39 protein-coding genes (2 of these 39 only partly in view) are annotated in these 57671 nt (G+C 64.4%); 18 read left to right on the forward strand and 21 right to left on the reverse strand.

What is annotated here, in order from left to right:
- The 3 genes in view from ACR9Y2_RS14540 to ACR9Y2_RS14550 are tightly spaced (at most 22 nt apart) and all read left to right on the forward strand, a layout consistent with a single transcriptional unit that may run on beyond the window.
- A protein-coding gene (locus ACR9Y2_RS14540) for a hypothetical protein (RefSeq protein ID WP_435042084.1) crosses the window boundary here: on the forward strand, window positions 1–1735 show its 3' portion. The gene continues 1043 nt to the left of window position 1, outside the view; 1735 of the gene's 2778 nt are visible here — the last part of the coding sequence; the start codon falls outside the window, past its left edge; the stop codon is at window positions 1733–1735.
- Window positions 1736–1757: 22 nt separating this feature from the next.
- Entirely contained in the window at window positions 1758–2693 is a 936-nt protein-coding gene (locus ACR9Y2_RS14545) for a hypothetical protein (protein WP_435042085.1), read from the forward strand.
- A gap of 9 nt (window positions 2694–2702) precedes the next feature.
- Window positions 2703–3536 carry a hypothetical protein gene (locus ACR9Y2_RS14550; protein ID WP_435042087.1) on the forward strand — a complete coding sequence of 278 codons (834 nt, stop codon included), beginning with the start codon at window positions 2703–2705 and terminating at the stop codon, window positions 3534–3536.
- A 3-nt stretch (window positions 3537–3539) separates the two neighbouring features.
- Here ACR9Y2_RS14550 and ACR9Y2_RS14555 read toward each other — a convergent pair whose 3' ends face one another.
- Genes ACR9Y2_RS14555 through ACR9Y2_RS14570 form a run of 4 tightly spaced genes read right to left on the reverse strand, consistent with a single transcriptional unit; the run spans window position 3540 to window position 6422 of the window.
- Window positions 3540–4139 (reverse strand): 2-oxoacid:acceptor oxidoreductase family protein, encoded by a 600-nt coding sequence (locus tag ACR9Y2_RS14555; protein ID WP_435042088.1) that lies wholly within the window; start codon window positions 4137–4139, stop codon window positions 3540–3542.
- Entirely contained in the window at window positions 4133–5026 is an 894-nt protein-coding gene (locus ACR9Y2_RS14560; RefSeq protein WP_435042089.1) for a thiamine pyrophosphate-dependent enzyme, read from the reverse strand. The genes ACR9Y2_RS14555 and ACR9Y2_RS14560 overlap by 7 nt, the downstream gene beginning before the upstream one ends.
- Complete coding sequence (locus ACR9Y2_RS14565) at window positions 5023–6183, reverse strand: 2-oxoacid:acceptor oxidoreductase subunit alpha (protein ID WP_435042090.1); 1161 nt, start codon at window positions 6181–6183, stop codon at window positions 5023–5025. The genes ACR9Y2_RS14560 and ACR9Y2_RS14565 overlap by 4 nt, the downstream gene beginning before the upstream one ends.
- Window positions 6180–6422, reverse strand: coding sequence for a 4Fe-4S dicluster domain-containing protein (locus ACR9Y2_RS14570; protein WP_435042091.1), 243 nt, complete (start codon window positions 6420–6422; stop codon window positions 6180–6182). The genes ACR9Y2_RS14565 and ACR9Y2_RS14570 overlap by 4 nt, the downstream gene beginning before the upstream one ends.
- Window positions 6423–6604: 182 nt before the next feature.
- Here ACR9Y2_RS14570 and ACR9Y2_RS14575 point away from each other — a divergent pair, with 182 nt between their 5' ends.
- On the forward strand, window positions 6605–8176 hold the full coding sequence (locus ACR9Y2_RS14575; RefSeq protein ID WP_435042092.1) for a glycosyltransferase family 39 protein: 1572 nt from the start codon (window positions 6605–6607) through the stop codon (window positions 8174–8176).
- The gene (locus tag ACR9Y2_RS14580; RefSeq protein ID WP_435042093.1) at window positions 8161–8472 is read left to right on the forward strand and encodes a hypothetical protein; all 312 of its coding nucleotides are present in this window, start codon (window positions 8161–8163) and stop codon (window positions 8470–8472) included. Before ACR9Y2_RS14575 ends, ACR9Y2_RS14580 begins: the two co-directional genes overlap by 16 nt.
- On the opposite strand, the gene ACR9Y2_RS14585 is transcribed toward ACR9Y2_RS14580, so the two are convergent.
- Together ACR9Y2_RS14585 and ACR9Y2_RS14590 are read right to left on the reverse strand one after the other, a co-directional pair.
- The gene (locus ACR9Y2_RS14585; protein WP_435042094.1) at window positions 8473–8649 is read right to left on the reverse strand and encodes a hypothetical protein; all 177 of its coding nucleotides are present in this window, start codon (window positions 8647–8649) and stop codon (window positions 8473–8475) included.
- Window positions 8646–10688 carry a carbon starvation CstA family protein gene (locus ACR9Y2_RS14590; RefSeq protein ID WP_435042095.1) on the reverse strand — a complete coding sequence of 681 codons (2043 nt, stop codon included), beginning with the start codon at window positions 10686–10688 and terminating at the stop codon, window positions 8646–8648. The genes ACR9Y2_RS14585 and ACR9Y2_RS14590 overlap by 4 nt, the downstream gene beginning before the upstream one ends.
- Window positions 10689–10782: 94 nt before the next feature.
- On the opposite strand from ACR9Y2_RS14590, the gene ACR9Y2_RS14595 reads away from it, so the two are divergent.
- The 5 genes from ACR9Y2_RS14595 to ACR9Y2_RS14615 all read left to right on the forward strand — a co-directional run bounded on the left by ACR9Y2_RS14595 (window position 10783) and on the right by ACR9Y2_RS14615 (window position 21013).
- Window positions 10783–12459 (forward strand): sensor histidine kinase, encoded by a 1677-nt coding sequence (locus ACR9Y2_RS14595; protein ID WP_435042096.1) that lies wholly within the window; start codon window positions 10783–10785, stop codon window positions 12457–12459.
- Window positions 12456–15425, forward strand: a complete 2970-nt coding sequence (locus ACR9Y2_RS14600) for a two-component regulator propeller domain-containing protein (RefSeq protein ID WP_435042097.1) — start codon at window positions 12456–12458, stop codon at window positions 15423–15425. The genes ACR9Y2_RS14595 and ACR9Y2_RS14600 overlap by 4 nt, the downstream gene beginning before the upstream one ends.
- Window positions 15422–16048: a response regulator gene (locus ACR9Y2_RS14605; protein WP_435042098.1), complete on the forward strand. Its 627-nt coding sequence runs from the start codon at window positions 15422–15424 to the stop codon at window positions 16046–16048. The genes ACR9Y2_RS14600 and ACR9Y2_RS14605 overlap by 4 nt, the downstream gene beginning before the upstream one ends.
- Before the next feature lie 105 nt (window positions 16049–16153).
- A complete protein-coding gene (locus tag ACR9Y2_RS14610) occupies window positions 16154–17551 on the forward strand; it encodes a hypothetical protein (protein ID WP_435042099.1) in 1398 nt (465 codons plus the stop codon).
- Window positions 17552–17593: 42 nt separating this feature from the next.
- Window positions 17594–21013 carry a carboxypeptidase regulatory-like domain-containing protein gene (locus ACR9Y2_RS14615; protein WP_435042100.1) on the forward strand — a complete coding sequence of 1140 codons (3420 nt, stop codon included), beginning with the start codon at window positions 17594–17596 and terminating at the stop codon, window positions 21011–21013.
- A 72-nt stretch (window positions 21014–21085) separates the two neighbouring features.
- On the opposite strand, the gene proC is transcribed toward ACR9Y2_RS14615, so the two are convergent.
- Window positions 21086–21955 carry a pyrroline-5-carboxylate reductase gene (gene proC, locus ACR9Y2_RS14620; protein WP_435042101.1) on the reverse strand — a complete coding sequence of 290 codons (870 nt, stop codon included), beginning with the start codon at window positions 21953–21955 and terminating at the stop codon, window positions 21086–21088.
- A gap of 63 nt (window positions 21956–22018) precedes the next feature.
- Between proC and ACR9Y2_RS14625 the strand changes: the two genes are divergently transcribed.
- The 4 genes from ACR9Y2_RS14625 to serA all read left to right on the forward strand — a co-directional run bounded on the left by ACR9Y2_RS14625 (window position 22019) and on the right by serA (window position 28223).
- Window positions 22019–23047 (forward strand): LacI family DNA-binding transcriptional regulator, encoded by a 1029-nt coding sequence (locus ACR9Y2_RS14625; RefSeq protein WP_435042102.1) that lies wholly within the window; start codon window positions 22019–22021, stop codon window positions 23045–23047.
- Between the two features lie 85 nt (window positions 23048–23132).
- The gene (locus ACR9Y2_RS14630; protein ID WP_435042103.1) at window positions 23133–26186 is read left to right on the forward strand and encodes a bifunctional fucokinase/fucose-1-phosphate guanylyltransferase; all 3054 of its coding nucleotides are present in this window, start codon (window positions 23133–23135) and stop codon (window positions 26184–26186) included.
- Window positions 26187–26206: 20 nt separating this feature from the next.
- The gene (locus ACR9Y2_RS14635) at window positions 26207–26950 is read left to right on the forward strand and encodes a hypothetical protein (protein ID WP_435042104.1); all 744 of its coding nucleotides are present in this window, start codon (window positions 26207–26209) and stop codon (window positions 26948–26950) included.
- A gap of 34 nt (window positions 26951–26984) precedes the next feature.
- Entirely contained in the window at window positions 26985–28223 is a 1239-nt protein-coding gene (gene serA / locus ACR9Y2_RS14640) for a phosphoglycerate dehydrogenase (RefSeq protein ID WP_435042105.1), read from the forward strand.
- Between the two features lie 175 nt (window positions 28224–28398).
- Here serA and ACR9Y2_RS14645 read toward each other — a convergent pair whose 3' ends face one another.
- From ACR9Y2_RS14645 to ACR9Y2_RS14690, 10 genes are all read right to left on the reverse strand, one after another.
- On the reverse strand, window positions 28399–31041 hold the full coding sequence (locus ACR9Y2_RS14645; protein WP_435042106.1) for an ADOP family duplicated permease: 2643 nt from the start codon (window positions 31039–31041) through the stop codon (window positions 28399–28401).
- Complete coding sequence (locus ACR9Y2_RS14650) at window positions 31038–31391, reverse strand: PadR family transcriptional regulator (protein WP_435042107.1); 354 nt, start codon at window positions 31389–31391, stop codon at window positions 31038–31040. Before ACR9Y2_RS14650 ends, ACR9Y2_RS14645 begins: the two co-directional genes overlap by 4 nt.
- A 133-nt stretch (window positions 31392–31524) precedes the next feature.
- Window positions 31525–34974 (reverse strand): hypothetical protein, encoded by a 3450-nt coding sequence (locus tag ACR9Y2_RS14655; RefSeq protein WP_435042108.1) that lies wholly within the window; start codon window positions 34972–34974, stop codon window positions 31525–31527.
- A gap of 65 nt (window positions 34975–35039) precedes the next feature.
- Complete coding sequence (gene sthA, locus ACR9Y2_RS14660) at window positions 35040–36446, reverse strand: Si-specific NAD(P)(+) transhydrogenase (RefSeq protein ID WP_435042109.1); 1407 nt, start codon at window positions 36444–36446, stop codon at window positions 35040–35042.
- A 105-nt stretch (window positions 36447–36551) separates the two neighbouring features.
- Window positions 36552–37820 carry a YdcF family protein gene (locus ACR9Y2_RS14665; protein WP_435042110.1) on the reverse strand — a complete coding sequence of 423 codons (1269 nt, stop codon included), beginning with the start codon at window positions 37818–37820 and terminating at the stop codon, window positions 36552–36554.
- A gap of 111 nt (window positions 37821–37931) precedes the next feature.
- Complete coding sequence (locus tag ACR9Y2_RS14670) at window positions 37932–41534, reverse strand: carboxypeptidase regulatory-like domain-containing protein (RefSeq protein WP_435042111.1); 3603 nt, start codon at window positions 41532–41534, stop codon at window positions 37932–37934.
- A gap of 527 nt (window positions 41535–42061) precedes the next feature.
- Entirely contained in the window at window positions 42062–43588 is a 1527-nt protein-coding gene (locus ACR9Y2_RS14675; RefSeq protein WP_435042112.1) for a sulfatase family protein, read from the reverse strand.
- Window positions 43589–43646: 58 nt separating this feature from the next.
- A complete protein-coding gene (locus tag ACR9Y2_RS14680; RefSeq protein WP_435042114.1) occupies window positions 43647–44114 on the reverse strand; it encodes a hypothetical protein in 468 nt (155 codons plus the stop codon).
- A 59-nt stretch (window positions 44115–44173) separates the two neighbouring features.
- On the reverse strand, window positions 44174–45127 hold the full coding sequence (locus ACR9Y2_RS14685) for an alpha/beta hydrolase (RefSeq protein WP_435042115.1): 954 nt from the start codon (window positions 45125–45127) through the stop codon (window positions 44174–44176).
- Between the two features lie 90 nt (window positions 45128–45217).
- On the reverse strand, window positions 45218–45748 hold the full coding sequence (locus ACR9Y2_RS14690) for a DUF4337 domain-containing protein (protein WP_435042116.1): 531 nt from the start codon (window positions 45746–45748) through the stop codon (window positions 45218–45220).
- A gap of 393 nt (window positions 45749–46141) precedes the next feature.
- Between ACR9Y2_RS14690 and ACR9Y2_RS14695 the strand changes: the two genes are divergently transcribed.
- The 4 genes from ACR9Y2_RS14695 (at window position 46142) to ACR9Y2_RS14710 (ending at window position 51814) form a co-directional block, all read left to right on the forward strand.
- On the forward strand, window positions 46142–46558 hold the full coding sequence (locus ACR9Y2_RS14695) for a hypothetical protein (protein WP_435042117.1): 417 nt from the start codon (window positions 46142–46144) through the stop codon (window positions 46556–46558).
- Between the two features lie 204 nt (window positions 46559–46762).
- Window positions 46763–47647, forward strand: coding sequence for a YihY/virulence factor BrkB family protein (locus tag ACR9Y2_RS14700; protein ID WP_435042118.1), 885 nt, complete (start codon window positions 46763–46765; stop codon window positions 47645–47647).
- Between the two features lie 202 nt (window positions 47648–47849).
- Window positions 47850–50513, forward strand: a complete 2664-nt coding sequence (locus ACR9Y2_RS14705) for an ADOP family duplicated permease (RefSeq protein WP_435042119.1) — start codon at window positions 47850–47852, stop codon at window positions 50511–50513.
- Window positions 50514–50602: 89 nt separating this feature from the next.
- Window positions 50603–51814, forward strand: a complete 1212-nt coding sequence (locus tag ACR9Y2_RS14710; RefSeq protein ID WP_435042120.1) for a PQQ-binding-like beta-propeller repeat protein — start codon at window positions 50603–50605, stop codon at window positions 51812–51814.
- A gap of 22 nt (window positions 51815–51836) precedes the next feature.
- On the opposite strand, the gene ACR9Y2_RS14715 is transcribed toward ACR9Y2_RS14710, so the two are convergent.
- The 4 genes in view from ACR9Y2_RS14715 to ACR9Y2_RS14730 are tightly spaced (at most 13 nt apart) and all read right to left on the reverse strand, a layout consistent with a single transcriptional unit that may run on beyond the window.
- Complete coding sequence (locus ACR9Y2_RS14715) at window positions 51837–55022, reverse strand: CHAT domain-containing tetratricopeptide repeat protein (RefSeq protein ID WP_435042121.1); 3186 nt, start codon at window positions 55020–55022, stop codon at window positions 51837–51839.
- Window positions 55019–56284, reverse strand: coding sequence for a tetratricopeptide repeat protein (locus tag ACR9Y2_RS14720; RefSeq protein WP_435042122.1), 1266 nt, complete (start codon window positions 56282–56284; stop codon window positions 55019–55021). The genes ACR9Y2_RS14715 and ACR9Y2_RS14720 overlap by 4 nt, the downstream gene beginning before the upstream one ends.
- Window positions 56271–57170, reverse strand: coding sequence for an RNA polymerase sigma factor (locus ACR9Y2_RS14725; RefSeq protein ID WP_435042124.1), 900 nt, complete (start codon window positions 57168–57170; stop codon window positions 56271–56273). The genes ACR9Y2_RS14720 and ACR9Y2_RS14725 overlap by 14 nt, the downstream gene beginning before the upstream one ends.
- 13 nt (window positions 57171–57183) lie before the next feature.
- Window positions 57184–57671 carry the 3' portion of a hypothetical protein gene (locus tag ACR9Y2_RS14730; RefSeq protein ID WP_435042125.1) on the reverse strand. 1465 nt of this gene lie beyond the right edge of the window, so 488 of the gene's 1953 nt are visible here — the last part of the coding sequence; its start codon lies off the right edge, out of view; it ends in the stop codon at window positions 57184–57186.

Consider the following 57671-nt stretch of genomic DNA (forward strand, 5'->3'; position numbering starts at 1 on the left):
CGCCCGCAGCACCTTCGTCCTCACCGACGCCCACTCACTCCGCGTCGGCAAGCACAATGTGCGCATGGTGGGCCAGTTCGTGCGCTACCACGTGAATACCTTCAATCCCGGCCTGCCGTCCGGCGCCTACTACTTCACCTCCGCCCTCACCAGCCTGCCCGGCATCGTCAATACCGGCCAGAATTTCGCCAGCTTCCTGCTGGGCGGCGTCGACACCTCGGACTACAGCGACGTGCCCACGCCCTCTTACTTCCGCAACTGGACCATGGTCACCGCCGTACAGGACACCTGGGAATACCGCCAGGGACTCACCTTCAGCTTCGGCCTGAACATCCTCACCTCCGCCCCGCGCACCGAACGCTACAATCGCCAGTCCACGGTCGACCTCTCCGTCCTCAATCCCTCCAACGGCCGCCTCGGCGCGCTGGTCTTCGCCGGAAAAGGCGGCTACGGCTCTGCTTTCCAGCCCATCGCCGTGAAACCCCAGCCGAACCTCTCACTGGCCTGGAACCCGCGCGGCAATCGCAAGGCCGTGCTCCGGCTCTCCTATGCGATGAGCTATCAGGCCTATCCCATCTACAACGGCCAATGGGGCACCCGCGGCTTCACCGGCCATCCCAACTACTACTCCGCCAACTCGCAGCTGGTGCCGGCCTTCACGCTCCGCCAGGGCGTGCCGCCTACGCCGAAGCCCATCCCCGACCTCACCCCCACCGCCGCCGACGACACCAACGCCACCATCCTCGAGACCGAAGGCCACCTGCCTCGCTACCAGTCGGTCGGCGCCAGCTATGAGCGGGAACTCACCGGCGGCTTCGTCCTCACCGGCTCCCTCGGCGTCTCCTGGGGCCGCGATCTCTTCGTCGGCAACTACGCTGTCAATCCCGATGCCCTGCGGCCCGAGACGATGTCCTATCGCGACAAGTTGAACGACCAGGCCTTCAACCGCTCGCTGCGGCCTTACCCGCAGTTCATCGCTACCGACGTCTTCAGCCAGTGGCCCGATGGCCGCTACCGTCGCGAAGCCGCCTCCGCCCGCGTCGAAAAGCGCACCGCCCAGGGGCTCTCGCTCACCGGCACTTACGAGTATTCGCGCCAGTACGACGACTACTCCGGCCCCTACGGCAAACAGGACTTCTTCAACCGCCACAACGAATGGGGCCTCACCGCCGGCAACAACCCGCAGCGCCTCTCGCTCACTTACATGTACGAGCTGCCCATCGGCACCAGCAAACCCTATCTCGTCTTCCCGGACTGGCGCCGCTACCTCACCGACGGCTGGTCCATCAGCGGCATCTCTTCCGTCTCCAGCGGCGACCCGCTCTCCCTTCGCGCCCAGTTCAACAACACCGGCGGCGTCCTCCAGACCGTACGCGTCAACGTCGTGCCCGGCGTCAATCCGCTGCCCGAAAACCAGGGCCCCGACCTGTGGTTCAACCCCGCCGCCTTCAGCCATCCCGACGATTTCGAAATGGGCAGCGGACCCCGCACCCATCCCACCCTGCGCAACCCCATGACGCAGAACCACGACCTCTCCGTCAGCAAGCGCTTCGCCATCGACCAGGAGCGCAGCATGGAGTTCACCGCCTCCGGCTTCAATTTCATCAACAACGCCAACTGGAACCTGCCCGACACCGTCATCGGCACCGAAAGCTCGCCCAACGTGAACGCCGGCAAGATCATCGGCTCGCGCGGCGGACGTGTCGTCCAGCTAGGCTTGAGGTTTAGCTTCTGAGCCTCAGGACTGGATTCAGAGAATGACGCGCCGGCTATGTATCCCCGTCTTGGCCGCGGCCGCGGCGGCACAGCTCTTCGGCAGTAATGCCGCCGCGCCCGCCGTCCACGTGCGCCGTGTCACCGCCTGGAGCTCCACGCCCGAGCTGAAGGATCTCAAGGCCCGGGCCGAGGGCAAGGATGCCCGCATTCTTCGCATCAAGGGGCCTGACGACGGCCTCATCCTGCTCATCGTCCTCGACGTCACCGGCGACCTCACCCTGGTCGATGCCGCCCGCGCCGCTATGGCTACCGAAATTGAGAAGCTGCCCCCCAACATCTGGCTGGGCGTACTTCGCTCCCAGGATGGCCTGCGCGTCGTCACCGATCCCACGGCCGATCGCCCCTCCGTCACCGCCACCATTCAGCAATCGCCCGTCTCCGGACGCGCCGGCCTGCTGGAAACCATCGAACCAGCAGAGCGCCTGGCCACCAGCCTGCTGCGCAAAACGCCCGTCCGCACCGCCATCCTCTACATCACCGACTCGAACATCTACAACTACCGCGAAGACTATACGAACCCGGTCATCAATATGAGCGACTCGCGCGACCTCAGCCGCCGCTTCCCTGAAGCGCTCATCCGCGAAAAGACCGCGAAACTCAGTGCCACGCTCGCCGAGGCCGATGCGCCCGTGTTCGTCACTCACCTCGCCTTTCTGCGCGATCGCCTCAACGACGCCTATCAGACCGGGCTTCAACAAATGGCCGAAGCCACCGGAGGCCAGGCCATGTTCTGCCGCACCCAAACCGATATCGCCATCACCATCACCCAGGCGTTTGAGAAGATCCGCTCCATGTGGGCCTTCGACGTCGAAATCCCGCAAGGCACGCCCAGGAACTTCACCATGCATCTATCCGCTGAAGGCGCTGACCTGCAATACCGGACGCGCTTCTCCATGCGGGCCGGCGGAAAGGAGTAAGATCCCGTCATGCACAATCGCGTACAAGCCGTGTTGCTGGTTCTGCTGGTGCTCTCCCTGGGGCTCAGCGGGTGGCTGTATGTCAGCTACCAGCGGAGCGGGCCCGCTCTGCAGGCACGCCTGGGCGAGTTGGAAAAATCGAATGAGGCGGCCGCCGGCAAGGCCGCTGCTCTCACCAAAGAGAACGACACACTGCGCGCGCAACTGGCTGAGCGCGGCATTGAACCCGCCGCTGCCGCCGCGCCTGCCCACAAATCCGAGGGCGAAGGCCGCCGCCTGGACGCGATCCGCGAACTGGCCCAGGTTCAGGCCCGGCTGTCCGCGGCCACGGCCTCCAATGCCGAGCTACAGAACCGGATCCGCGACCTCGAATCCACACGCGAGACTCTCACGCTGGAGAACAAAAAGCTCAGCGCCAGTGAGTCCGGCGTCCGCGAAGACTTTGAGTCCACCCGCCGCGTCGTGCAGGCCATGGAAGCGGAGCTGAAGACGAAGAACGATCGCCTGTCGCAGCTCGAAACCAACCTGCGCCACTCCAGGGAAGAACTCACCGCGTTGCAGAAGAAATCCGGCACCTCCGGCGATACCGCCAATAGCCTGCTGGAAGTGAACCGGCGCCGGGAGACTGTCTTGAACAGCCTCCAGCGCCGCTATCGCGAACTGACAGACCAATTGCGGGCTTTGGCCGTCCGGCTGGATACCCAACGCGACAGTCCGGTGACGGCTGCTCCCGACATCTCCAGGATCCAGACGACGGTGCAGTCCGCCGAAGACGATCTGCGCCAGCTCCTCAGCCTCAATACCCAGGCTCAGTCGCTGACGCAGAAACTAGGACAGAAATAGCCCTCAGTTGGCGGATTCCAGAACGCTGACAGGCTCAGTGTCCTCTTCCTTTGAGACGCCCTTGGCCAGTAGATTCTTGCCGAAGCCATAGCCGTTCTCGAACGCGTCCAGGTTCATCTTCCTGAACTTCTCCGGCACGCTGTCGATCACAGCTTTCTTACACGCTTCGTAACTCACAGCCTCGGTAATGGCGCAGAAGAAGCCCACCATCACCACATTCAGCACCATCTTCTTGCCCAACTCCTCGGCAATACGCGTCGCCGGAATGCTGTAGACCTTGATGTGCTGCGGAGTGTTCTCCATCCGCACCAGGTCCTCTTCCACAATCAGTACGCCGCCCTCCTGCAGGTCGGGCGTGTAGCGTGTGAACGCTTCCTGCGACATCACCACCAGGATTTCGGGATTCGAAACGTAGGGAAACAGCACCGGCTGGTCGCTGATCACCAGCGCCGCGCTAGCCGCTCCACCGCGCGCCTCAGGACCGTAGTTCTGGGTCATTGTGGCAAAACCGCCCTCGTGAATCGAGACTGCCCGGCCCAGAATGTGCGCGGACAGAATGACGCCCTGCCCGCCAAAACCTGCAATTCGGATCTCTTTCAGCATGATGAGCAGCACCCCTCCTGTTCTTCTTCCTCGGGCTGCGGCGGCAGTTCTGTGTAGTTCGTGCCCAACTGGCGGCGCATGCGGGTCAGGTAGTCTTCCCGCTCGCGGTCCACAAACTCGCCCACAATGATGTCGCCGCCCGGCTCCAGCGCCACCTCATACGTCGGCGCGCCGTTCTTGATCTTGCTGCGGTTCTTGTAATCGACCATCGCCGCCAGCCCGTCGCCCATGTTGTTGCGCCGCTGGTAGAGCGTCGGGCACGGCGTCAACACTTCGATGAACCGGAAGCCCTTCTTCTTCAGCGCCTTCGCCATCGTGCGCTCCAGTTGCTTCACGTGATACGCCGTCCAGCGCGCCACAAACACCGCGCCGGCCGCGTCCACCAGTTGCGGCAGGCAGATCTCGGGTTCGAAACTGCCGAACGGGCTCGTCGTCGTAATCGAATTGCCCGGCGTCGTGGCCGCTGCCTGGCCTCCGGTCATCGCGTAAATCATGTTGTTTACGCACACCACCATGATGTCCATGTTGCGCCGCGCCGCATGGATCAGGTGATTCCCGCCAATCGACGTCAGGTCGCCGTCACCCGAGTAAACAATCACGGTCAATTCCGGATTCGCCAGCTTCAGCCCCGTCGCGAACGGAATCGCCCGCCCGTGCGTCGTGTGGAACGAATCCAGCGCCATGTAGCCGCTCACCCGGCCGCTGCACCCGATGCCGCTGACGATCACCGTCTTCTGCAGGTCGATGTGCTGGCCCAGTAGCGCCGCCGCAAAGCTGTTCACCGTGGTGCCGATGCCGCACCCCGGACACCAGATGGTGGGAATCCGCTCCTTGCGCAGAACATCTTCCACCGGATTGTGGATGTGAAAGTCCGCCGCCGTACTCATTCCGCACCTCTTTCGATCGCCGCCAGGATATCCGCCGGTTTGTGCACCGTGCCGCCCGGATGCGGCACACTGATCACCTTGCACTTGCCGCCTGCGCAACGCTCCAGCTCAATCACCACCTGGCCCATATTCAACTCCGGCATCACCAGAGCCTTCACCTTCGTCGCCAGTTCACGGATCAGCTTCTCCGGGAACGGCCAGACGCAGATCAGCCGCAGCTTGCCCACCTTCAGGCCCTTGTCCCGCGCCATGCCGATCGCCCGCTGCGCCACCCTCGACGTGATCCCGTAACTCACCACCACCACATCGGCGTCTTCCAGGCCCTCCGACTCGACGATCGTCAACTCTTCGGAGGCCCGGCTGATCTTCTCGAACAGCCGCGTCACCAGTTCCTTCTGCGACGCCGGATTCATCAGCGGATAGCCGCGCTTGTCGTGCGTCAGCCCCGTGACATACACCTTGTACCCTTCACCCGCATGCGCGATCTCGGGCACCAGGTCCTCGCCCGGTTCAAACAGCACGAATTCACCCGGCGGCTTCGACGCGTGGCGCCGCGGAGTAATCTCAATCTCTTTGGCGTCGGGGATGACCACCTTCTCCGTCATGTGCCCCACGCACTCGTCCATCATGAACATCACCGGCACCCGGAACTGCTCGGCCAGGTTGAAGGCCTTCACCGTCAGGCTGAAGCACTCCTGCGGCGAACTCGGCACTAGCGTAATCGTGGAGTAGTCGCCGTGCGACCCGAACCGCGCCTGCATCATGTCACCCTGCGCCGGCAGGGTGGGCAACCCGGTAGAGGGTCCGCCGCGCTGCACGTTCACAAACACGCAAGGCGTCTCGGTCATCGCCGCGAAGCCAATGTGCTCCATCATCAGCGAGTAGCCCGGCCCGGAGGTCACAGTAAACGACTTTGCCCCCGCCCACACCATCCCCTGCAGCGTGATCGACGCCGCCAGTTCATCCTCCATCTGGATAAAGATGCCCCCAATCTTGGGGACACGGGCGGCAAACCGCTCTACTACCTCAGTGGAAGGGGTGATGGGGTAACCTGCGGCAAATCGCGCACCTGCGGCAATCGCACCTTCACAACAGGCGGCGTCGCCATTCATGAAATGGGTGCCCGTCAGGACACAGCTTGGATCGGCGTGCATCATGCTTCCTTCTTCTCACCCTTCGCGTCCGGGAACCGGTAACCAAAGATGGCGAAGTCCGGACAGTACATGCCGCACAGGTTGCAACCCGAGCATTTCTCGGCATTTATCATGTGCGGCGGATGGTAGCCTTTGGCGTTAAAGGCACTCGAGAGTTCCAGCACGTGAGTGGGGCAGAACTCTACACAGAAGCCACACCCTTTACAGCGTTCGGCCGTTACGGCAACAGAGCCTTTTGGCATCGAGCCCCTCCTTGACGAAAAGGTGTAAGCAATCGCACGGCCAATTTCAGATGTTGAACTCTTCTACACTTTGATCCGCATTCGCCCGCAGCCACCCCGCGTCTGTGTCCATCCCCCTACATTGCCCTGGGCCATTCCACGCACCCCGCCACACCCCAATCACGACTATCATGGGAAGGCCCATGAACCCGGCTTCCACCCCCGGCCCCTTCGGCCTGCGCACCCCGCCCGGCTTCCTCCCGCGCCTGTGGCTCTTCGTCGCCCTGCTGGCCGCCCTCGTCAACGCCGGCAGCATGGTCAGCATCGACCCTGTCCGCCGCCTCCAACAGACCCGTGCCCTCTGGACCGCCGAACCCGAAATCCGCCCCGAGGAAGCCCACGCCTTCGGCACCCTCGGCTACGACGGCAAACGCCACGCCTACTTCGGCCTCGGCCAGCCGCTCGTCTTCCTCCCCTTCGACATCGCTGTCACCACCACCCTCGACCTCGCCCGCCGCTACGTCCCCCTCTCGCCCCACGTTCTCGACGCCCTCCGCCTCATCCTCATCGCCTTCTTCTCCCAAACCCTCGTCTGCGGCGCCGCCGCCACCTTCGCCTACCTGCTCCTCCGCCAGCTCCACTTCCCTCATACCCCCGCGGCCTTCGGCACCCTCAGTCTCCTGCTGGCGACAACCTTTCTCCACTACATCCAGAACTGCCAGGAAAACAGCCTGATGCTCGCCATGGCCCTCGCCGGCGCCTTCTTCACCCTGCGCTGGTTCGACCACCGCCGCTGGCCCGACGCCGCCTGCGCCGGTGCCGCCTTCGGTGTCAGCTTCCTTACACGCCTCACCACCCTCGCCGACGCCGCCGGCATCCTCCTCTGCCTCCTCCTGCTGCTCCTCTGGGACGGGAAAGGTGTCAGGAGTATCACCACCGCCCTGCTCGCCTACGCCAAAGGCTGCGCCCCTGCCTTCACCCTCTTCCTGGTCATCGAACGCCTCTACCAGTACCACCGCTTCTGGACCTTCCGCGGCACCTACTACACCCCCTTCGTCGAGCCGCCACCCTCCACCGACAACAGTGGCAACATGTTCAACAACCCGCTCATGGCCGGCGTCCACGAAGCCCTCTGGTCCCCCCAAAACTCCATCTTTCTCTTCGACCCCCTGCTCGTCGTCAGCCTCCTCGCTCTGGCCCTCTCATGGCGCCACCTGGAGCCCCGCGTCCGCGCCTTCTCCCTCGGCGGCATTGCCACCCTCGCCGTCTACATCTACTTCTACGCCACCTATATGTCCCCCACCGGCGAGATCTCCTGGGGCGACCGCTACACCGAAACCCCCGTCCTCCTGCTCTGCCTCCTCACCGTCCCCATTCTCTGGATCAGCCGCCGCCGCATCTCCGCCGCTTGGCGCGCGCTAGCCGCCACAGTCCTCTCCTGGAGCGTCGTCCAGCAACTCGCCTCGCTCCTTCTCATCCCGTCCATCGAGGTCATCCAGTGGCGCCGCCTCGGCATGCCTTGGAGCATCCCCCGCCGCTTCATCAATATCTGGCTCTCCGTCAGCGGCCAGGGCGCCACCATCCCCTATCGCGGACCCCTGCCGCCCGAATGGCAGCAGTTGAGCCTCCTGCCGTTCCAACTCGGCCTCCGCTTCTCGGCCCTCCAGCCGTACGCCGTCGCCGCCTGGTGCCTGCTTCTTGTATTTACGTTGGTGCTGCTGGCGCAAATCGTGCATCAATCTCTCCGGGAGGATCCGGCATGGGCAACGCACTGACGTTTTTTGAATTGCTCGCCTTGAGCCTTTGGTTGGGAGGCTTGGCCCACGGTGTACTCACCCGCAAGCCCGGCAGCCGCTGGCAGTGGGCCGCTGTCGCCTGCAGCCTCACCCTGGCCGCCGTTCAGGCCGCGCGCGGCCTGCTCTGGACCTGGGACGGCATGACGCGCCCCGCCCTCATCCTCTTCAGCACCCTCGCCGTCCTCAGCGCCTTCAGCCAGCGCGCCTCGGCCAGCGCCATGCTCCTGCTGCCGCTGCTCGGCTACCTCTACTGGGTCTCCATGCGCGGCTACTGATCAGCAGCACTTCGCGCGCTGGTACTTCTGCCGCATCCGCTCTTCCGAGAACGTCCGCCACTCCGCCCCGCAGTGCGTCCGGCCGTGCGCCGCCAGATGCCGCTGATACGCGCTCTCGTCGCCGATCTCCCGCAGAATCCCCATCAGGATCCGGTACAGCGATTTCAGGCTCCTCATAGCTCCTCCGGCTGCAACTGCGTCAACACGAACGGCGCCTCACTGCTCTTGGACGTCCGCGATCCATTCAGGATGCCCACCCAGTTCCGGACCGAGTCCACAAGAATCGTCGTCACCAGCACCAGGAAGATCCCGCACAACGCCGCATCCAGCCGGTTGTTGAAGATCAGTTGCTTCGCCGCCGCCGTCACCGGACCCGCCTCCAGTTGTGCCGCCTGCGACAGGAACCCAATCCGCGGAGCGTCGCTGAAAATCTTCTGCCACGCCGCCGTGTACGTCACAATCAGCAGCCACGACAGCGGCAGCAGCGTGATCCACGCATACTTCAGCCGGTGCATCTTGATCAGGATCGTCGTCGCCACGCACAGCGCCACCGCCGCCAGCAGTTGATTCGCGATCCCGAATAGCGGCCACAGCGAATTGATCCCGCCCAGCGGATCCAGCACGCCCTGGATCAGGAAATAGCCCCACGCGCCCACCACCAGGATGCTGGTCAGCAACACCCCCGGCATCCACGACGTTCGCCCCAACGGCTTATATAGATGCCCCAGGAAATCCTGCAGCATGAATCGCCCCACCCGCGTCCCGGCGTCGATCACCGTCAATATGAACAGCGCCTCGAACATGATCGCGAAGTGATACCAGAACCGCAGCACCGTTTCATTGCCGGCGATCCTCGAGAAGATCCCCGCCATGCCCAGGGCCAGCGACGGCGCGCCGCCCGTCCGGTAGAACAGTGACTCCTCCCCCACGTGCTTTGCCAGCGTCGCCATCTCGCCCGCAGTCACCGGAAAGCCCCAGGCCGTAATCGTGGCCGTCGCCGCCGCCGGAGTCGAACCCACAATCCCGGCCGGCGAATTCACCGCGAAAAACACACCCGGAGGCAGCGCGCAGGCCGCCACCATCGCCATCATCGCCACGAAACTCTCCAGCAGCATCGACCCGTAGCCCACCGGCAGCACGTGCGCTTCGCTCGCAATCATCTTCGGGGTCGTCCCCGACGAAATCAAAGCGTGAAACCCCGAAATCGCTCCGCACGCAATTGTGATAAAGCAGAACGGGAAAATCTTACCCGCGAAAATGGGACCCGTGCCGTCCACAAACCTCGTGAACGCCGGCATGTGCAGCTCCGGCCGCACGAACAGAATGCCGATCCCCAGCATGAGTACGACGCCCAGCTTCACAAACGTGCTCAGGTAATCCCGTGGAGCCAGCAGCAGCCACACCGGCAGCGCACTCGCCAGGAACCCGTAAATGATCACCGCAATCGCCAGCGCCATCCCGCCCAGCGTAAACATCGGCCCGAACGTCGCATGATGCGCCACCCACTCGCCGCCGAAGATGCTCGCCACCACCAGCAGGAACCCGATCACCGAGACTTCCAGTACCCGGCCCGGCCGCCAGTACCGCAGGTACAGCCCCATGAACACCGCAATCGGCATCGTCGCCGCAATCGTGAACGTGCCCCACGGGCTGCCCTTCAATGCATTCACCACCACCAGCCCGATCACCGCCAGCAGGATCACCATGATCAGCAGCACCGTGATCAGGGCCGTCCCGCCGCCGATCTTGCCAATCTCTTCCCGCGCCATCTGCCCCAGCGACTTGCCGTCCCGCCGCACACTACAGAACAGGATGATGAAATCCTGCACGGCCCCGCCCAGCACCACGCCCAGGATGATCCACAACGTGCCCGGCAAATACCCGAACTGCGCCGCCAGCGTCGGCCCCACCAGCGGACCAGGTCCCGCAATCGCCGCGAAATGATGCCCGAATAGAATCCATTTATTCGTCGGTTCGAAATCGTGGCCGTTCCTCAGCCGCTCCGCGGGCGTCGCCCGCCGTTCATCCAGGGCCATCACTTTGGCCGCAATGAAGGCCGCATAAAGCCTGTAGGCCGCCAGGTAACTGCACACCGCCGCGGTCACCAGCCACGCGCTGTTGATCGACTCACCCTGCTTCAAGGCGATGCCGCCCAGACAGAAGGCGCCCACCACACCCAGCACAATCCCGGGCAGGACTCCGAACCGTTTGCTCATAGTGAAAGATTGTATCGGTTCGCGGGGGTCATACAATAAATCACGCGGGCCGCCCGATGTTGTATAACGCCGCCTCCGCCCGCCGGATCACCCTGTGACCAGCCTCATCCACGCCCTGGCGCTCGTCTTCGGAACCGCGCTCTACGTCTATCTCTTCGCCGTCCTCAGCTCCCAGCGCCGCGCCGCCGCCGCCGGCCGCATGCTGCTCGCCCTCGTCGCCTGCTCCGGACTCTGGTACCTCGGCTGGCTCTCCGTCTTCTACCTCCGCCTCGCCACCGATCAAGGTGGATCCGCTCTCGTCACCGCCCTCTCTGTCCTCGCCCATGCCGGAGGCTGGGCTTCCTGGCCCGCCGGCATCGCCGTCGCCTGGTTCGCCTGGCACGAAGGCGAACGCGCCTTCTACTGGTCCCTCCTCGCCGCCGGGGCAGTCTCCGGCATCGCTTCCGGCGTATGGCCCCTCGGCAGCCTCCAGACCGTCCTCTTCACCCTCCCCGTCCCCCTCGTCATCATCTTCTTCCTCTATCGCCAGCAGATCTTCGGCCTCCTCCTGCCCCGCAGCGCCCTGCTCGCCGCCGCTCTCGGCGGGGGCGCCGCCCTCTACGTCCTCGCCGTCCCCCTCACGGCCACCCTTCTCGCCGCCCGCTTCGGTGCCATGCACGAAGGCGTCCGCTCCCTCCTCCTCCTCTGTGGAGTCATCGTCTTCCTGCCCCTCTACAACGCCGTCCTCGCCTATGAAGACCGCCGCCAGGCCGATCGCCGCGAATGGGTTCGCGAAATCGCCCGCGACGCCGCCGGCCTCTTTGAGTGGACCCATCGCGCCCACTACTTCGAACAGCGCACCGCCGCCCATCTCAAGCTCAAATCCGTCCGCATCACCCTCGAAGGCAGCGTCGAACCCGGCTCTTTCACCCACCGCTGGCCGCTCGAATCCGAAGGCCGCACCTGGGGATGGCTCCTCATCGATGCCACACCCCGCCGCCGCCTCGACGACGACGCCACCCTCCTGGAATCGCTCGCCCACGAGATCGCCCACTCCCTCAGCACCCTCCGCCTGCTCGACGACAAACTCGGCCTCGAACGCGAACTCGTCCACCAGGAACATCTCGCCAGCCTCGGCAAAGTCGCCGCCGCCGTCGCCCACGAGATCCGCAATCCCCTCAGCGCCATCAAAAGCATCACCCAGGTCATGCTCCAGGACGAGGAGCTCTCCCCCACCCACCAGCGTGATCTCCGCTACATCCTCTCCGAGACCGAACGCCTCGCCTCCTCCGTCAAACAACTCCTCGGCTACTCCAAACCCGTACAGGCCCTCGAAACCGAGGTCGACGCATCCACTTTCGTCGAATCCGCCATGACGGGCCTCCAGCACCAGGCCGCCGCCCTCCAGCTTCGCCTCGCCGTCAAAGTGGAGCCCGGTTGGCATCTCCCCAAAAGCAACCCGGACCTCCTCGCCCAGGTCATCCTGAACCTGGTGCTGAACGCCCTGCAGTCCGCGCCCCCGGCCAGCGAAGTCGTCGTCGAACTAGCCGGCCGCGGTTCGGAACTCCTCTTCACCGTCACCGATAGTGGCCCCGGCATTCCGCCGGACATGCACGAGCGCATCTTCGAGCCCTTCTACACCACCAAAGCCAAGGGCACCGGTCTTGGCCTCTCCATCGTGCGCAAAGCCGTCCACCACCTCCACGGCGAAGTCCGCGTCGAAAGTCCCGCCGCCTCAGGCGCCGGAGCCCGCTTCCTCGTCACTCTCCCTGGGGCGGAACGCGCCTCATGAAGCTCGTCCCCCTCCTCCTCTTCTGCTCCACCGCATGCCTCGCCCTCGACCCCGGCCTGCGCCTCTCCCAGTACCACAAGAAGGTCTGGCAGATCGAGGATGGCCTGCCCCACAACTACGTCAATGCCATCCAGTACGGTCCCGGCGGCTACCTGCTCGTAGGCACCGGCGAAGGCCTCGCCCGCTTCGACGGGGTCCGCTTCACCCCGCTCGCGGGCACTGCTCCCATTGAACGCGACTGGGTCAGCGCCCTCGCGCCGGCCACCCGCGACGCCTATTGGATCGGTACCTACTACCAGGACCTCTACCGCCTGGAAAACCACGCACTGCGCCACATGTTCCGCGGAAACGCCAGCCTCATGGGCTTCTTCGCCGACTCCGCCGGAACCCTCTGGATCAGCGCCAACGGCATCTTTCGTCTCGACGCCAAAGGACCCGCGCCCATCGGTGTCGGCCCTTCGGCCGGCAACGCCTGGCACGTCATCGCCGAAGACCCGCGGCATCGCATTTGGATCGCCGCCGGCGGCGGTCTGCACTGCTATGAGAACGGCCGCGTCCGCCTGGTCGTCCGCGATGGCGCCCCGCACGGCGGCCTGCTCAGCGTCATGGCCGGTCCCGATGGCGTAGTCTGGGCCGGCACCTCCAACGGCCTCTACCAGGTGCGTGAATCGGCAGGCGCGGTCACCCTCGTACGCCAGCCCGGCGTCAACGGCCCGGTCGTCAAAACCCTCCGCGACAGGGACGGCATTCTCTGGGCCGCCACCTGGGGCCAGGGCCTCTATCGCATCACGCCCGCCGGTGCCGAGAACTGGTCCACTCGCGATGGCCTCTCCGACGATTTCATCCGCACTCTCTTCGAAGACCACGACGGCAACCTCTGGATTGGCTCCCGCAGCGGCGGCCTCAGCCGCTGGAAAAATCCCCTCGTCGAACCCTTCGGAGTACCCGAAGGACTCGGCGGCAACTTCGCCTCCGCCGTCATGGAAGACAAATCCGGCGGCCTGTGGATGGGCACCTGGCGCAGCGGCCTCTTCCGCCTGCGCGGCGGCATCTTCCAAAGCATGCCCACTCCTCTGCCGGCCCTCGATCTGGGCATCCGCTCCCTGGCCGATGATGGCCGCGGCGGCCTCTGGCTGGGCACCTGGGAAGGGCTCCACCACTTCGACGGCCGCGTCTACGACCCCCGGCTCCTGGTCAACGGCTCCGTCTCGGCCCTGCTCCTCGATCGCACCGGAGGCCTCTGGGTAGCCGGCTCCGCCCTCCGCTACTTCCCCAGCGGCAACCCCGCAGCCGCAAACGGAGCCGTGAGCGTAAGCGAGCGGATGACCCCCCGTAACTCCCCAACCAACCTCCGTCCGTCTCCCCCGGAACCCGGCCAACTCCTCCTCCGGGGCGTCAACACCAACTGCCTCCTCCAGGACCGCCAGGGCCGCGTCTGGGCCGGCACCGACTCCGGTGTCGCTGTCTTCGAGAACGGCCATCTCACCTGGATCCGCCGCGAACAAGGCCTCGCCGACGACTATGTCACCTCGCTGACAGAAGACACCCAAGGCCGCATCTGGGCCTCCACCCGCGCCGGGTACCTCGCTTACCTGCACGACGCCCGCGCCACCTCCCTCGGCCCCCGCGAGGGTCTCCCCGGCCACTCCCTCTTCAAACTCCTCGACGACCAGGCCGGCAGCCACTGGATCAGCTCGTCCCGCGGCATCGTCCGCATCCCCTCCAGCCAACTCGACGACGTCCTCACCGGCCGCCGCCAGTCAGTCGACGCCACTCTCTACGAACAGGAGGACGGCCTCCGCACCATCGAGTGTCACGGCATCTCCCAACCCTCGGGCTGGCGGGACAAGGAAGGCAGCCTCTGGTTCCCCACTGCCAAAGGCTTCGTCCGCATCCGGCCCACGCACGCCGTCCGTCCGCCCGCACCGCCCGTCCGCATCGAGGAGATCCTCGCCGGCGCCCAGCCCCTGGCCGAACCCATCGAACTCCAGCCCGGAGCCCGCGATCTCGAGGTCCGCTTCACCGCTCTGCGCTTCTCCTCCCCCGCCCACCTCCGCTTCCGCTATCGCCTGGAAGGCAACGATCCCGGCTGGATCGAACGCCCGGGCGAACGCTCCGCCCGCTACTCCACCGTCCCCCTCGGCCTCCACCGCCTGCTCGTCGAGGCCCGCGAACCGGGCGGCCCCTGGAGCCAACCTGTCTCCATCAACATCCGCCAGCTCCCCCGCTTCTACCAGACCGCCTGGTTCTTCACCGCCGTCCTGCTCGGCCTCGCCGCACTCGGCTACGCCTTCTACCGCTGGCGCATCTTCGTCCTGCGCGGCCGCTACAAGGCCGTCCTCGCCGAACGCAATCGCATCTCGCGCGAATGGCACGACACCCTGCTCGCCGGTTTCTCCGCCATCTCCTGGCAGCTCGACGCCACCCTCACTCGTCTCAAGGAACAGCCTGCCCGCGCCGCTGAGGCCGTCGACGTCGCCCGCCAGATGGTGCACCATTACCGCGCCGAAGCCCGCCGCGTCATCTGGGACCTGCGCGAGAACGACCCCGTCTCCGAGAGCTTGCAGGACGCCGTCGCCCGCACCATGGAACAGATCACCGCCGGCACCGGAGTCGCCACCAAACTCGAAGTCACCGGCTCGCCCGGAGTCATCTCCAGCGACCTCCGTCAAAATGCCCTCCGCATCTGTCAGGAAGCCACCGCCAACGCCGTCCGCCACGGCAAAGCGGCCAATGTGCTGGTAGGCATCCAGTACACTCCGGAAGCGGTTCACCTGCGCATCCGCGACGACGGAGCCGGCTTCGAACCCAAACGCGCCCTCAGCACCCGCAGCGGCCACTTCGGCCTCATCGTCATGCAGGAACGCGCCCGCCGCTTCGGCGGAGCCCTTCATATCGAGAGCGCGCCCGGCAGTGGTACGATCGTCGAAGCAGACCTTCCGCTTCAGGCGCCGAAGCCCGCATGATGGACCCGATTCGCATACTCCTGGTTGAAGATCAGTATTTCGCCCGCCTCGCGCTGCACACCGTCATCGATGTGCGGGAAGATATGCAGATCGTCGCCGAAACCGACAAAGGCGCCGAAGCCATCGGCCTCTACCGCGAACACCAGCCCGACATCACCATCATGGACCTGCGCCTGCCCGGCATCTCCGGCTTCGACGCCATAGCCGCCATCCGCAAAAGCGACCCCAAGGCCCGCATCGTTGTGCTGACGAATTACGAAGGCAGCGAAGATGTCCACCGCGCCCTCCAGGCCGGAGCCATGGCCTATCTGCTCAAGGACTCCAGCGCCGACGATCTGTTAAACGCCATACTCACCGTCCGCGGCGGCAAACGCTACCTGCCGCCCGTCATCTGCGGCCTCCTCTCCGAACGCATGTCCGGCTCCGAACTCACCGACCGCGAGCTCGATGTCCTCCGCCTCATCACCGAAGGCCTCAGCAACCGCGAAATCGCCGACCGCCTCCACATCGCCGAAAAGACCGCCAAAATCCACGTCAGCCACCTCCTAGACAAACTCGGAGTCGTCGACCGCACCCAGGCCGCGATCACCGCCATCCAGCGCGGGATAGTCCATTTAGACTAGGTTTTCCTAGGCCCTAGGACCTACAAATAATCAATCCAAATGGCAGACGCGCCCAGGTAATGAAAAGGCGCATAACTAACATGGTCCCTGGCGGACCGGACTACGATGTCATTCTCCCGACGCTCTCTTCTCTCTCTGGTGGCCGGCAGTGCTGGCGCCTCTTTTGCCCAATCCCTGACGCCCGCCTCGGCGAATATCGGATTCAAGGCCGACACCATTCCTGAACGGTCTGAGTGCGGCATCGGCGCGCTCATGCCCTGGGCCGACTCGCTCTGGGCCGTCACCTACAACAGCCATATGCAGGGCACCGGCTACGGCCTCGGGCTCTATCGCATCGACGAGCAGTTGAAGAGCGAACGCGTCCATGTGCACGACGGCACTCACGCCAACCGCCTCATCCACAAGGAATCGAACCAGTGCTTCATTGGCCCCTACGTCATCGACGGCAAGGGTAATTGGAAACACATTCCCGAGTTTGACAAGCACCGCATCACGTCCACCATGCGCCACCTGACCGATCCGGCCAACCGGGTCTACTTCCAGACCATGGAAGGCGTCTTCGGCGAGATGGATGTCAAGGATCTCAAGCCCCGTCCCTTGTTCGACCTTGTGAAGCAGATGGGCCTGGCCAAGCGGCCGCACTTCAAGGGCGGCTTCACGGCCCAGGGCCGCGTCGTGGTCGCCAACAACGGCTTCTATGAGTACGGCGAAGACAGCGCCGGCCTCTTCGAGTTCGACGGCAAGGCCTGGAATCGCCTCTCCGGCAAGCCGCACATGGACGTGGCAGCCCGCCAGGACATGGGTTCCGTGATGTTCGCCACCGGCTGGGACGAAGCTTCGGTCCTCTTCTGGGCGCTCGTCCAGGGCAAGTGGCAGCGCTTCCGCCTGCCCAAGGCCAGCCACTCCTTCGAACAGGCCTGGCAGACCGAATGGATGCGCATCCGCGAGGTCGAAACCGAACACTACCTCATGGACATCCAGGGTATGTTCTACGAACTCCAGCCCATTGCCTTCACCGGCCATATCTGGGGCGTCAAGCCCATCTGCCAGCACCTGCGCATCATTCCCGACTACTGCGCCTTCCGCGGCCTCTTCGCCGTCGGCGGCAATCAGACCACGCCCAACCGCGACAACAACGCCGTCGCCGGACAGCCGCAATCCGGCCTCTGGTTCGGCAAGACCGACGATCTCTGGAGTTGGGGTAAACCCGCCGGTTGGGGCGGCCCCTGGTGGAACTCCCAGATCAAAAAGGACGAAACGTCCGACCCGTATCTCATGACCGGCTTTGATCGCAAAATGCTCCATGTCAGCGCGGACAAACCAGTGGTCATCGAGATCGAGATCGACTTCATGGGCACAGGCGCCTGGATGCCCTATGGACGCGTCAGTGTGGGAGCTGACGGCTATCAGAAGCACATCTTCCCCGATGGCTTCTCGGCGCATTGGGTGCGGTTGAAGTCGCAGGCGGATTGCCGCGCCACGGCCGCGTTCTTTTATTCATGATCAGGGGCTGCCCCGTCGCAAAAGGTCTTTTGAGGTGATTCCATGTTGAGATTCGCTTTGGTTTTTCTCATTTCCCTGGCCCTTCCGCTGGCTGCCCAGCAAGGCCGCGGAACCGTATTAGGAACGGTGACGGATGTCTCCGGCGCGGCTGTGCCCGCCGCTGAGATACGCGTCATCAACACCGGCACCAATGCCGCCTTCACCACCAGCACGAATGAGGAAGGGCAGTTTACGGCGCCTTCCTTGCCCGTCGGTTCATACACCGTCACCGCTGAAAAACAGGGCTTCAAAAAGGGTGTCCGCAGCGGCATCACCCTGCTCGTCGATCAGCGCGCGGAGGTCAATATCCGCATGGAAGTCGGCCAGACTTCCGAATCCATTGAAGTCGTCGGCGAAGCCTCCCTGGTCGATACCAGCAGCGCCACCGTCGGCAAGGTGGTGGAAAACCGCCGCATCGCCGACCTGCCGCTCAACGGCAGAAATGCCCTCGCCCTCGTCATGCTGACGCCCGGCGTCAAGTCCCAGGCCGGCCCCACCAACAGCGGCTTCGTCGATCGTGGCACCGCCCTTTCGGCCATCAGCATCAATGGCGGCCCCAGTTCGATGAACAGCTTCATCGTCGACGGCGGCAACAACAACAGCGCCTTCCTCGCCGACATCAACGTCAACCCCACGGTCGACGCCGTCCAGGAATTCAAGGTGCAGTCGAACGTCATGTCCGCTGAATTCGGCTTCACCGCCGGCGGCGTCGTGAACATCGTGACCAAGTCCGGCACCAACGATCCGCACGGGTCGCTCTACTACTTCGCCCGCAACGACGCCTTCGACGCGCGCAACGCCTTCGCGGCCACGAAGTCGCCCTTCCGCTACCACCAGTACGGCGGCACCATCGGCGGGCCGGTCGTTCTCCCCAAGATCTATAACGGCAAGGACAAGACGTTCTTCTTCTTCAACTACGAAGGCTGGCAGAATCGCCGCTTCGCCTCGAACATCCTCACCGTGCCCATCGAAGAGCAGCGCAACGGCAACTTCTCCAACCTCAAAGACGCCACCGGCAAGCTCATCCAGCTCTACGATCCCAGCACCACCAAGGCGAACCCCAGCGGCTCCGGCTTCGTCCGCGATCCCCTGCCCAACAACATCATCCCCACCAACCGGCTCGACCCCGTGTCGCTCAAGATGATGCAGTTCTATCCGCTGGCGAACCGCACGCCTACCAACGCGTTCACCAACGCCAATAACTGGATCGGCCAGGTGCAGGAAGAACGCCACATGAATCAGTGGACCACCAAAGCCGACCACCGCTTCAACGACAAGAACACCCTCTCCGGCCGCTGGGCTTACTACAAGCACTTCAACAACAATGGTTTCGCCGGCTCGCTGCCCGACCCCAATGTCCGCCAGCGCCTCGACAACTACCTCAACTACAACGGCGTCATCAGCGACACCCACAGCTTCACGCCCACCATGCTGAATGAGTTCCGCGTCAGCGCCGCCCGCCAGGCCTTCCCCTTCACCGCCTACAGCTACGGACAGGGCTGGCCCGCCAAACTCGGCCTGCCCGCCAGCGTGCCCGGCGATACCCTGCCTCGCGTCGATAACGGCCTGCCCGGCTTCGGTGCCTTCACCGTCGGTCTGCGCGGCTCCACCACCTGGCAGTTCGTCGATTCACTCACCAAAATCATGGGCAGCCACACAATGAAGTTTGGTGTGGATTTCCGCCTGCAACAGGCCAATAACTACCAGCGCGAAGTGCCCTCCGGCCAGTTCAACTTCTCCGCCGGCCTCACGCAGAATCCGCAGACGCCCGTCGGTACCGGGAGCTCGTTCGCGACCTTCCTCCTCGGCAGTGTCAGCAGCGCCTCCCTCATCCGCTATGGCGGCGAGTCGGAGAAGGCTTATTCCACCAGCGTCTTCTTCCAGGACGACTGGAAGATGTCGCGCAAGTTCACTGTGAACCTCGGCCTTCGCTACGACTATCAGCAGTGGCCGCGCGAGCGCAACAACGGCACATCCAACTTCGACCCCTTCACCGCCAACCCGCTCACCGGCCTGCCCGGCCGCATCGAGTACGCCGGCGTCGACTACGGCAGCACCTTCCTCGACCCCATCTACACGAACTTCGGACCCCGCGTCGGTTTCGCCTACGATGTGTTCGGCTCCGGCAAAACCGTGGTTCGCGGCGGCTACGCCATCTTCTATCCGCAGACGTTCTACCGCGATTCCTTCGGCAACACCGCCGGCTTCGCCAACACCTCCACCGCCTACAATCCCCCCAACAACAACACCAACCTCACGGCCTTTCAGTTCAAGGATGGCTTCCCGACGCCAGCCATCGAACCCCTCGGTCCGAAGCTCGGCCCCAGCGCCTTCCTCGGTCAGGGCGTGAGCTGGGATCAGGGCGGCCAGAAAGTGCCTATGTCCCAGCAGTGGACCGTCTCGCTGCAGCAGCAACTGCCCGGCAAGTGGATGGTCGATGCCGCCTATACGGCCAACAAGGGTACCAACTACTACGCCAGCTCCTTCGACTACAATCAGCTCGACCCGCAGTACAACGCACTCGGCCTGAGCCTGCAGGATCAGGTCCCCAACCCCTATGCGGGCAAGGTAACCGGCTCTCTCGGCGGCGCCACCATCGCCCGCTCCCAGTCGTTGAAGCCCTATCCCTACTACACCGCGGTCACCGTCCGCCTGCCTCACCTGGGCGGCTCCAACTATCACGCCCTGCTCGCCACGGCCGAACGCCGCCTCGACAACGGCTTCGCCATCCTGGCGTCCTACACCTTCGGTAAGCTCATCAGCGATAGCGAAGTCGTTCCTTCCAACTTCGGCGCCGTCGAAGTCGGCAGCGACAACGGCTACCAGAACGGTAAGTACAACCGCAAAGCGGAGCGCTCCATCGATCCCACCGACGTTTCCCAGCGCCTCGTGCTCAGCGGCATCTACGAACTGCCCTTCGGCAAAGGCAAGCGCTTTGCCTCCAACAACGGCTTCACCGAGCGCATCATGAGCGGCTGGCAATTGAACGTCATCTCCACCCTGCAGGGCGGCTTGCCGCTGGCTGTGCGCGGTGCGAATAACTTCCTCGCCAACCGGCCCAATTCGACCGGCGTCAGCGCCAAGCTCGACAACCCGACCTCGGACCGCTGGTTCGACACCACCGCGTTCATCAACCCGCCCAACTTCACCTATGGCAACGTCAGCCGCACCTTGCCCGACGTTCGCGGACCCGGCATCGTCAACTTCGATCTGTCGATGATCAAGGACACCCGCATCGCCGAACGCGTTCGGGTTCAGTTCCGCGCCGAGGCGTTCAACTTCGTCAACCACCGCAATCTCGGCAATCCGAACGTCAGCTTTTCTCCGGGCACCAACGGCCTGAACATCAGCTCGACCTTCGGCATCATTACTTCAGCCCGCGACCCGCGCATCATGCAGTTCGGTATGAAGTTGATGTTCTAATTTGACGGTGTTTGGCACACTAAAATTACTTGATGTTGTCAAGTAATTTAGTTGACTTGGTCAAATAACCGCTCACCCATGGCTCTTGTCCTTCGGAAGGGCAGGAGCCAGGTGGGCGGCGGTCTTCGCCGCTTCTTCGATCGCCCTCGCCAGCACCGACCGGATCTTCCCGTCCTCCAGCATCAGCAACCCCGCAATCGTACACCCCGCCGGAGTCGTCACATCGTCCCGCAAAGCCGCCGGATGCCGCCCCGTCACCTGTACCATGCGCGCCGCGCCCAGCATTGTTTGAGCCACCAAAGTCAGTGCGAGTTGGCGCGGCAGGCCGACCCTAACCCCAGCATCCGCAAGGGCTTCCATCACCAGGTAGAGATACGCCGGGCCGCTGCCACTCAAGGCCGTGATGGCATTGAAGTGATTCTCGTCCACTGTCACGCAACGCCCCACGGCCTCGAAGATGCGCTGCGCCCTGGCGAGGTCCACTTCGGACGCATGTGTGCCGCCGCATACAACCGTCATACCTTCCCGCACAACGCACGGAGTGTTGGGCATCGCCCGTATCCACGGGTTCGCGGTGCCCAGCATGGTCTCCAGTTGAGGAGTGCCCACACCCGCCATGATCGAGACAAGAAGTGTTTCCGGCCTTACACCAGACTGGCGAACCTTGTCGAGCACTTTGCCCGACTGCGCCGGCTTCACGCACAGCAGCAGCAGGTCGGCGCCGGGCACGCGAGCGGAGTAGTCCATCTCCACGGGGATGCCCAATTCGGCCGAAACCTTGGCGCAACTGGCCTGCGTTTTGGCGGAGGCCCAGATGCGGTCGCGTTCAATGATGCCGCTCTCGACAAGGCCCTGAATCAGTGTGCGCCCCATGACGCCGGCGCCGATCACGCCCAGTGTGCGGCCCTTGGCTACCAGGCCCTTTTTGTAGTCTGTGCTCATCCTGCCTCAACTCTAACCCAGCTTTGGGCCTCGGCCGATTCACTTTATCGATATAGTTACTACATGCCGACGCGCATGAAGGACATCGCAGTGGACCTGGGCGTGTCGCTGATGACAGTTTCCAAGGCGCTGCGCAACCACAGCGACATCAGCGAGGAGACGCGGGCCCGTGTGCTGAAGCGTGCGCGGGAACTCAACTACGAGCCAAACTGGATCGCCCGCAGCCTGGCCACGAGGCGCACCTATATGGTCGGGGTGGTCATCCCGGACCTGATGCATTCGTTCTTCGCCGAGGTGGCCAAGGGCATCGCAAGACACCTGGATCCCCTGGGTTACCAGGTAGTCATCTCGAATACAGACGAGAATCCGGCGGCCGAGCGGAGGCAGGTGGACCTGCTGGTTGCGCGCCATATCGACGGGCTGATCATTGCCACGGCACTGCCCAATTGGAAGCTGAATGCGCATAGCGCCTTCGAGTCCAGAGCCACCCCGTACGTGTTGATAGACCGCCTGCCGGCGGGGCTCGACGCCAACTATGTCGGGGTGCGCGACGAGGAATTGGGCGAGATGGCAACAGCTCATCTGCTTGCGCAGGGATGCCGGCGGGTGGCGCATTTGCGAGGTCCGGCCACGGCCAACAGCACGGGCCGGCTCCGCGGGTATAAGCGCGCGCTCAGCAAGGCCGGCGTCGAGTTCCAGCCCGAATATGTGGTGCAGGCAGGCGGTGGCGACATGTCCGGATTCACGGCGATGCAGCATCTTCTGTCGCTGCCGAGCCGCCCCGACGCTGTGTTCTGCTACAACGATCCTGTGGCTGCCGGGGCGATCCAGGCGGTGTTGGAATCCGGTTTGCAGGTGCCTGCCGATGTAGCGATTATTGGCGCCGGCAATGTCCACTATTCCGATCAACTGCGGGTGCCGCTTTCCACGATTGACCAGAGTAGCGGGCTGTTGGGGGAGGAGGCGGCGAGTCTGCTGGTACAGTGCATCGAAGCGAAAACGCCCGCAAAACCGAGCCACATCCTGATTCCGCCGCGCCTGATTGTGCGGGAGTCGAGCCGCCGGGTGGCCCAGGCTGCCCTGCGCATGTAATACACAATGATTCGCTATAATTGCGGGCTTGATATGTGGGCATCCGCAGCAGATATGACGTTGGGCGCAGCCTCTTCCTCCCTCCATGCCAGTTACTGATTCGCCTCTCGACGATGAGACAAAGCCGGTGGATGCGGCCGCACAGTCGGCCCGCTCGCGCTATGTGGCGCGCATCGCTTCCACCGCCGCCCAGGATCCCTGGTGGGATGCAGTGGTGGTCACCGCTGGGTCCGCGCGACAGGCCGAGAAGTACTCGGAGGAGATCCTGCGGCGGCGGATGGAAGGGCGGCTTCCTTCCGGAGTGCTGTATCTCACCGCGGCGGATCTCGAGGACAGCCGTCTCGGCAGTGGCGGCGCCACGCTGAACGCATTGCGAATCCTGGCGGAAGCGACGCTGGTACAGGAGCAGCCGGGCAAAGATTCTCTGGAATGGTGGTGGGAACGGCGCCGGGTGCTGATCATCCAGGGCGGCGGCGATCCGCGCCGGTTGCCGCAGTATGCGCTATCTGGCCGGCTGTTCGCGCCGCTGCCGGCGCATACGCCGTGGGGCGGCGCGAGCACCGCCTTCGACGAGATTCTGGCCTCTTCGACGGCGTGGGCGGCACGCATCCGCAGCGGCCTGGTGGTGTGCGCGGGCGACGTGCTGATCGATCTTGACGACAGCGCCCTGTCGTGGGACCGGCAGGGGATCCGGGGCGCGGCGATCATCCAGCCAGCGGAGCGCGCGGCGGAACATGGTGTCTATTCGGTGGATGAATCCGGGCGCGTGTACGCATTCCTGAGCAAGCCGACGCGTGCGGAAATGGAGGCGGCCGGGGCTTTGACGGCGGACGGGCAAGCCGCCATCGATACTGGACTGCTGGCCTTCGATGCTGCTGCTTGCGCGCGGTTGAGCGAACTGGCGGGTGTGCGCTACAGCTTCGGCCGCTGGCTGGCCGACCACGGGATCCTGACAGGCATTGGCGGCGAGCGGCCGTTCATTGATCTCTACCAGCACGTGACGACGGCGTTGACGGGGCAGTGGACGCCGGCGGCGAGCGCACCGGCGGCGTTGCGGCACCTCGCGTTGGCGTTGCAGGGCCTGCCCTTCCACTGTTCGCTGGTGCCGGGGCGGTTGCAGCACATCGGTTCCGATGGCGCGCTGCAGCGAGTGGCGCTGCGGGATGCCGGGTTGGCGGGCGTCTACTCGGGCCAGCGGAGGACGGGTTCGATTGCCGCCTCGGGTGTCGAGTCGGCGGGTGTCGTGATCGATAGTGTATTCAGCGCCGGCTGCCGGTTGGACACGGGGGCGATGGCCATTGAGTGCAACCTCGATGTGCCGGTGCGGGCTGCGCAGGGTGCGGTGCTGCGCGGGCTGACGGGGTTGAGCTCGGCGGTGGAGATCCCTGAGAGCGTAATTGTGCACCAGATCCCGGTGACGCGGCCTGGCGCGGCTGCGGGCGTTGTGTTTCAGGTCTACGGCGTGGCCGACCATCCCGAACGGCTGATCACGAATGGGGCGGCAACGTGGTTCGGGCGGCCGATGGGCCAGGTGCTGGCGGACCTGGAACTGGACACGGAGTTGGTGTGGGCGGGTGTCGCGCCGGAGCTTCGGAGCTTGTGGAATGCGGCGTTGTTCGGATGCTCGGACCTGGAGTCCGCCTGGACGTGCGCGCAGTGGCTGATGGGCCTGCATCCACCTGGATTTTCGGCTGTCGAGTGGAAGGAGATGGCGAAGCTATCACTGGCGGCCAGCGAGCAGAGGGCTGATGCGGCGGCGCTGGCTGAAGTTCGCGTGGCACGTATGCAGACGGGCTGGCGGCGTACGGCGATGGCCCTGGCGCGCGATGGCTCCGACATCAGACCCATGCTGGCGCTGTCGCCCGGCATTCCAGCTTTGGCCGCGACGGGTCGCGCGCTGTGCGCCGATGCGCTCTCGCTGGAAGACGGACAACTGACCGAAGCGGCGAGCCGGCACTTCCAGGCCAGCCTGTTCCTGGGGCAGGCGGGCTTGGCGGAAGAGGCCGGACAGGCGCATGCGGCGGCGTTCCGCTGCGTGCGATCCGCCGTGGAAGCGGCGACTCCGGCGGATTTCGTTCCACTGCTTACTGATGCCAAGCCGCAGTTCCGCGAAGTGCGGGTGGCGGCGCCACCGCGCATCGATCTGGGCGGTGGCTGGTCAGATACTCCGCCGTTCTGCTTTGACTGGGGCGGGACCGTGCTCAACATGTCGCTGGCGCTGGATGGTGGATATCCGATCCGTACTTCGGTGCGCGTGCTGGATGAGCCTGTGGTGCGGTGTTTTGCCGACGGGGCACGGGTCGAGTACCAGAGTGTCGATGCTGTGCGGCAGCCGCCGGCTCCGGGCGATCCGTTCTCGATTCCACGTGTGGCGCTGCGGATGCTGGGGTGGAACGGCCTGGGGCTGGAGATTCGCACGGCGGTTGACCTGCCGATGGGGTCGGGGCTAGGGACGAGCAGTATTCTCGCTGCTACTGTGCTGCGGGCTCTGGCGGAACTGGTGGGGCATACGCCCACCGATGCCGAGCTCAGCGACCAGGTGATGACGCTGGAGCAGCGCATGACGACGGGCGGCGGCTGGCAGGACCAGGCGGGCGGGATCTTCCCGGGCGCAAAGCTGATCAGCACCGGTCCGGGCTTGCGGCAACGCCTGCGGGTTCAGCCGGTGGGGTGGAGCGCTGAGCGGCAGCAGGAGTTCCAGAGGCGGTTTGTGCTGCATTACACCGGGATCCGCCGGATTGCGAAGGGCCTGTTGACGCAGGTGGTGGGCGGGTATCTGGCTCGCGAGGTGGCGGTGGTGCAGGTGCTGCACAGCATCAAGACGCTCGCAGCGGAGATGGCGTATGCGATGCGCGAGGGCGAGTGGGGTTACCTGGGCGAGTTGATGCAGCGCCATTGGCTGTTGAACCAGCAGTTGGATCCGCACACGACGAATGCTCCGATCAACCAGATGCTGGGCGTGCTGCAGCCGTATCTGGCAGGGGCCAAGCTGGCGGGGGCCGGCGGCGGCGGATTCCTGATGCTGCTGGCGAAGGATGAAGAGGCGGCCGGGCAGGTGCGCCGGTTGCTGTCCGGGGGCAGCGGGCGGCTGTATGAGTATTCCATTGCGGAAGAGGGGTTTCAGGTGGAGCGGGTATAGCGGCGGGCTAATCTGAGAAGATGCTGCGACGCACTTTCGCCGCGGGGTTGCCGGCTGCTGCTGCTCCCGCGGCTGGGCTCAAGTTTGCCGTGCTGATTTCGGCCAATGCCGAATGGGGGCCGGTGCGGCGCTTCTTTCCCCAGGCTGCGGTGTCGAAGTCGCCCTTTGGAGAGTTCTTTTCCTCGCGGGTGGGGGCGCATGCCCCTCTGTTCTTTCATGGAGGGTGGGGCAAGATCGATGCGGCGGCTTCCACGCAGTATGTTGTCGATCGGTGGTCGCCCCGGCTGCTCGTCAATTTGGGGACTTGCGGCGGGATGGAAGGGGCTGTCGCGCGGAATCAGATTGTTCTGGCCGAACGGACCGTGATCTACGACATCGTGGACCTGATGGGCGATGCCGACGAGGCGATCTCGGACTACACGACCAGGATCGATCTGGGCTGGCTGGGCTCGAAGCACCCCGGTCCGGTGGTGCGGTCCACGCTCGTTTCTGCTGACCGGGACCTGGCCGTGGCGGACGTCCCGCGGTTGCGTTCGAAGTATGGGGCGGTGGCCGCGGATTGGGAGTCCGGGGCGATTGCCCGGGTCGCGGCCCGCAATGGCAGGAAAGTGCTGATTTTGCGCGCGGTCAGCGATATGGTGGGTGCCGGCGGCGGGGAAGCCTACGGGCAGCCGGGGTATTTCGAGCGCCGGGCCGAGGAGTTGATGCGGGGCTTGCTGCAGTCGTTGCCGGAGTGGCTCGACCACTGTTCCGGGCGGCTCTGATAGCTCGCGGGCTATCATAGAAGAAACCGCCCGCATGAGCAAAACATCCCTGGACAAGAGCAGAATCAAGATCCTGTTGCTGGAGGGTCTGCACCCCAGCGCCGAGGCCGCCATTCGCGCCGATGGTTATACGTGGATCGAATCGCACCCCAAATCGCTGGCGCCGCAGGATCTGGCTGCCGCGCTGAGTGACGCCTACTTTGTGGGTATCCGCTCGGCTACGCAGCTCACTCGAGAACTGATTGAACAGGCTCCGCGGCTGACGGGTGTCGGCTGTTTCTGTATCGGCACGAACCAGGTGGATCTGGAGGCTGCGCTGGAGCGTGGGATTCCGGTGTTCAACGCTCCGTTCTCGAATACGCGCAGTGTGGCGGAACTGGTGATGGCGGAGGTCGTGCTTCTGATGAGGGGCATCCCTTCGCGCAATGCGGCGGCGCATCGCGGGGAGTGGATCAAGACGGCTACGGGCTCGAATGAGGTTCGGGGGAAGACCCTGGGCATTATCGGGTATGGGCATATCGGTACGCAGGTGGGCCTGCTGGCCGAGGGGCTCGGCATGCGGGTGCTGTACTACGACATCGAGACGAAGCTGGCGTTGGGGAATGCCCGGCCAGTGCCGACACTGGAGATGCTGCTGCAGGCTTCCGATGTGGTGACGCTGCATGTGCCCGAGACTCCGCAGACGATGGGGATGTTCGGCGCGGCGCAGATTGCGGCGATGAAGCCGGGCGCCAAGTTGATCAACAATGCGCGCGGGACTGTGGTGGATATCGATGCGCTGGTGGTGGCGCTGCAGAGCGGCCATATCGGCGGCGCGGCGATTGATGTTTTTCCGGAAGAGCCGAAGACGGCAGGGGATGAGTTCCGGTCGCCGTTGCGCGGGTTGGACAATGTACTGTTGACCCCGCATGTGGGCGGGAGTACGGCGGAGGCCCAGGAAAACATCGGCGTCGAGGTGGCGGAGAAGCTGATCAAGTACAGCAATAACGGGTCGACGCTGAGTGCCGTGAATTTTCCGGAGGTGGCCTTGCCGGAGCATCCGGGGCTGCACCGGTTGCTGCATATCCATCGGAATCAGCCGGGCGTGTTGTCGGCGATCAACGCGGTGTTCTCGAAGCAGGAGATCAATATCGCCGGCCAGTATCTGCAGACGAATCCGCGGATGGGCTATGTCGTGATTGATGTCGAGTCGGATGAGAAGGCCGAGACGCTGCAGTTGAAACAGTTGCTGGATGAGGTGCCGGGGACGATCCGGACCAGGGTGTTGTACTAGGGCGAGTGGGTCTTGCGCTACGCTCACGCAGTTTGGGCGCGCTGCTGAACTCAGTGGAGCTTTCTGGTGGCTATCCGCTCACTTACGTTCACGGCTCCGTTTGCGGCTTCATCCGGTTTGGCGGCCGCGGGGCCACCACTTCCTGACGGTTGTGGTTCGTTGTGCCGGTGATGGGTTAGTCCATTCGGAGTGCGGACATGGGGTCGAGGCGTCCGGCACGACGGGCGGGGAGATAAGCGGCTAGTAACGCCACCGCCAGCAGGACCGCCGGCACCGCCGCGAACGTGGCTGGGTCGCGGGGCTCTACTCCGAACAACAGACCTTGCAGGAGACCCGCCAAGGCCAGGGATCCTGCTACGCCGGCCAGCGTGCCCGCCAATACGAAGCGAGCTCCGGCGGCTACGACCTGGGCCGTGATTTTGCCCGGACCCGCGCCCAGGGCCAGGCGCAGGCCAATCTCGCGGGTTCGCTCTGTGACTGAGTAAGCCAGGACTCCATAGACGCCCACTGCGGCGAGCAGCAAAGAGAGGATCGAGAAGCCTACCAACAGCAGGGCGCTGAAGCGCTGGCGGGCGAGGGTTTCCCCCAGCACTTCGTCCATGGTGCGCGCCTCGGCGATGGGCTGGGCGGGGTCGAGTTCCCGGACGATGCGGCGTGCGGGTTCGATGAGGGTGCGCGGGTCCGTACTCGTTTTCAGCAGCACCGTCATGCCGCCGTAGATTAGCAGGGCGTGCGGATAGTAGATGGTGGGTTGCGCGGGCTTGTCGAGCGAGCCCTCCTTCACATCGCCGACCACGCCGATGATCTGGCCGTAGGGGTTGGTGTCGCCCATCAGCGCATTGATGGAAGTGCTGAGCGGATCGCTGCCCTGCAGGAACTTCTGCACATACGCCTCATTGACGATGAAGCGCATCGGTGACTTCTCCTCGTTGTCGGCGGCTGTGAAATCGCGGCCCTGCTTCATAGGGATGCCCATGGTTTGGAAGTAGCCGGGCATCACGGTGCGGACCATCGACAACAATTCTTCTCCGGCCCGAGGAACAGGCCGGCCCTGGATGTTGGTGTTGGTGGCGGCGGCCATGCCATCGAAGGGCAGGTAGCTGACGGCGCTGGCGGATTGGACTCCGGGCGCCTGGCGGAGACGGTCGAGCAGTTGGGTGAAGAAGACGGTCCGGCGGTAGGGCGGTTGGTAGCGGGCGGCGGGCAGCGAGACGCGGAAGGTCAGGAGGTTATCGGGGTTCAGGCCGGAGGGTACGGATTGGAGCCCGGCGAGGCTCTGAAAGAGCAGGCCGGCACCTGTCAGCAGGATGACGGAGAGGGCCACCTCAGCGGCGACCAGCCAGGCCCGCAGGGCGCCACGCCTGGAGACAGTGCCCGCGCCCTGCCGAAGGGCCTCGAAGAGCTGGAAGCGGGTGGCGGTCCAGGCGGGTGCGAAGCCGAAGAGGATTCCGGTGAGTGTGGACAAGGCGACAGAGAAGAGGAGCACGCGGGCGTCCATCCGGATGTCGGCTGCCGAGGTGAGCATCTTCGGAGCGAGGGCCAACAGGCCGATGACCATCCAGCGCGCCAGAATGACTCCGGCCGCTCCGCCGAGGAAGGAGAGCAGGACACTTTCGGTGAGGAGTTGGCGGATGACGCGCCAGCGGCCGGCGCCCATGGAGGCGCGGACCGCCATTTCGCGTTGCCGGGTGGAGCAGCGGGCGAGCATCAGGTTGGCGACGTTGGCGCAGGCGACCAGCAGCAGCAGCCCGACGGCGCCCAGCAGGACCAGGAGCGAAGTCCGCGTTTTGCTCACGAGGGAGTCGCGCAGCGATTCGACGTTGATGGTCCAGTTCTTGTTGAAGCTGGGGTGGGCGGCTTCCAACTGGGTGGCGATGGCCGCCATTTCAGCTTGAGCCTGATCGCGAGTGACCCCGGACTTGAGCCTGCCGGCGACCAGGATGTAGCGGCCGGAGGTCTGGCGGTAGTCCCGGGCCAAGTCCATGCCGAGGGGCTCCCACACATCGGTTTCCCGATTGCGGAAGTAGAAGCCGGGCGGCATCACGCCGATGATGGTGCGCGGTGTGGAATTGACCGTCACCTTGCGGCCCAGCACTGCTTCGTCGCCGTCGAACCAGGTCTGCCAGATGCGGTGGCTGATGAGAATGACGGCGTCCTGGCCCGGCCGGTCCTCAGCCTCTGTGAAGAAGCGGCCGCGGTGGGGTTGGACGCCGAGCATGGGGAGCAGGTTGGCCGTCATGGCCTGCTTCTTCAACTCCTCGACGCGATGGCCGTCGGACAGGACGGAGTTGAGATCGCGGACGACCGCCATCTGGTCGAAGCTGCGGCTGCGGGCTTTCCAGTCGAGATAGTTGCCGGGCGAGACGACGTTGCGGTTGGCGTTCGGAATTTTGGGATTGGCTTCCCAAATCATCATGAGGCCGGCCGGATCCTTGTAGGGCAAGGGCCGCAACAGAACGCTATCCGCGACCGTGAAGATGGAGACGCTGGCGCCGATGCCGAGGGCGATGGAGAGGGCGGCGGTGGTGGCGTAGCCGGGATTGCGGCGCAGGCTGCGGAGGCTGTAGCGGAGGTCCTGCCACCAGGTCTCCAGCCAGGCGAGGGTCCAGCGGTCGCGCATGGATTCTTTCACGGGTTCAACGCCGCCGAGTTGGAGCACCGCCTCGCGGCGGGCTTCGTCTTCCGTCATGCCGGCGCGCAGATTGTCGTCGATGTGGAACTGGAGGTGGGCTTCGAGCTCCTGCTGGAACTCGCGTTCGCGCCGCGATTGGCCCAGGGTGCCGGCGAGGCGGAGGAGGAAGGCACGAAGGGCTCTCACAGCGTCTCACCTCCGGGTTCGAAGAAGCGGGCGATGATGTCGGTGGTCTCCTGCCATTCGCGCTGTTCGCGGGCGACCTGGCGTTTCCCGGCGGCGGTGAGTTTGTAGAACTTCGCCTTGCGGTTGTTTTCGGAAACGCCCCACTCCGACGCGATATAGCCTTCCTGTTCGAGCTTGAGGAGGGCGGGGTAGATGGTGCCGTAGTTGAGCACCAGGCGGTCGCCGCTGGTCTGTTCGATGCGGCGGGCGACGCCATAGCCGTGGAGCGGGCCGAGGCCCTGCAGGGTCTTGAGGATCATGAGGGCGAGAGTGCCCTGCCAGACTTCGTTCTTTACCGGTTTCTTGCCCATATGGGATGCCAATACAAACGTACGGCAAGTCCTATGGCCTGGCAATAGGAAGCCGTGAAGTTTACATTCCCTGCACGCAAAACCGCGCCGGGCCCGGTTTGGGCGCGGCGCGGTTCTGTGTTTGGGCGGTGGGTTAGTTGGGGATCTGGAGCGTGAACGGGTCGGCTCCGATGGTGCCTACGAGTTCCTGGAGGTAATCGGGGGCGCTGACGCGCGCGAGTTGGACGCGGGCTTCGGCGAGGCGGGCGTCCACGTCGAACTGTTGGGCAGCGGCGCGGGGGAGGAACGCTTCGAGCTCGTGGACATGACGTGTCCAGAGGGCGACGTCGCGCTGCTGTTTGACGGCGAGGCGCTGGTGGTACCAGTCGCTGGCGAGGAGGGACTCGCGGGTGAAGAGGGCGCGCAGGCGGGGGTCCTGGATGGTCATGCCTTCGAAGTGGCCATGGACCAGGATGTGCAGCAGGGCCTTGAGCGGCGGGCAGGCGGCGTCGACGCTGCCGTCCTCGAAGTAGTTGAGGGCGACGCGTTGTTGGGCTTCGACGATGGCGTGGATGCCGGCGGCGAAGTCGGCCGGATCCTGCTTTTCGGGGCGCAGGAGTTCCTCGGAGAAGACGGCGTCGGGGGTTTCGAAGATGCGGCCGAGGAAGCGGTCGACGAAGAGGGAGGTGACGCGGTAGCCGAGGCGGCTGGCCAGGACGACGCGGCCGTCGAGTTCGAAGTCCTCGAGTTTCTCCAGGTAGCCGTTCTCGATGAGGAACTTTGGATCGCGTTCGTCGACGCGGATGCGGCACCAGACCTCGGGCACGAGCATGCTGACGTCGTGATCCACCTTGTATTTGGGGCCGACGTAGCCGGCCGCGGTGGTGAAGCCGGCGTACTCGGTGAGGATGAAGGAAACGAGGGCGTTGTTGAGGTCGACGACAGGCCAGACAGCGTTGAAGGGGCCTTTGGTCAATGCGCCTTCACTGCCGAAGCCGGTGGTGGAGGGCGATTTGCCGGTGAGGCTGCAGATGAAGTCCATGAACAGCTCGGGCAGTTCCTGGTAGTGGATGGGGTTGTAGACGGCGAGGGGCGGGACTCCGATTTTGGGATCAGAGGGATTGCCGCGGCGGCCGGCGAGGACGGCGTTGACGGGGAAGTGGACGGGCTGGGTCGACGGTACGGTGCGGTTGAGGCGGGCGCAGACTTCGGCGAGGTAGGCGTCGCGCGGATCGACACGGGTGGGCACCTGCTGGAGGTAGCGGGGGTTCTTGGAAGGTTTGCCGTCGATGACACGGGCATGAGCGGAGGAGACCACATAGCTGCCTTCGGCGCTGTTGACGAAATCGCGCAGGAGGCGCTTCATCGGCATGGTGTACTTGTCGAACTGGACGACGTGATCGACAAGTTCGCGGGCTTGCTCGCGGGTGATGGGCTCGAAGTTGGAGATGAAGGTGTTGGGGGTGGCGAGGTCTGCTTCAGCCTGGGCGTCGAAGCCGCGGATGACTGCGTCGTCGGGGCGCTGGAAGAGGAACGACTCGCAGTTGGTGACGAGCTTGGCGCTCTGGTTGGGGTACTTGGTATCGAAGTCGGGCAGGGAGTTGCGGGGGACTACGACGGAGGCGGTGATGTCGTCCTCGACCTGGACTTTGTCGGCAGGGTGGAAGTCGGGGCGGAGTTTGTAGATGCGCCACGAGCCGTCGGGATCGAAGCCGACGCGGAGATAGTTGCCGACGAGTTTCTGGTTGCGGTATTTGAGTTCGTGGCCGAGGAAGCCGTTGATGCGGTCGACGGTGAAGAACTCGCGCCAGTTGGCGGCCCATTCCTGGCGGTAGTAGCGTTTGACGGTGAAGACGAGTTGGCGGATGGTTTGGGGCAGGCCGCGGAGCCAGGCGTTGTGGGCTTCGGTGTATTCGGCAGAGGGCGTGAGCAGGCGGATGACGGAGCCGAGAGAACGCTCCGGACTGAGGATGGGGCGCTTGGCGCGGCTATCCGGCTGGGGCAGCGCGAAGATGTTGGAGAAGTCCATGGCGAGGATGCGCTCGACCTCCTCCATGTCGCGATGGTAGTCGCGGACGAAGACGGGGCCTTCGAGCTGGGCGTTGGCGATGGATTTTGAGATCTCGGATTTGCCGCCGCCGGAGACGGTGCAGGGTTTGTGGCAGAGCGTGCCGTGGGCCACCACGCCGACCAGTCGCCAGGCGGAGCCCTTCAACTGCTTCTCCAGGCGCAGGCGGTAGCCGGAGGGCAGGACATAGGTTTCGCCGACGCGCAGGGTCAACCGGTGTTCGCCGTCCTCGCGAAGCCATTTGACGTAGCCGCCCTGGACGTTGAACTCGGCGTGCTCGGGCAAGTAGAGGATCTCTGGGTAGCGGGCGTCGACGGCGTAGCCTTCGGGCATCGCGTGGGCGCGGTCGCCGAGCAGGCGGAGCACGTCGTCGATGGTGCTCTTCTTCAATTGGACGGCGCGGTCTTCGCTGAACTCCTGGCCGACGACATAGGCGGGGAAGGCGATGGCGCCGCCGGCGTGTTCTTCTTCGGCGAGGCCGTAGAGGTTGGCGGCGAAGCTGATCTGGGTTTTGACTTCCTTCTTGCAGTAGCCAAAGTAGTTGTCGGCGATGATGGTGACCATGACGCCGCGGTGGTCGCGGCAGGCGATTTTGAAGGCGCGGCCGCCGTTGTAGGGCTCGTCTTCGTGGCGCCAGCACATCTCGTCGCGGCGCTGGCGATCGGTGGCCTGGTCGAAATGAGGGAGGCCGAGGGATTTCTTGCTGAGGCCGACGAGGTGCGGGGCGAGGATGACGCAGCCGGAGTGGCCGGTCCAATGATGGACGTCGAGGGCGGCGTTGTTTTCGGGGAGGTAGGGGTCGCCGGCGTTGCCGAAGATACTTTCGACGAAGTCGAGGTTGCTGACGAGGCTGGCGGGCGCGAAGAAGCGGATCTCCATTGACTTCTGCGGATCGCGGCCGGTCGCGGGACAGACGACGGGGCGGAGCAGAAGCGAGACGAAGAGGCGGTCCTTATCCTCCTGGGTGGCGGTGAAGGGCAGTTCGAGAACTTCGGATGGGGGCCTGAGGGCTTCCCGCAACAGGATGGCGAAGGCTTGTTTGGGGGCTTCGAGCTTATCGGCGGGCACGGGCAGGCCGCCTTCGACGATCTGGAAGAGGCCCTGGGTGGTGCGGCGGTCGCTGCGCGGATTGTGGAGAACGCCCTGGGCGATGCGGTAGGACTGCAGGTAAGGCGACGAGAAGAAGTCGGCGTCGACGGGCAGGGACATGGCGCGGGCGAGGCCGGGGCGATCGAGGACGAAGGTGTTGGAGGGAAGCCTGGGGGCGCCGTTGGGGCAGAGCTCGGAGAGATAGGAATCGAGGAACGCCTGGATGCGGGCGTCGGCCTGGCACAGTTGGCCGCCGAGGAGCTGATCCTTCTGATAGTAGTTTCTGAGCAGGGGACCGGCCAGTTCGAGGAAATAGGGGTCCGCCGCGGATTTACTGGTGGGCTGGCCCAACGCTGCCAGCTTGAGATTGATATACCGGATTAACTCGACGTCGACTCTCTGTTGGGATCGATCAGAATGGCTTGCATCGCTACCAGAAAAAGGCATTATGCCAGTTGTAGCATGACGGAGGCCCGGTTCAGCGGGCCCTGCCGGAGTGGGTGAAACGGCTTTCAGTCAGCCTGCATACTTTGGCGGAGGGCGAGGTCGCACTGGAGGACGACGTCGTTGGAGGCCGTCTCGTAGAGATCGCCGAGGGTGGGGTAGTTGAAGCAGGCGCGGTCGAGCAGTTCGACGCCGCCGTCGGCGAGCATCACCATCATGCCGGTGTGGGCGAGTTCGGAGGCGAGTTCGCCGATGACGTGGACACCGAGGAGCTTCAGGTCGGACTTGCGGAACAGCAGCTTGAGGAAGCCTTTGCAGTCGCCGATGATCTGGCCGCGAGCGTTCTCTGCGTAGTTGGCGCGGCCGACGAGGTACTCGATGCCCTTGGCCTTGAGCGTTTCCTCGGTTTCGCCGACCATGCTGATCTCGGGGATGGTGTAGATGCCGGTGGGGAGGAGGGCGGCCATGCGTGACTTCTCGAGGAAGCCGAAGGCGTGGCCCATGGCGAGGCGGCCTTGCGCGGAGCTGGTGGAGGAGAGGGCAGGGAAGCCGATGACGTCGCCGGCGGCGTAGATGTGCGGGATGTTGGTCTGATACTGCTCGTTGACGGGGATGATGCCGCGTTTACCGAGGACGACGCCCGCGGCCTGGAGATTCAAGGTAGCTGTGTTGCTGCTGCGGCCGGCGGCGACGAGGACCTGATCCACGGAGAGTTTCAGGCCGGATTCGCATTCCAGGTGGATCTGGCCGGGCTGGCCTGATTCGCAGGACTTCACCATCTCCTTCTTGTGAAATTGAATCAGCAGGTCCATCGCCAGCGACTTTTCGAGGGCCAGTGAGACTTCGCGATCGAGGAATGGCAGTAGCGAATCCCGGCCGTCCAGGAGATGTACCTCGCAGCCCAGGGCGGCGAAGGTACAAGCGTATTCGGTGCCGATGACGCCGGCTCCGATGACTGCCAGCGATTTGGGGATCGACTCGATCTCCAGCAGTTCGTCGGAGTCGTGGATGCGGTCGTCTTCGAACTTGAACTCCGGCGGACGGAAGGGGGAGGAGCCGGTAGCGATGAGGATCTTCTCGGCGCGCAGTTGGGTGCGGCCGGTTTCGATGGTATTGGCGTCGAGGAAGCGGGCCGCGCCGGCATAGAGGTCGACGCCACGCTGGCGGATGTTGTCGAGGACGCGGGCGCGTTCGCGCGCCTTCACCTGGGTCTCGTGATACATGACGTCGCGGATGTTGGCCTCGCGGCGTAACGAGAGGTCAACGCCGTAGAGGTTGCGGGCGCGCATGCCGGTCAAGGCGAGTGCCGTTTCCCTCAGCGTCTTGCTGGGCAGAGTTCCGGTGTTGGTGGAAGCGCCACCGAGCGCCGTGTTCTTCTCGATCAACGCGACACGTTTGCCTAGCGCGGCCGCGGTGGCGGCACCTTTTTCCCCGGCCGGCCCCGAACCGATCACGATTGCGTCGTACTCTTGCATCCTCAACCTCTCCTTTTGCCCATCCGCACAATGCCCAGCGAGCCGATATATCGAGTGTAGCGGGAACCACCTCGCGGCACGGCGCGGCCCTCGGAGGATAGGCCCTTATGGATCGAGCGGTTCGGTGTTGTCCGCCTGGAGGGAGTCGATCCGCGGCAGGAACTCGAGGTCGAAGCGCGAGACGCGTTTGGTGACGCGATGGGGGACGTAGCCGAGTTCCAGCATGCAACGGGCCGTGAAGACGGGGCCCTCGATGGAGGCGCTCTGGAACTCATCGGTGGTGATGAGCGCGGGCTCTTCGAAGGGGATGCCGTAGCGGTACACGAGGCGGGCGGCGTTGCGGAGATTGGTGGTGGTGTGGCGCGCGTGCGGGTCGATCAGGATGGCGTCGGCGGGTATGTGGAGTTCTTCGATGAGGAAGCGCTTCATTTCGATCGCTTCGGCCCAGGGGGTCTGGTTGGGATGGACATAGCCGCCGGAGACGAGAATGAGCGGCGCTTTGCGGTCGTGGTAGCGTTTGGCGGCGAGTTCGCAGCGCATGCGGCCCGCGGGCGAGAGACGGACGTTGATGCTCTCGGTGCCGGAGCCGGGGACGACGATGACGGTCCAGGGATACTTCGCCCAGGGGATGGTACGGATGCGGGCGAGCGTGGCGCGGTTCTCGCCGAGGTCGAGGGGTTCGTGGCGGCCGGCTTCGTCGCGACGGTGGATGCGCAGGACTTGGAGTGCGAAGTCCAGGGAGGGTTGATAGAAGAGTTTCGATGCGGGCAGGCGGTCTTCGACAACCAGGGAAGCGGCGGTTTGAATGAGGTGGGCGAAGGAGGCGGACTTGACGTCGTAGGCGGCGGAGTCGATTTGGGCGTAGCGCGGTTTACGGGCGAGGGCGTAGAGGTCGAGCATGCGGTTGAGGCCCTGGGCGCAGTCCCGCCAGGCGGAAGCGAGCAGATCGGGTCCGGGGCTGGATTGATGCTTCTGGTAGAGGCCGCTGCGCCGCAAGGTGGTGTCGGTGAAGACGCGGAGGGAGGGGTTGGCGGCATAGAGGGCGCGCAAGGCGTGGGCGGCCTGGTCGATCTCAGCGGGGGTCCACTGCATGGGTTGGGCGTAGCATTCGGCGGCCGTGGAGGGATTGGCGGGGCAGGCTTTGTCGGCTGCCAGCAGTGCGGTCCGTTTGGAGTGAAGCAGTTCCTGGAGGCCGGAATCAGCGCCGATGGCGGCACTGGCCTGGGGGTCGCGTTCGAGGGAAGAGAGAAGGAAGAAGTTCTTGTCGCGGACGGGATCGGCGCCCATGGCCAGGGGCGCTTTGGCGGGGGGCTCCAAAGCGCAGAGGGGGAGGCAGCCCAAGAGCACGCCAAGGATCAGGGATCTGAGTTTCACGCGACTCATTCTCGCACGGGGCGCGGTGGCGCTGAGGCTGGTGAAAAAGAGAACGCCCGCCGTCCCGGTTGGGGCACGGCGGGCGTTCGAACGGACTGGACTGGCCGGGCTTTAGAACACGTAGCGCAGCGACACGATGGCGCGGCGGCTGTTGTATTGCGTGCCCTGGATCGTACCGAACGCCGAATTGGTGTTGACGCCGGTGTTGTAGTTGCGGGTGATCGTCATGTTCGGATTGGCCGGGTTGAAGTGATTCAAGGCGTTGATCGTCTCGATCTTGAATTCCACTCGCTTCGCTTCGGAGAAGCGGATTTCCTTCATCAGGGACAGGTTGAACAGTTCGAGGCCCGGGCCGTAGGTCAGCGTCGGAGGCATGTTGCCCTGAATGCCGCGGCCGGTGAAGGTGGAGTTGATGGTCGGCAACACGAAGTTGTTGACGTTCATCGGGTACCACAGCTTGGGATCCGCGGTGGAGCCTACGTCGGACGGCTTGGCGCCGCTGGGCAGCCATACGCCGTTCATGGTGGGGTCCGTCATCTGGCAGCGGAACAGGACGCCGCCGGTGGGGGTGCCGTTGGGCCAGCCGACGGGGTTGGCGGTGTAGCCGCAGCTGGGCGCCATGGCGGCGCCGGAGAAGATCTGCGCGGTGCCGGTGAAGCGCCAGCCATCGGTGATCTGCTTCACTAGCCGGTTGGCACCGGGCAGGGTCGGCAGGGAATAGCCGAAGTTGGCGTTGAACGCGTGCGGACGGTTGCTGGTGACGTTCTTGGTGAGTGCGTCGTCAGTGAACTGCTGGTGTGCGTAGAGCAGCGTCTTCGACCAGGTGTAGTTCGAACTGAAGGTCAGTTTGCGGCCAATGCGCCGGTTGACCTGGAGTTGCAGCGAATTGTAGTTCGAAGCGCCGACGTTCATAAACATCGGAACCTGGCCCACGCCCTTCAGGCCTGTCATGGAGCGGATGAGGTTCGTGCTGTAGAGAGCGCCGCTGGAACTGGTCGGATCGACAAACGTCTTGTTGGTGCCGCCCTGCGGAGTCCAGGTGGTGAAGGGCCGGACCGCGTTCAGGTCTTCCCAGTTGTAGTTGTAGCCGTGGTGGTAGGAGTTGCCTACGTAGGCGACGTCGAGGATCAAGCCCCAGCCGATATCCTGCTGGATGCCGAAGCTCCAGTTGTAGGTGGTCGGCGGCAGGTGATCGGGGGAGCCACCCTGGATGTTCTGCGGCGTGAAGAGGCTCTGCTGTCCCTGCATGGCCGAGAACGTGGTGTTCAGGAGGATGGGCGCGAGGAAGTCAGGCGGTGCGGCCAGCGGGCCGGTGCCGACGCCCTGGGCGCCGATGTAGTCGACGGTGTAGGCACGGTCGTAGAAGATGCCGAAGCCGCCGCGGATCGCCATCTTGCCGTTGCCGAAGACGTCGTAGGCGAAACCGACGCGCGGGCCCAGCGTGACGGGCGGCGTATTCCAGAAGCTACCTTTGTAGTCCTTCACGCCGCTGAATGGAGACCCGGAGAAGCTCTTCGGATCGAAGGTGCCTTGCAGTACGTAGGGATAAACCGCGCCAGTGGACGGGTTGATGGAGACCTTCTTGCCGTCCTGCATCGCCGGGTAGAGCGGCTGGCCTGCTTTGGCCGTGCTGTAGACGGAGGTGTCGAACAAGCCCAGGCGCTGGCCGTCGGTGTGGAGGGCGCCAATCCGCTGGAACCGCATGCCGAGGTCGAAGGTCAGCCGGGAGGAGACCTTCCAGCTATCCTGAACGAACCAGTCCACCTGGGTATAGCGGGCGTGATTGACCTGCTTCACGCTGTCTTCGCCGTACGCGAAGAAGGCGCCGGTGGCCATGTTGGAGTACGGATAGTTTGTATCCACAGGGCTCGCGGTGTCGGAACCGAAGTAGTAAGTGCCGGCGATGTTGTACGTCGAGTAGACGCTGACATTGCGCGACATCCGTTCCAGGTAGATGCCCATCTTGATGTTGTGCCGGCCCTTGACCCACGTCAGGTTGTTGCTGATGGTCTGCAACTGGTCGGTTCCGTCAAACGGCCAGCGGCTGTCGAAGCCGTACTGCGGGCCGTTCGTGATGGCAAGTCCGGCAGACTGTGCACTGAAGGAGTTCGGGAAACCCAGGTTGATGGCGGGCCGCAGGTTGAGGTAGTTCGAGGCCGAAAGCCGGGTGAGCGGAATGGTGCCCGCCGCATCAGTGAACGGCAGTTGACTGTTCTTGTAGAGTTCCGGATCCGTCGGCGTATTCATCTGGTGGCCGCGGTTGATGCCCCAGCTGGTTTCGTTGATCAGATTCGGACGGAAGGTGTGAATGATCGCGGCCACGGCGCCTGCCGAGGGGATGTCGTAACCGTGGGGGAACTGCCGCCAGCCGTCGCCCAGGGCTCCGAGAATCTGGCCGTAGCCGTCGTTGCCGGTGTAGTCCTGCAACAGGCGGACATAAGTCGTTGTCTTGGAGCTGATGGGGTAGTCGACACGCAGGATGCGATCGTGCCGCGGTTGGGTGAAGGGATTGACGAACTCCGCGTTGTACTGGCGCTGCCCGGTGGGATCAGTGGTATTCGGCAGCGGGAAGAGATTCATCATCGCGAGACCGGTGCGGTCGAGACGCGAGGAGGGGATCTTGTTGCTGGGGAACTGTGCGCCGGAGAGCGGATCCTTGATGGGGATCACGGTACCCGTGGTAGTGGTAGTGGCGGAGAAGTCGCCTGCGCGTTCCAGGGCCGTAGGCATCGTGTAGCGGTTGGGCGCCGTGACGTTCTTGGTGTGCAGGTAGTCGTAGGAGAAGAACCAGAAGAGCTTGTTGTGGTCCTTATTGAAATTCGTGCCCGGGATGATGAACGGTCCGCCGATGGTGCCACCTATGTTCTGATAGCGGTAGCGCGGGCGGGCAACGCCGGTCTTATTGTTAAAGAACTCGTTCGCGTTCAATTTTTCATGCCGGAGGAAGGCGTACCCCGTGCCGTGGAACGCGTTGGTGCCGCTCTTGATCATGACGTTCATCTGACCGCCGGAGCGAGCGCCATATTCGGCATTGAAGTTCGCTGTCAGCACCTGGACTTCGCCGATGGCGTCGACGCTGGGTGCGATGTAGCCGAAGTCGCGGTTGCCCGAATCCTGGGCCGCCGCTCCATCGAGAGTCAGCATCTTCTGGCCGGACTGTCCGCCCATCAGCGTGGGGCTGCCGGTGCCCCAGCCGCGTGAGTCGTTCTGGTTCAGATCCTGGACGCCGGGCAGTGTGCCCATCAGCGCCATGTAGTTTCTGCCCTTCGTGACTGTATCTTCAATCTGGGTGGTGGTGACGCTGACACGGCGATCGGAGCTGTCGGTCGCCACGTGAACCGCCTGGGCCTGCACTTCTACCGACGTGCTGACATCGCCCACCTGCAGAGCAATTTCGGGCAGCGCGAGCCTTTCCAGGCCGGCTACGTTGATGCCCTTCTGCTCGTAGGTTTTGAAGCCGGGTTGAGCTACACGCAGACTGTAGTTGCCCGGTACCACGTTGGTAAAGATGAAAGCCCCACTCGAATCAGTGCTGAACTCACGCACTTGTTTTGTCAGGTCGTTGGCGAGCTGAACTTTTGCGCCGATGATCACCGAACCACCCGCATCCACCAGGCGGCCAGTGATCTGACCTGTGATCGTTTGGGAGTATGCGATTGGCAACACTGCCAACAGCAAGAACGCTACTAACGCCACAATACGATATGACTTCATGAGGTACCCCTGTATGCCCGTATTCTCGGGCCAGACTCATCTCATCCATGCCTATGCGGTCGTGGGGTGGTGGAGATGCTCTCAGGCTGACTGTATCCGAGGAACCCAATCCGACGTGGATTGGATCCATCAGGCAGAACATTGGACCCGCTCAACCCCAAGACCCGTAACATGCCAGAGCATAGTAGTACAGCGTTTTGAGGATTTCAAGGCAAAAAGGCTTGCAGAATCGAGAGGCGCGCTCGTGGCGATCTATCGTCTCGGCCAGTCTTCGAAAGCCGCACTTTTACGGGCCTCCGGGCTCTCGCCAAGATGTTGGAAGAAATTGGCTATTCTCGGTCATAATATTCCGGCATGCGGAATATGCAAATGGCGAGTCTGCGTGAAGCTATCTGTCTGAGACCCCGCTGCCCGAATGTAAGCGTTTTCTGCGTTGAATGTTGGGCCGCGTGGCAGTTATAACCGTTTGTATTAATTCAGGATGTAGATATCCGCAATGGCAGGCAGGGCGAAGAGGATTGCGGGCTTCAGGCGGCCGGCGGATGCATGGCCTGGATTGCCCGCAGCGCCTTGAGATCGTGTTTCACGCCGGTCGCCGTATCCACGATATTGCGGTCCTTCGTCCAACGGCTCTCGTACCACGTGCAGGCTTCGAAGGCATCGTTATGCTGCTTACGCCAGCGCACCAGGCGGTCGCGATAGTGCGAGACCAGCTTCGCCTGGCCGCGGTCCTCCGCCAGGTTCTTCATCTGGTATGGATCCTGCCGGTTATCGAACAGAAGCTCCTTCCCATCCACCCGGTACGTGGCGAAGGTGTAGCGCTGGTCGCGGAGCCCGCGCCACTCCGTGCCATCTTTCCACGCCGCGGTGGTGCCCATGCCTTGGAGAAACGCTGTATCCGGCACTTTGGCGTTCTTGCCGAGGGCAACGCCACCGAAACTCGCACCTTCCACTGCGCGCGGGGTGCGCAGGCCCAGCAGGTCGAGCAGGGTCGGCATGATGTCCGGAGAATGGAAGCAGGCGTCCGAAGCCTTGCCTTTGGGTGTGCGACCGGGCCAGCGGATGAGAAACGGAACGCGGGCCGCTTCCTCGTAGAAAATGTACTTCGCGCGGCGGCCGTGGGAGCCGAACATCTCGCCGTGGTCGGAGGTGAACACGAAGATGGTGTCGTTGGCCGCACCCGCCTCGTCGAGCGCCTTCACCAGGCGTCCGAGGTTCCAGTCGATGTTGGCGGTCTGCGCATAGTAGGCCTGCATGAACTGCGGCAGGTCCTGGAAGTAGCGCTCCGGCGGGGTGGCCCACTCGTCGGCGTAGGGATCGCGGCGCTCTGAGTAGTTCGGCCGGACCGGCAGTTTCTTGCCGCGAAACATCTCGGCATACTCCGGCGGGACATGGTTCCAACCCCAGGGATCGTGTGGAGGGCCCCAGGAGAGGAACATGGCGAAGGGATCGGGCTTCTTCGCGGCGCCGCGGATCCAGTCGATGGCCATGTTGGTCTGCGAGTCCGGCTCATACAGCTTGTGAATCTCGCGATGGGCGGTATCGCGAAAGTAGGGCGAGTTGTAGTAGGTGTGGTTGAAGTTGTAGCCGGCCCAGAGTCCGTCGAAGCCCAGGCGGTAAGGCCCGGGCGGAACGAAGCCGTTGCGGGTTTCGTCATGGTGGCCGAGCTCATTCGCCCACATGTGCCACTTGCCGATGTAGCCCGTCTGGTAGCCGGCCTGCGTCAGGACTTGGCCGAAGCACTCGTGTGACGGGCTGAGGCGCAGTTCGTTGATGACCATGCCGGTGGACGACTGGTATTTGCCGGTCATCAGGGTGGCGCGGTAAGGAGCGCACACAGGAGAGGACGCGATGGCATCGTGGAAGCTGAAACTCTCGGCGGCCAGCCTGTCGATGTTTGGCGTGCGGGCGTGCTCGTCGCCGCCGTAACCGCAGTGATGCAGGCCCAACTGGTCAGCGAAAACATAGACGAGATTGGGACGGCGCGCCGCCTGTGCGGTACTCGCTGAAGTCATGACGCCTGCCGCGGCGCCGGCGAACTCTCTCCTGGTCATACCAATGATCTTGCCTTGTTTCGTACCGGGCGGTCTCGAAGCGGCTCAGGGGGCGATGCTACTTCGGTGGGAGCAGGCGCTGCCGGGCGGCCTTCAGGTGCGCTCCGTACGGGATGATGCCGTCACCGGTGTCGAACTGCTCCGGTTTGCGCCGCAGCGCCGTCTCGAAGGCTGCGGCAACCGTGGCCGGCTCCAGCTTGAACTTCGAGGACGATGCCGCCAGATGATCGGCCGCCCACATCGGGCAAAAGTAATCAGGATGACGAATCGAGAGCTCCGTGAGGGGGTTCAGGTTTGGAGTGGACCCTGGCTCGTCCTGATAGCTGCAGCCGTAGCCCCCCAGTTGATCGAGAAGGACGGCCGCCGGCTGCTGGAACAGGTGCCGCGCGGCGGGCCGCAGACTCCAGGCTAGCGCGGCGAGGGTGCACACGACGGCTGTGATCCGCAGGGTGCGGGAGTGTAGTCTGGCGAACAGCAGTCCTCCGGCGCCAAGCAAGGCAGCGACAAGTAGGATGACGGTCACCATGGTCGAAGTATCGGAAGATCACGTCCAAAGCTTGACGGCTGCGGCCGGCCGCGGCTCCGCTATTTTCCGCCGCAGTCGGGGAACATGATTTGCGCGGTCTGGTGCAGATAGCGGCGCCAGTTGGCCCATTCGTGGCCGCCGGAGCTGAGCACCCAGAAGTTGCGGATGCCGTTCTGGTTGAACAGCGCCATCACCTTCATGCCGTTCTTCAGGGCGATGTCGGTCTCCCCGGCGGCCATGTAGTAGGGTACGCGGAAGAGATCGTTGGTGCCCGGATCCTTCAGGACGGAGGAGAAGTTCTCCTCGAATTGCTTCAGCGTGGGTTCGCTGATGTGGCCCGAGCTATAGACATAAAGTTCGCTGAAGGTGTCTAGGTGGGGCATGCCTGTGTGCAGGACCACGAAGCCGCCCATGGAGAGTCCGGCGAGCGCGCGGCTGGCGCGATCGGGGCGTGTGCGGTAGCGGGTGTCGATGAGCGGAATGATGTCCTTGAGATACTCCTGCGTGCAGGCGTCGTCTTTGCCGGGGGCCGACGGCGTGGCGCTGGCACAGCCGCGCGTGCTGGGCATCACGATGATCATCGGCTTGGCCTTGCCCGCGGCGATCAGGTTGTCGAGGATCAGGTGGGCGCTGCCGCCGCGTCCATCGGTGGCCGACCACTTGGAGTCGTCGTCACCGCCGCCGTGGTTCAGGTAGAGCACCGGGTAGCGCGCGTTGGTCTCCTTCTCATAGCCGGGCGGCAGGTAGACGTGCATCCGCTTTTCGGCGGCCGCGTAGTTCTTGTACGGCACCTGTTCCAGCTTCCCGTGCGGAACGTCTTTCATCGCATGGAACGATGTATCCTCCATGGCGGGCAGGGCTGAAAGGATGGGCAGGGGACAAACGCCTGCTTTGGGTGGAGCCATGCGGGTGGGCGCTGGCGGTGTGGCCTGGGGCGCGGGCGGCGCCTGTGCGGACACGATGATCGAAGCGGCCGCCAGGGCGGGCGCCAGCCATCTGAGAACTCTGCGCATACAACTGCCTCCGTCGCTCCGCACGGGCCGGAGTGAATCGCCTCCTATTCTATTGATCTCCAGGCAGGATGGCGAAGGCACCCACTCCGCTCAATGCAGGATCAGGAACGAAGTGGCGCTGATCACGGTTCCGATCGACGCGCTCGCAATGCCTGAGTACCAGAACAGGTGTTTGCGTGTCAGGATGGCCAGCGACGAGAACACGATCGCCATCTCCAGGAAGATCTCTCCGACGTGAAGCCGCAACGCGCGCCGCCCGGAAAGGTCGCTCTCCTTGCCCAACTCCTCCGCCTTCTCCTTGATCTCCTCCCCCTCTCGCTCATACTTGGCCAGGTTCAAGTCGTACTTCGCCGAGGCCGCCTGCGCCCGCTCGCCCGGTGTCGCCTTCAGGATGTCGCGCGCCACCTCAGACTGATACCGGCGCAGCGATTTCGCCTGGAAGAACGCCCACTGGTCGGATGCCTTCTGCTGCGCCAGCAGCTCTTCGGTCGTCGTCAGGTGGCCGTACACCGCGACTACGGCCAGCAGCGCGGCGATGATGGCCATGCCCGCTCCGGCCTTGCGGCTGAAATCATCGTGCGCGTGTTCGGCGTGTTCGCGGAGTTCTTCGTTGACAGACATATCCCGTTGGATGCATCCGCGGGGCCGTCGTTGCGATGTTCCGGACCGCTCTTTCGCCATCTTGCGCCGTGCGCAGACGATGTCTATGAACTTGTCTGGGGCCGGTGCGGTTCCACCGGCGGATCCCGGGACGAGCGGCGGCCCAGCCGAAACGCATCGCAGCGGCTCGATAGGTATCGCCGGGTCTGGCCCGGGGCGCCGGCGTGCGCCCCCGTTGACCGCCGATGGTCAAATGACCGCGGTCCGTCTCGCGCCGGGACGAGCGTTGCCTGCTCCTGCCTGGCGGCAGCCCCGATGGCGTTCGCCAGCAAGGCGGATCCGGCTTTGGCCCGGCATTTGCACGAGAGATAGAAGGCCGCTGGAATACCGGGTGGCCCAAGGAGCACGAAAATCATGATGGAATCGGCCTCGCCTCTCGGCGGGAAACTGCAGGACACGTTGGACCAGGTGGGCTCGCTGCGCCGCGCGGCAGGCCGGAAGTTCTCTGACGCCAGGCGGGAAACGGCCAACGCGATCAAGGACTCGGCGAACTCTGTCCGGGAAGCCGGCGAAGCCCTGGATGAACTGGCTGAACAGGCGGCCGCCCGGCTCGATCGCAGCGCCGCCTATGTGCGCAACTACGATCTGAACGGCCTGGTGCCCAACCTGAGGCAGGCCATTCGCCGTCATCCGGCCGGCTTCATTACAGGGGCCATCGCCGCCGGCATCCTCGTCGGGCTCGCGATGCGGGGCAAGGGCGGCCGTTGCCGCATCTGCGACAATCAACCGGCCACTTCCGGACGGTTCAGCACGGAAGTTGGCGACGAGTAGGCCGGCCCCGCGCCGCGGTCGTAACGCTGCGTGTACCATCCTGGCCACTGGATCCGCCGGACGACTGACGACGGCAGTGCGCGGCGTGCTAATTTACCCACTGTCTGAAGTTCGCGCGGAATTGGTGCGGTCGCCAGCGGTAATTCGGAGCCGCGTCACGGTAACACCAGGCTTTCAATGCCATCCATGAGATGCTTCCGGCAAATGTACGGCCTGCCCACCAAGGAGTTGGCCGCCCTCATCGGAGTGACACTGCGCTACTGGCAGGAGGACCGTGCCCCTCGCATGGGCGCGGCGCTCGCTTACTACCTGGCCATCTCACTGGCGCCCACCATCGTCATCATGCTGGCGATTGCCAGTTGGGCTTTTGGAGCCCAGGCCGCGGAAGGACGCCTCATCTGGCAGACCCAGTATCTCGTGGGCCCGGAGGGCGCCAAGGTCATCCGCTCCATGATCGAAGGCGCGCATCAGCCGCTGCGGGGCTTGGCTACCTCTTTGCTCGGGCTGGTGGCCCTCTTCTTCGGCGCCACGGCCGTCGTGAGTGAATTGCGGGATTCCCTCAACACCATCTGGAAAGTGCCCGATGATTTGACCTTCGGCCCAAGCCGCACCCTTGTCGAATGGCTGAAAGAACGCCTGGTTTCGTTTGTCATGGTGTTGGGCGCCGGACTTTTCCTGCTCGCCTCTCTCATCCTGAACGTCTGGATCTCGTTCGCCGGCGAGTATCTCCGCGCCATTGCCGCCCCGCCCGCGGCCCTCATCCGGACTGCCGACTGGGTCCTCACCTTCGTCGTCATCACCGCGTTGCTCGCCTTCATCTTCAAAGTTCTGCCCGACGTGGCGCTGGAATGGTCCGATGTCGCGGTGGGCGCCGTCCTGACCTCCCTGCTGTTCGCCGCCGGCCGCTTCCTATTGAGCGTTTATCTGACTGAGGCCGGCTTCAAGGACAGTTACGGAGCCGCCGGATCCCTGGTGGTGCTGCTGGTCTGGGTCTACTACTCCGCCCAGGTGCTTTATCTTGGGGCGGAATTCACCAGGGCGTATACCCGGCGCTATGGCTCGATGTCGGACATCGGGTCGTGCCTGTGAGGGCGCGGCTCTTTAAGGGTGGATGACCGCGTCCGGACGCATGCGTAAAATCCGGAATTCTTCTGTGGTATCGCCACAGGAAATATGCCATACTCATGTGCGATCGCCACATGAATCCCAAGCCACCTGACCGGCTGGACCTGCTGCAGGGCATCCTGGACGTGATGGCCCGCGTGTTGAATCCTGCTGGGGAGGACGCAAAGTGACGCTGACCCTTCGTGAACTCCTTGCACGCATCCAATCGTTCCTGCATTGGCGCAAACGGGAAATAGACTTCGACGCTGAACTCGCTGAGCATCTGGAACTGGCCATCGAGGATAATCTGCGCCAGGGGTTGACGCCCGCTGAAGCGCGCCGCCTGGCGCTGGTGCGGTTAGGGGGTCTGGTCCAGACGCGCGAACTGCACCGCGAGAGCCGCGGACTGCCCTCATTGGAGTCACTGTTGCGCGACTTCCGCTACGCCTTGCGAACCCTGCGGCGCGATGCGGCACTGGCGACTTTTGCGATTCTGATCGTCGGACTCGGGGTGGGCGTCAGTTCCACCGTCTTCTCCGTATTCGATGCCCTGCTGCTGCGCCCTCTGCCGTTTGCTGAGGCGGAGCGTTTGGTTTGGATCGCCAACGGGCAGTCAGCCAATTTGTCGGCACAGACCGTCCAGGTGGTGAACCTGCAGGACCTGCAGGCGCAAAGCCAGGCGCTCTCCAGCGTCGCCGCTTACTCACCGTTCTACGGGGCGGGCGACCTGCGGTTGACGGGCGCGGGGGAGCCTGAGCGCCTGACAGGTGTACCGGTCACGGAAGGCTTCTTCCCGCTGCTGGGCGTGGAGCCCTGGATGGGCAGGACGTTCACGGCGCAGGAGTGCCGCTGGAACGTAGCGAAGACGGTGGTGCTGAGCTACGGCTTCTGGAAACGCCGGTTCGCCTCGGATGCACAGGTGATTGGCCGCGCCATCACGCTGGATGGAGCGCCCGCCACTGTGGTGGGGGTCCTGCCCGAGAGTTTTGATTTCGCCGCCACCTTCGCGCCCGGGACTCGCGCCGATCTGTTCGTGCCTTTTCCGCTCAGCCCGGAAACGAACCGGCGCGGCAATACCCTGGCGCTGATTGGGCGGCTGAAGCCTGGTGTGGACCTCAGGGGGGCCCAGGCGGAGGCGACGCTGATTGGGGAACGGCTGACGGAAAGCCGCACGCCGGAATCGCGGCGGAATGGCTTCCAGCCACGCCTCACCACGCTACGGGAACATGTCAGCGGCCGGTTTCGCTATGCCCTGCTGGTGCTGGCCGGGGCCGTGGGCTTCCTCATGCTGCTGGTTTGCGCGAATCTTTCCAACCTGCTGCTGGCGCGAGCCTCGGCCCGGCAGAAGGAGATGGCGATCCGGACGGCACTCGGCGCCAGTCGCGGCCGATTGGTTCGACAACTGCTCATCGAGAGTGTTGTGCTCTCCTGCTGTGGGGCGGCGTTGGGCCTGGCCCTGGCCTTTGGCGGCACCAGGCTGGTGGCGCAGGTGCAGGGCACCAGCATTCCGCTGCTGCAGGCCATCCGGGTGGATGCGGCGGCGCTGGCGTTCACCATTGCGACGGCTGTCCTTACGGGCCTGTTGTTTGGGCTGGCGCCGGCGCTGCAAGTCTCCACACCCGATCCGCATGGCGCCTTGAAGGCGAGCGGGCGTGGCGCCTCCGAAGGCCGCGACCGAGCCTGGCTGCGCGCCTCCCTGGTGGTGTGCCAGGTGGCGCTGGCCTGTGTCCTGTTGACCGGCGCGGGTCTCCTGTTGCGTAGTCTCGTGCGTGTACTGGATGTGGAACTGGGCTTCGAAACCAACAATGTGATGGCCTTGCGGGTGGATCCTGGGCGCGCCTATTCCACCTATGCGCTGAAGCTGAACTACCTGGAAGGAGTACTGGCCAGTGTGCGCGCATTGCCCGGTGTGGAGCAGGTGGGGCTCACCGACGCCTTGCCGCTGGGTGACAACTATGGATGGCGCACCTGGAGCGTGGGCGACGCGACCCGCGGCTACCGCAAGGGTGAACGCCCGCAGGCACTGATACGCGTCGTGGACGACGGCTACCTGCGGACATTGAAGATCGCGCTGCGTACGGGCCGGATGTTCGAGACCGGCGACAACGCGTCTTCAGGGAAGGTGGTCCTCATCAACGAGCTGCTGGCCAACCAGCTGTGGCCCGGCCAGGATCCCATCGGGCGGCAGGTACTGGCCTCCGGCACGGACCCGTGGCGGGTGGTGGGCGTGGTAGGCGGAGTGCGCTATTTCGGGCTCGAAACCGGCTACGCGCCGGAGCTGTACCTGCCCATCCGTCAGTCGGGCGACTTCAGCTCGGTGGATCTGGTAGTCCGCGGCACACACCCTCTGGCGCAGCTGGCTCCGGAGATACGCCAGGCGCTGAAGGCCTTCGATCCCGGGATGCCGGCATCGGAATTCCGCACGATGCGGCAACTGGTGGATCATTCGGTCTTCTCGCGCCGGTTCATCGTCCTGGCGCTGGCGGGCTTTGCTCTCTTCGGGTTGGTGCTGGCCTCGCTGGGCATCTACGGCGTCATTGCTTACTCCGTCAGCCGGCGCCGGCAGGAGATCGGCATCCGGATGGCGCTGGGCGCTTCCGCCCGCGATTTGCAGCTGCGCATCCTGATGCAGACGGTGAAGCTGGCCGTGGTGGGATTGATGTTGGGCGTGCCTGTTGCGTGGCTGGCCGCGCGCGCGATGAAAGCCCTGCTGTTCGGCGTGGCCTCGGCCGATCCCGCGACGTTCGCGGCGGTGTTGGTGCTGCTGACGGGCGTGGCGGCGCTGGCGGGCTATGTGCCGGCGCGCAGCGCGTCCAGGCTGAATCCCCTCAGTGCCTTGCGGGATGAGTAGTTCCGGCCGGAGTTGATCAGGATATACTCCCCTGTGCCGGGCGGCCCGCGAGCCCACCCGGCTATCCGGGGAGAAAGCAGGCACAACCTATGTCGTCGTCCTTACGGACGAGCACGATCAGAGCCGCCGCCGGCGTGGCCTGCATCTCCATGGCATTGTTCGCGCAGACCGCCCCCTTGCGGCCGCTGCGGACTGCTCCGTCCGAGAAATTCACAGTGAATCCGGGCTTCCGCGACTGGGGGCCCGCCTCCCTCGCGGGGACGACGATCCTGGCTGGCAGTCCGACCGGCCGCGGCGGGCTTTTCGCCGTCGACATGGCCACGGGCAAGCTGAAATGGAGTCACCGGCCGGTGTTCAGCACTGGGACCGCGTCGGTTTCGACCCCTCCGGCAGTGGCCGGCGGCGTTGTCATCACACCCTATGCGGCGGCGTATCCCGGCGCTGTGGTGGCCGTTTCGCTGGAAACCGGCAAGGAATTGTGGCGCGGCCTGGACCCGGTGCAGGGCGCGGCGGTGGCCGTCAGCGGGGATCTGGCTTTCATCCTCGCCAAGAACGGGACCCTCTACGCGCTGGATGTGGCGACGGGCCGCGAACGCTGGAAGACGGTGCTCAGCGCCAGGCGGGCCGGCTGCGCTACCCGGCCGGTGGTGCGCGAGGGAACTATCTATCTCACAGCGGACGCCGACGAAACGCCGGGCGACAAAGCCAAACCTGCCGGATCCTATCTCTTTGCCCTCGATGCCAGGACCGGGCAGGAGCGGTGGCGCTATCGGGCCGTGGTGCCCGATGAATATTCGGCCGCGTGCCTGCGCCAGCCCGTGGTGACGTCCGACACCGTGTTCGCCGCCGGAGGCACGCGCCTCTACGCGGTGGATCGGGCCACCGGCACGGATCGCTGGAAGTCCATCGAGGTGCGGCGGCCCGTCGAAGGCCGCGAGCACGGGGTGGAAGTGCACGGCCTGGTGGAAGCCGGTTCCTTATTGATAGGGATGACGCCCGGGTCCCTCATTGCCTTCGAGAAAGATTCGGGCCGCACGGCCTGGGATCTGCCCGGCCAGTTCTACCCATCGGCGCCTTCGATGGCGGTAGCCGGCAACGTCCTGTACTTTCAGGGCAGCCCGCAGGGCAAACCCGCGGCGGTGTCGCGCGGCACGCTGTACGCGCTGGACCTGGACACACGCTCCCTGCTGTGGTCCTTCTCTCGTCCCACCGCTGAGGCCAATTGGCCCTTTGGCTTCGTCACGCCGGTCGACGGCGGACTGTGGGTGGATTCCTACCAGGCTCTGGTGAAACTGCAGTGAGCGTGAGGGTTCATGCTCCGTCCTATCTCGCATGCTCCGTGGTGACACCGGCCCGCGCGGGGGCGAATACCGCGGCAGGCAGTGGTTCGATGCGGCCCGATAGGATAGTCGGGGCCCAGTACAGAAAGTGGGCGGTCTGGGGCGTACGCATGAGTTGCAGCTTGCCGCGCCGCAAAGCCTGCGCACGATCCTGGCCTGTGCTGAGCTCCTGATAGAAGCGCTTCATGAGCCGCAGTTGAGCGGAGTCGTCCACCTTCCACAGCGGCGCCACGAACGATTTCGCTCCGGCCAACGAGGCGCCCCTGCGCATTCCGTAGATCCCATCGCCCGAGGTGGGGATGCCATCCGCCATGCGGCATTGCGACAGCACCAGCATCTGCGTGGCGCCCAAGTCGATATTGCTCAATTCCTGCGCAGTGAGGATCCCGTCCTGGATGGATCCGGCTCCGCGCCCGTACGCCTCCTCCAGCATGATGGCCGAAAGGTTCATGATCCGGGTGTAGGGGTCGAGCGGCGTCACCGCGCACTCAGCCCTGGCCGAGCGTTGGTCGCAGGCATCCATGCCGCGCACCATCCCATGGCCCACGATGTGGATCACGGCCGGTCCGTGCACCAGTTTCAAACGTTGCTCGGTGGCCTGATTCTCGCCCAGGAACCTGGCCTGCGGCATCAGCTTCAAGAGCTCTTCGGCTTCGGCCTGCGCACCGGGCAGCCGTTCCAGTTTGTCGGCGCGAAACGTCGCGCGAGCGGCCGCGGTCCTAGCTAAGCCTGGGCTGACGGCAATCAGTGAGCCTTCGGAACCGCCCTCCGAGTGAGGTGCCGCTGCGAGTTCCCGCCCGGAGAGCAGGTAGCTGATGGCGTAGCGCGCAACCAGGGGCCGCGAATCCTCGATCAGCGCTTCAAATGGCAGCAGGAGCAGCAGGCCGTCAGGCGCGATGCGCAGGCGCGCGGCCTTGCCTCGCTTGGCCAGCAGGGCCCACAAGGGTGCAAACGCCTGAACGGAGAGTCTCCCCATCGCGTTGGTTGCGGTCTGCTGCGCCGCTGCCGGCAGTTCCTGGTGTGCACGGGAGACACTCCAGTCGTCGGCGGCCTGGAGAACGTCTCTCACGGCGGTGTCGATGGCTCGCGTTGGTCCCAGTTCGGCCCACTCCAGATGAGCGCCGGCGTCGAGGACGAACGCGCCATACCGCGGCTGGGGTTTGGATCTGGTGCCCGCTTCATAGCGGATGATCTCGATCAACAGTTCGTCCTGCCCGAGACCCGCGGCTACCTCCTTCGCCGTCACACGGCCGGCCTCCTGGCGAAACGCGGGGAGTTCACGGCTCAGGCGGGCCTCCAGCCCTTCCGCCCGCTGGTGCAGGTCCTGGATTGCGGCCAAAGCCTGGGCGGCGCCTGCTTCGGTCCAGTTCTGCCGCAGTTGCTCCGTCAGGCCCTCATAGCGGCCCTGGAGTTCCGATGCCCGCAGGGCGCAATTGCCAGCTGGGGCGCGCCGCCAGTCCTTGTAGCCCAGCGCCACGGTGAGTGCAGCCTGGCACTCCACCAGGGCCTGCCACTCGTCCAACACGGGCTGTGTGGAGGGACCGGCCTGCGCCCGCAGCCTGGTGCGCCAATCGCGGATGAATTCGAGCACGCGGGCTTTCCTGCGGATCACGGCGTCGAAGGCAAGCTGGCGTGCTTCCGGAAGCTGTGCGCCGGCGGCGGCCTGAAAGGCGATGGCGGCCGGAAGGAACCCATCGAGACTGGCGAGCATGGCGACTTTGGCTGATTCGGAGCCCACGGCAAGGGCTTGGGCCTGGACGTCCTCCTGGATGCGGGAGGCGCGCCGAAAGAGGTCGAGGGCGGGCTGGAAATGTCCATGCCTCGATTCGAGGGAAGCCAGGTCGAGCAGATACTCCACGAGTTCGGGATGGGCTCCGCCTTTACTTGCCGTGACGATGCCGATGGCGCGCTGAAACTTCTGGTGGGCGTCGGCCTGGAGGCCCAGGGCTTCGGCCAGCCGGCCCTGCTGGCGCAGGATGGCGGAGTACAAGGGATGACGGGCTCCCAGCGTGGTCTCGACCAGTTTCAGCGCCTGCTCCAGGTTGGGGCCGGCTTCGTTGTACCGGCGCAGCTCCAGTTGAGCTTCCGCCAGGCTGAGCAGTGCATTCGCGCGTTCGTAGGCGGGGGCGGAGGTCATTTGCTCCATGATGGCGCTGGCTTCGCGGCACATCTTCTCAGAGGCGGCGGCATCGCGGTCGAGCAGCAACCGCCCGTAGTTGCGCAGGGTGACGGCCAGCGAGAGTCCACCCGCCGTCCTTTTAATTTCCAGTGCCTGTAGATAGGAGGCTTCCGCGGCGGCGCGGTCTCCGAGAGTCTGGTAAAGCACACCGAGGTTGCTGTACGCCGTGCCCACCAGGGGGTGCGATTTGCCGAGTTGTTTCTCCAGCAACTGCAGCGCTTCGACATAGGACTTCTCCGCGACGTCGTAGTTGCCCAGGTCCTGCTGCAGGAAGGCAGCGCCCGCGAGGGTGACGGAATAGGCGGGGTGGTCCGGGCCAGGGTTCTTCCGCAGTGCGTCAAGCGCCTTCTGGAACAGCTCGGCCGCCCGTTGATAGCGGCCCAGCCGTTGCGCAACATTCGCGAAGTTGGTACACAGCGTCCCATACTCCTCGGAGGGCTTCTCCGCGTCGAGCTGAAGTTCGTGGATCCGCAGTGCCTCGTCGTGCGTGGCATAGGCCGTTTCGTATTCGCCGCGGTAGTAGTAAACGGTGCCGAGAATGTTCAGGCCTTCGGCGTAGAGCGGGCTGGACCGGCCCAGCAGGCGGGCGCGAATTGCGGTGCCCTCCGAGGCGAGTTTCAGGGCTTCGTCGAGTTGGCGCAGATCGCGTTTCACCATGGCCAGGTTGATTAGGGTGTCCGCGCAGTCCTCCGTCTCGTGGCCCAGCCTTTCCCGGATCTCCAGCGCCTGCGTCAGGGTCGCCTCGCCTTCGGCCCGCTGGCCCAGGCTGTACTGGAGGAAACCCAGGCGGTCAAGACTGCGGCCCATTTGCCCTTCGGTCGCGGCCATGCCCAGGGCGAGCTTGGCGGTGCGCGCAGCCTGCTCGAGATCGCCCTTCTTGTAGAGCTCCTCGGTCTGGGTGTCCAACTCCTTCCAGCCGGCCTGGCCCAGGACTAGGTCCATTCCCAGGAAGAGCAGCATCCCGCTCAGTAGCGCCATGTGCAACTTCAAGGCCGCCTCCTCAGCCTCTGGAGGTTGGCTTCAATTGCCTGATGTTCTGCAGTGGAGGCCGGCGTGCCTCTCTCCAGCACCTTCTTTGCTTCCTCGAACAGTTGCAGTGCGCGGGTGCGGTCAGACTGCATTTCGGCCAGCACGGCCAGATTGTTCAAGGCCCTGGCGCGTGCCTCACGGGAGCCGCCCGCATTCGCCAGGCGTTCCGCTTCTGTCAGCGTGTGTTGCGCTTCCGCCAGGTCGCCGCTCAGCAGGCAGATCACCCCCAGGGCCTCCCAGCAGCCGTGAAGTTCGCCAGGACTGCCAGATTTTCCGGCTGCTCCCAGAATGTCTCTGAACCGTTGCCGCGCAGCAGCCAGATCCCCGGCTCTGAACTCCGCCTCCGCCAGCCGTTCCTGAGCCTTCTCTTTCAAGAGGGCAGGGGCGCCGGCGCCTTCCGCCGTTTTCAGGGCCGCCGCGGCCAGTTGCCGCGCGCCCGGGTAATCCCTTGAGATGGTGAGGGCATCGACTCGCGCCCACAACGCACGCAGGTGAGTCGCCAGGTCGACTCGGACCCGATCGCCCACCTCCACCGGGCCGCCCTGCATCAGCGTGGTCCGGCTGCTGTCGCGGAACAGCGCGGCTACCCGGAGGTCCGCGATCCGCTTGCCGTCCCGCTCTACCGGCAGCACCGTCTCCGGCCCGACTCCATCGGCCGACCCGAGGCTGACAGTCAGCTCTCCTTCGATGGCCGCCGTTACTGTTCCGGACTGGCTCGGCATCCGTGAGGCAGCGGTCTCCGCCCGGAAGACAATCTGGCCGCCCTGCTCCGTCGCCAGCCGGGACGCCAGCAGAATGGGTTGGGTGGTGGAAGCCTGCGGACCCAGTACGGGCGAAAGGACGGTGCGCGTTCCTGTTGTGGAGCCGCCCGAGGGCGGTCTCTGCCCCGCGATCGCCGGCGGGCCGTCCGCACCGCGCCGTGGGTAACTGACATACAAAATCAGCGCGGTCGCCGCGAGGCCGGCCGCGGCCATCCCCCAAATCATCCTGCCTCGCCACCGCTGTTCACGGGGCGGAGGAAATTCCTCCAGCCATTTGGAGCGCATTTCAGGGTCTGCCAGGCAGTCGTCGATGATTCCATCCACAACCAGCTCATCGAAGATGGCTTCCTCCCGGAAGGAGCGCTGCGTCAATTCGATTTTTTCACTGGGGGAAAGTTGGCCCTGGCGATGACGCTCCAGGAGTTCTTTGCTTCGATCCTGATTCGAATCAGGGCTCATCATGTTCGGGCCCTCCTGCGCCGGGACGGCGAAACAGTTTACGCCGCAGACACTCTGAAACCTGCGCTCGCCCGCGCTGAATTAGTGACGCGACTGTGTTGGTTGGGACATTCAATCGCTCAGCGATATCGCGCTGTTTGATTCCCAGGTGAAATAGCCGCAGCGCACTGCCCTGCGCGCGGTTCAGGCCCTTCATGCATAGCTCGAGCATCGCCTGGTTCTGGCGCCGCACCAGCGCTTCCTCCGGATTCAGTTCCCGGGTAACAGGCTCAATGGCGACACTCTCGCCCCGCGTCGAATCCAGCGTCAGGTGCGGGCCGCGGCTTTCCGGCCTGCGCTGCTCCCGCACAACATTGCGCAGGGTCAGGAACAGCCAGGCCGCCAGCCATTGTGGTTCAGCGGCTGGCTGCCCAGAGCCACGCCCCAGTGATGCGGAGAGCGCGTCTGCCACAGTCTGATTGGCCAGCGCCCGCGCCAGCACCTCCTGGACTGCTTCCTCCGGTTGCGGCGAGCCCAAGCGCCGCGCCTTGGCGGATAAAAGCCGGCGCAGTTCGTTCAGCTTTTCGGCGTCCCAGTCGTCGCCTTGCGGCATCAATCGCCCTCTCCTCGTTCCAGGTAGTATAGCCACACTTTTGTGACTTCGCGCCAAACTGGATCGAGTGAAGGAGGAAAAAACACTGCTGATTATTTCGTTGTCTTCGCCGGTTTCCTGATGAGAGGGCGAAGACGGGAATGAAAGTGCGGGGAAATTCTCGGATACGTTCTCGACGGGCGAGGATTCCGCCCCAGGTAGTTTGTCCGCGGCTCCCCGATTCCTCACCGGCATTGAATTGGTTCGCAGTCCGTAGTGCACCGTCTCTTGTTTTGCCCGGGTGTAGGTATTCAGCACGAGACCCCCACCGCTATTGTTTACCTCCGAATATTTTCGGGAATTTGGCTTTCAGCTTTTGGGCAGCGTTCTCGACTGCCGTACCCACGGGGTTGGCGGGGGTGGCGCCGCCTGCGTTGGGTTGGTTTGCTGCGGCTGGGTCAGCGCCGGGCAATGCGGTTCCCGAGACTGTGGCCGGCCCCGCCTGGGCTGAGAAGCCCGACATGCCGCTCGCCGGGGGAGTGATGCGAAACGCAGTCACGTCCAGGCCCGACATTGCAAGAACTTCCAGCGTTCCGTCCACGGCGAAGCGCCAGGTGCCTGGCTGGCGGCTGAAGTAGGCGTCCACAGCGAGGGCCCGCTGCCCGTCCAGATAGATTCCGAACTTGGTTTGATGTGTCGGTGGATCATACTCCGGACAGGAGAACGCGAAGTGCTTCGCGTCCGGGCTGAAGAGAGGCATGGCGGCAGATCCGCACTCCGGGCCCACTTTGCCATCGACGACAACTCTCCTGGCGTTCA

Source organism: Paludibaculum fermentans (assembly GCF_051172195.1).
GTDB classification, from domain to species: domain Bacteria; phylum Acidobacteriota; class Terriglobia; order Bryobacterales; family Bryobacteraceae; genus Paludibaculum; species Paludibaculum fermentans_A.

Excerpts from the sequence above, each read along its gene's own strand:
- ACR9Y2_RS14545 (WP_435042085.1), top strand. The coding sequence starts at position 1,758 with ATGACGCGCCGGCTATGTATCCCCGTCTTGGCCGCGGCCGCGGCGGCA.
- ACR9Y2_RS14550 (WP_435042087.1), top strand. The coding sequence starts at position 2,703 with ATGCACAATCGCGTACAAGCCGTGTTGCTGGTTCTGCTGGTGCTCTCC.
- ACR9Y2_RS14555 (WP_435042088.1), bottom strand. The coding sequence starts at position 4,139 with ATGCTGAAAGAGATCCGAATTGCAGGTTTTGGCGGGCAGGGCGTCATT.
- ACR9Y2_RS14560 (WP_435042089.1), bottom strand. The coding sequence starts at position 5,026 with ATGAGTACGGCGGCGGACTTTCACATCCACAATCCGGTGGAAGATGTT.
- ACR9Y2_RS14565 (WP_435042090.1), bottom strand. The coding sequence starts at position 6,183 with ATGATGCACGCCGATCCAAGCTGTGTCCTGACGGGCACCCATTTCATG.
- ACR9Y2_RS14570 (WP_435042091.1), bottom strand. The coding sequence starts at position 6,422 with ATGCCAAAAGGCTCTGTTGCCGTAACGGCCGAACGCTGTAAAGGGTGT.
- ACR9Y2_RS14575 (WP_435042092.1), top strand. The coding sequence starts at position 6,605 with ATGAACCCGGCTTCCACCCCCGGCCCCTTCGGCCTGCGCACCCCGCCC.
- ACR9Y2_RS14580 (WP_435042093.1), top strand. The coding sequence starts at position 8,161 with ATGGGCAACGCACTGACGTTTTTTGAATTGCTCGCCTTGAGCCTTTGG.
- ACR9Y2_RS14585 (WP_435042094.1), bottom strand. The coding sequence starts at position 8,649 with ATGAGGAGCCTGAAATCGCTGTACCGGATCCTGATGGGGATTCTGCGG.
- ACR9Y2_RS14590 (WP_435042095.1), bottom strand. The coding sequence starts at position 10,688 with ATGAGCAAACGGTTCGGAGTCCTGCCCGGGATTGTGCTGGGTGTGGTG.
- ACR9Y2_RS14600 (WP_435042097.1), top strand. The coding sequence starts at position 12,456 with ATGAAGCTCGTCCCCCTCCTCCTCTTCTGCTCCACCGCATGCCTCGCC.
- ACR9Y2_RS14605 (WP_435042098.1), top strand. The coding sequence starts at position 15,422 with ATGATGGACCCGATTCGCATACTCCTGGTTGAAGATCAGTATTTCGCC.
- ACR9Y2_RS14610 (WP_435042099.1), top strand. The coding sequence starts at position 16,154 with ATGTCATTCTCCCGACGCTCTCTTCTCTCTCTGGTGGCCGGCAGTGCT.
- ACR9Y2_RS14615 (WP_435042100.1), top strand. The coding sequence starts at position 17,594 with ATGTTGAGATTCGCTTTGGTTTTTCTCATTTCCCTGGCCCTTCCGCTG.
- proC (WP_435042101.1), bottom strand. The coding sequence starts at position 21,955 with ATGAGCACAGACTACAAAAAGGGCCTGGTAGCCAAGGGCCGCACACTG.
- ACR9Y2_RS14625 (WP_435042102.1), top strand. The coding sequence starts at position 22,019 with ATGCCGACGCGCATGAAGGACATCGCAGTGGACCTGGGCGTGTCGCTG.
- ACR9Y2_RS14630 (WP_435042103.1), top strand. The coding sequence starts at position 23,133 with ATGCCAGTTACTGATTCGCCTCTCGACGATGAGACAAAGCCGGTGGAT.
- ACR9Y2_RS14635 (WP_435042104.1), top strand. The coding sequence starts at position 26,207 with ATGCTGCGACGCACTTTCGCCGCGGGGTTGCCGGCTGCTGCTGCTCCC.
- serA (WP_435042105.1), top strand. The coding sequence starts at position 26,985 with ATGAGCAAAACATCCCTGGACAAGAGCAGAATCAAGATCCTGTTGCTG.
- ACR9Y2_RS14650 (WP_435042107.1), bottom strand. The coding sequence starts at position 31,391 with ATGGGCAAGAAACCGGTAAAGAACGAAGTCTGGCAGGGCACTCTCGCC.
- ACR9Y2_RS14655 (WP_435042108.1), bottom strand. The coding sequence starts at position 34,974 with ATGCCTTTTTCTGGTAGCGATGCAAGCCATTCTGATCGATCCCAACAG.
- sthA (WP_435042109.1), bottom strand. The coding sequence starts at position 36,446 with ATGCAAGAGTACGACGCAATCGTGATCGGTTCGGGGCCGGCCGGGGAA.
- ACR9Y2_RS14670 (WP_435042111.1), bottom strand. The coding sequence starts at position 41,534 with ATGAAGTCATATCGTATTGTGGCGTTAGTAGCGTTCTTGCTGTTGGCA.
- ACR9Y2_RS14675 (WP_435042112.1), bottom strand. The coding sequence starts at position 43,588 with ATGACCAGGAGAGAGTTCGCCGGCGCCGCGGCAGGCGTCATGACTTCA.
- ACR9Y2_RS14680 (WP_435042114.1), bottom strand. The coding sequence starts at position 44,114 with ATGGTGACCGTCATCCTACTTGTCGCTGCCTTGCTTGGCGCCGGAGGA.
- ACR9Y2_RS14685 (WP_435042115.1), bottom strand. The coding sequence starts at position 45,127 with ATGCGCAGAGTTCTCAGATGGCTGGCGCCCGCCCTGGCGGCCGCTTCG.
- ACR9Y2_RS14690 (WP_435042116.1), bottom strand. The coding sequence starts at position 45,748 with ATGTCTGTCAACGAAGAACTCCGCGAACACGCCGAACACGCGCACGAT.
- ACR9Y2_RS14695 (WP_435042117.1), top strand. The coding sequence starts at position 46,142 with ATGATGGAATCGGCCTCGCCTCTCGGCGGGAAACTGCAGGACACGTTG.
- ACR9Y2_RS14700 (WP_435042118.1), top strand. The coding sequence starts at position 46,763 with ATGTACGGCCTGCCCACCAAGGAGTTGGCCGCCCTCATCGGAGTGACA.
- ACR9Y2_RS14710 (WP_435042120.1), top strand. The coding sequence starts at position 50,603 with ATGTCGTCGTCCTTACGGACGAGCACGATCAGAGCCGCCGCCGGCGTG.
- ACR9Y2_RS14720 (WP_435042122.1), bottom strand. The coding sequence starts at position 56,284 with ATGATGAGCCCTGATTCGAATCAGGATCGAAGCAAAGAACTCCTGGAG.